This is a genomic window from Dolosigranulum pigrum ATCC 51524 (assembly GCF_000245815.1).
Classification (GTDB): domain Bacteria; phylum Bacillota; class Bacilli; order Lactobacillales; family Carnobacteriaceae_A; genus Dolosigranulum; species Dolosigranulum pigrum.
This window is the reverse complement of record NZ_JH601103.1, coordinates 1,359,137-1,416,807: the sequence shown is the minus strand read 5'-3', so window position 1 is coordinate 1,416,807 and position 57,671 is coordinate 1,359,137. Positions and strand designations below refer to the sequence as shown.

At 40.1% G+C, this 57,671-nt stretch carries 53 protein-coding genes and 1 other RNA gene (2 of these 54 running past the window's edge); 43 read left to right on the top strand and 11 right to left on the bottom strand.

Annotated elements, in window-relative coordinates; genetic code table 11:
- Nucleotides 1-211, top strand: the final stretch of a protein-coding gene (gene pepF, locus HMPREF9703_RS06470) for an oligoendopeptidase F (RefSeq protein WP_040376838.1). Its footprint begins 1,595 nt before the window's first position; the window shows 211 of its 1,806 coding nt (coding positions 1,596-1,806); the start codon falls outside the window, past its left edge; it ends in the stop codon at nucleotides 209-211.
- 138 nt (nucleotides 212-349) lie between these two features.
- Here the strand turns inward: pepF and HMPREF9703_RS06465 are convergent, their stop codons facing one another.
- Nucleotides 350-823 (bottom strand): glutathione peroxidase, encoded by a 474-nt coding sequence (locus tag HMPREF9703_RS06465; protein WP_004636526.1) that lies wholly within the window; start codon nucleotides 821-823, stop codon nucleotides 350-352.
- A gap of 182 nt (nucleotides 824-1,005) precedes the next feature.
- Here HMPREF9703_RS06465 and HMPREF9703_RS06460 point away from each other — a divergent pair, with 182 nt between their 5' ends.
- The 32 genes from HMPREF9703_RS06460 (at nucleotide 1,006) to thrB (ending at nucleotide 35,956) form a co-directional block, all read left to right on the top strand.
- Nucleotides 1,006-1,968 (top strand): LysM peptidoglycan-binding domain-containing protein, encoded by a 963-nt coding sequence (locus HMPREF9703_RS06460; RefSeq protein ID WP_004636525.1) that lies wholly within the window; start codon nucleotides 1,006-1,008, stop codon nucleotides 1,966-1,968.
- Between the two features lie 182 nt (nucleotides 1,969-2,150).
- Entirely contained in the window at nucleotides 2,151-4,979 is a 2,829-nt protein-coding gene (uvrA, locus tag HMPREF9703_RS06455; protein WP_004636524.1) for an excinuclease ABC subunit UvrA, read from the top strand.
- A 153-nt stretch (nucleotides 4,980-5,132) separates the two neighbouring features.
- Nucleotides 5,133-6,797: a daptomycin-sensing surface protein LiaX gene (liaX, locus tag HMPREF9703_RS06450; protein WP_004636523.1), complete on the top strand. Its 1,665-nt coding sequence runs from the start codon at nucleotides 5,133-5,135 to the stop codon at nucleotides 6,795-6,797.
- The gene (locus HMPREF9703_RS06445) at nucleotides 6,787-7,080 is read left to right on the top strand and encodes a PspC domain-containing protein (protein ID WP_004636522.1); all 294 of its coding nucleotides are present in this window, start codon (nucleotides 6,787-6,789) and stop codon (nucleotides 7,078-7,080) included. The genes liaX and HMPREF9703_RS06445 overlap by 11 nt, the downstream gene beginning before the upstream one ends.
- Nucleotides 7,081-7,191: 111 nt before the next feature.
- The gene (locus tag HMPREF9703_RS06440; RefSeq protein WP_004636521.1) at nucleotides 7,192-7,374 is read left to right on the top strand and encodes a PspC domain-containing protein; all 183 of its coding nucleotides are present in this window, start codon (nucleotides 7,192-7,194) and stop codon (nucleotides 7,372-7,374) included.
- A gap of 20 nt (nucleotides 7,375-7,394) precedes the next feature.
- On the top strand, nucleotides 7,395-7,697 hold the full coding sequence (locus tag HMPREF9703_RS06435; protein ID WP_004636520.1) for a PspC domain-containing protein: 303 nt from the start codon (nucleotides 7,395-7,397) through the stop codon (nucleotides 7,695-7,697).
- Between the two features lie 104 nt (nucleotides 7,698-7,801).
- Nucleotides 7,802-8,155 carry a phage holin family protein gene (locus HMPREF9703_RS06430; RefSeq protein ID WP_004636519.1) on the top strand — a complete coding sequence of 118 codons (354 nt, stop codon included), beginning with the start codon at nucleotides 7,802-7,804 and terminating at the stop codon, nucleotides 8,153-8,155.
- Nucleotides 8,156-8,278: 123 nt separating this feature from the next.
- On the top strand, nucleotides 8,279-9,223 hold the full coding sequence (hprK, locus tag HMPREF9703_RS06425; RefSeq protein WP_004636518.1) for an HPr(Ser) kinase/phosphatase: 945 nt from the start codon (nucleotides 8,279-8,281) through the stop codon (nucleotides 9,221-9,223).
- Between the two features lie 3 nt (nucleotides 9,224-9,226).
- Nucleotides 9,227-10,105, top strand: a complete 879-nt coding sequence (gene lgt, locus HMPREF9703_RS06420; protein WP_004636517.1) for a prolipoprotein diacylglyceryl transferase — start codon at nucleotides 9,227-9,229, stop codon at nucleotides 10,103-10,105.
- A gap of 1 nt (nucleotide 10,106) precedes the next feature.
- Entirely contained in the window at nucleotides 10,107-11,105 is a 999-nt protein-coding gene (locus HMPREF9703_RS06415; RefSeq protein WP_004636516.1) for an NAD(P)H-dependent glycerol-3-phosphate dehydrogenase, read from the top strand.
- Nucleotides 11,106-11,157: 52 nt separating this feature from the next.
- Nucleotides 11,158-11,586 carry a hypothetical protein gene (locus HMPREF9703_RS06410; protein ID WP_004636515.1) on the top strand — a complete coding sequence of 143 codons (429 nt, stop codon included), beginning with the start codon at nucleotides 11,158-11,160 and terminating at the stop codon, nucleotides 11,584-11,586.
- Nucleotides 11,587-11,598: 12 nt separating this feature from the next.
- Nucleotides 11,599-12,537 carry a thioredoxin-disulfide reductase gene (gene trxB, locus HMPREF9703_RS06405; protein ID WP_004636514.1) on the top strand — a complete coding sequence of 313 codons (939 nt, stop codon included), beginning with the start codon at nucleotides 11,599-11,601 and terminating at the stop codon, nucleotides 12,535-12,537.
- Between the two features lie 88 nt (nucleotides 12,538-12,625).
- Nucleotides 12,626-14,350, top strand: a complete 1,725-nt coding sequence (locus HMPREF9703_RS06400; protein ID WP_004636513.1) for a phospho-sugar mutase — start codon at nucleotides 12,626-12,628, stop codon at nucleotides 14,348-14,350.
- A gap of 34 nt (nucleotides 14,351-14,384) precedes the next feature.
- The gene (rapZ, locus tag HMPREF9703_RS06395; RefSeq protein ID WP_004636511.1) at nucleotides 14,385-15,275 is read left to right on the top strand and encodes an RNase adapter RapZ; all 891 of its coding nucleotides are present in this window, start codon (nucleotides 14,385-14,387) and stop codon (nucleotides 15,273-15,275) included.
- Nucleotides 15,272-16,300, top strand: a complete 1,029-nt coding sequence (locus HMPREF9703_RS06390) for a gluconeogenesis factor YvcK family protein (protein ID WP_004636509.1) — start codon at nucleotides 15,272-15,274, stop codon at nucleotides 16,298-16,300. Before rapZ ends, HMPREF9703_RS06390 begins: the two co-directional genes overlap by 4 nt.
- Before the next feature lie 37 nt (nucleotides 16,301-16,337).
- Nucleotides 16,338-17,261 carry a DNA-binding protein WhiA gene (whiA, locus tag HMPREF9703_RS06385; RefSeq protein WP_004636508.1) on the top strand — a complete coding sequence of 308 codons (924 nt, stop codon included), beginning with the start codon at nucleotides 16,338-16,340 and terminating at the stop codon, nucleotides 17,259-17,261.
- 92 nt (nucleotides 17,262-17,353) lie between these two features.
- A complete protein-coding gene (gene clpP / locus HMPREF9703_RS06380; RefSeq protein WP_004636505.1) occupies nucleotides 17,354-17,947 on the top strand; it encodes an ATP-dependent Clp endopeptidase proteolytic subunit ClpP in 594 nt (197 codons plus the stop codon).
- A gap of 589 nt (nucleotides 17,948-18,536) precedes the next feature.
- Nucleotides 18,537-20,462 (top strand): threonine--tRNA ligase, encoded by a 1,926-nt coding sequence (thrS, locus tag HMPREF9703_RS06375; RefSeq protein WP_004636502.1) that lies wholly within the window; start codon nucleotides 18,537-18,539, stop codon nucleotides 20,460-20,462.
- A 123-nt stretch (nucleotides 20,463-20,585) separates the two neighbouring features.
- Nucleotides 20,586-21,848: a tetratricopeptide repeat protein gene (locus tag HMPREF9703_RS06370; RefSeq protein WP_004636500.1), complete on the top strand. Its 1,263-nt coding sequence runs from the start codon at nucleotides 20,586-20,588 to the stop codon at nucleotides 21,846-21,848.
- Nucleotides 21,849-21,863: 15 nt separating this feature from the next.
- Nucleotides 21,864-22,424 carry a ReoY family proteolytic degradation factor gene (locus HMPREF9703_RS06365; protein WP_004636498.1) on the top strand — a complete coding sequence of 187 codons (561 nt, stop codon included), beginning with the start codon at nucleotides 21,864-21,866 and terminating at the stop codon, nucleotides 22,422-22,424.
- Nucleotides 22,425-22,433: 9 nt separating this feature from the next.
- Nucleotides 22,434-22,790 carry a nucleotide pyrophosphohydrolase gene (locus HMPREF9703_RS06360; protein ID WP_004636496.1) on the top strand — a complete coding sequence of 119 codons (357 nt, stop codon included), beginning with the start codon at nucleotides 22,434-22,436 and terminating at the stop codon, nucleotides 22,788-22,790.
- The gene (locus HMPREF9703_RS06355) at nucleotides 22,777-24,003 is read left to right on the top strand and encodes a CCA tRNA nucleotidyltransferase (RefSeq protein ID WP_004636495.1); all 1,227 of its coding nucleotides are present in this window, start codon (nucleotides 22,777-22,779) and stop codon (nucleotides 24,001-24,003) included. The genes HMPREF9703_RS06360 and HMPREF9703_RS06355 overlap by 14 nt, the downstream gene beginning before the upstream one ends.
- 43 nt (nucleotides 24,004-24,046) lie before the next feature.
- Nucleotides 24,047-26,818, top strand: coding sequence for a helicase C-terminal domain-containing protein (locus tag HMPREF9703_RS06350; RefSeq protein WP_004636492.1), 2,772 nt, complete (start codon nucleotides 24,047-24,049; stop codon nucleotides 26,816-26,818).
- A 71-nt stretch (nucleotides 26,819-26,889) separates the two neighbouring features.
- A complete protein-coding gene (locus HMPREF9703_RS06345) occupies nucleotides 26,890-27,369 on the top strand; it encodes a cell wall elongation regulator TseB-like domain-containing protein (protein ID WP_004636491.1) in 480 nt (159 codons plus the stop codon).
- Between the two features lie 22 nt (nucleotides 27,370-27,391).
- Nucleotides 27,392-28,687, top strand: a complete 1,296-nt coding sequence (gene asnS / locus HMPREF9703_RS06340) for an asparagine--tRNA ligase (RefSeq protein ID WP_004636489.1) — start codon at nucleotides 27,392-27,394, stop codon at nucleotides 28,685-28,687.
- A 78-nt stretch (nucleotides 28,688-28,765) separates the two neighbouring features.
- Nucleotides 28,766-29,497 (top strand): DnaD domain-containing protein, encoded by a 732-nt coding sequence (locus HMPREF9703_RS06335; RefSeq protein ID WP_004636487.1) that lies wholly within the window; start codon nucleotides 28,766-28,768, stop codon nucleotides 29,495-29,497.
- Between the two features lies 1 nt (nucleotide 29,498).
- Complete coding sequence (gene nth, locus HMPREF9703_RS06330; protein ID WP_004636485.1) at nucleotides 29,499-30,143, top strand: endonuclease III; 645 nt, start codon at nucleotides 29,499-29,501, stop codon at nucleotides 30,141-30,143.
- Between the two features lie 228 nt (nucleotides 30,144-30,371).
- Nucleotides 30,372-31,352 carry a homoserine dehydrogenase gene (locus HMPREF9703_RS06325; protein ID WP_004636483.1) on the top strand — a complete coding sequence of 327 codons (981 nt, stop codon included), beginning with the start codon at nucleotides 30,372-30,374 and terminating at the stop codon, nucleotides 31,350-31,352.
- Nucleotides 31,353-31,355: 3 nt separating this feature from the next.
- A complete protein-coding gene (locus HMPREF9703_RS06320) occupies nucleotides 31,356-32,348 on the top strand; it encodes an aspartate-semialdehyde dehydrogenase (protein WP_004636481.1) in 993 nt (330 codons plus the stop codon).
- A gap of 6 nt (nucleotides 32,349-32,354) precedes the next feature.
- Nucleotides 32,355-33,677: an aspartate kinase gene (locus HMPREF9703_RS06315; RefSeq protein WP_004636480.1), complete on the top strand. Its 1,323-nt coding sequence runs from the start codon at nucleotides 32,355-32,357 to the stop codon at nucleotides 33,675-33,677.
- 3 nt (nucleotides 33,678-33,680) lie between these two features.
- Nucleotides 33,681-35,123: a threonine synthase gene (thrC, locus tag HMPREF9703_RS06310; RefSeq protein WP_004636477.1), complete on the top strand. Its 1,443-nt coding sequence runs from the start codon at nucleotides 33,681-33,683 to the stop codon at nucleotides 35,121-35,123.
- A complete protein-coding gene (gene thrB / locus HMPREF9703_RS06305) occupies nucleotides 35,120-35,956 on the top strand; it encodes a homoserine kinase (RefSeq protein WP_004636475.1) in 837 nt (278 codons plus the stop codon). Before thrC ends, thrB begins: the two co-directional genes overlap by 4 nt.
- 114 nt (nucleotides 35,957-36,070) lie before the next feature.
- Here thrB and HMPREF9703_RS06300 read toward each other — a convergent pair whose 3' ends face one another.
- A complete protein-coding gene (locus tag HMPREF9703_RS06300) occupies nucleotides 36,071-37,504 on the bottom strand; it encodes a phospholipase D-like domain-containing protein (RefSeq protein ID WP_004636474.1) in 1,434 nt (477 codons plus the stop codon).
- Nucleotides 37,505-37,645: 141 nt separating this feature from the next.
- On the opposite strand from HMPREF9703_RS06300, the gene HMPREF9703_RS06295 reads away from it, so the two are divergent.
- From HMPREF9703_RS06295 to HMPREF9703_RS06285, 3 genes are all read left to right on the top strand, one after another.
- Nucleotides 37,646-38,623 (top strand): YeiH family protein, encoded by a 978-nt coding sequence (locus HMPREF9703_RS06295; RefSeq protein ID WP_004636472.1) that lies wholly within the window; start codon nucleotides 37,646-37,648, stop codon nucleotides 38,621-38,623.
- Between the two features lie 39 nt (nucleotides 38,624-38,662).
- Nucleotides 38,663-39,451, top strand: coding sequence for a CPBP family glutamic-type intramembrane protease (locus tag HMPREF9703_RS06290; protein WP_004636471.1), 789 nt, complete (start codon nucleotides 38,663-38,665; stop codon nucleotides 39,449-39,451).
- Between the two features lie 109 nt (nucleotides 39,452-39,560).
- The gene (locus HMPREF9703_RS06285; protein ID WP_004636469.1) at nucleotides 39,561-40,847 is read left to right on the top strand and encodes an HlyC/CorC family transporter; all 1,287 of its coding nucleotides are present in this window, start codon (nucleotides 39,561-39,563) and stop codon (nucleotides 40,845-40,847) included.
- Nucleotides 40,848-41,094: 247 nt separating this feature from the next.
- Here the strand turns inward: HMPREF9703_RS06285 and HMPREF9703_RS06280 are convergent, their stop codons facing one another.
- Nucleotides 41,095-41,982 carry a mechanosensitive ion channel family protein gene (locus HMPREF9703_RS06280; RefSeq protein WP_004636466.1) on the bottom strand — a complete coding sequence of 296 codons (888 nt, stop codon included), beginning with the start codon at nucleotides 41,980-41,982 and terminating at the stop codon, nucleotides 41,095-41,097.
- Nucleotides 41,983-42,220: 238 nt separating this feature from the next.
- Between HMPREF9703_RS06280 and HMPREF9703_RS06275 the strand changes: the two genes are divergently transcribed.
- Nucleotides 42,221-42,574: a DUF948 domain-containing protein gene (locus tag HMPREF9703_RS06275; RefSeq protein WP_004636464.1), complete on the top strand. Its 354-nt coding sequence runs from the start codon at nucleotides 42,221-42,223 to the stop codon at nucleotides 42,572-42,574.
- A gap of 31 nt (nucleotides 42,575-42,605) precedes the next feature.
- A complete protein-coding gene (locus tag HMPREF9703_RS06270) occupies nucleotides 42,606-42,953 on the top strand; it encodes a YtxH domain-containing protein (RefSeq protein WP_004636462.1) in 348 nt (115 codons plus the stop codon).
- A 97-nt stretch (nucleotides 42,954-43,050) separates the two neighbouring features.
- On the opposite strand, the gene HMPREF9703_RS06265 is transcribed toward HMPREF9703_RS06270, so the two are convergent.
- Nucleotides 43,051-44,148 (bottom strand): M24 family metallopeptidase, encoded by a 1,098-nt coding sequence (locus HMPREF9703_RS06265; protein ID WP_004636460.1) that lies wholly within the window; start codon nucleotides 44,146-44,148, stop codon nucleotides 43,051-43,053.
- Nucleotides 44,149-44,320: 172 nt separating this feature from the next.
- Between HMPREF9703_RS06265 and ccpA the strand changes: the two genes are divergently transcribed.
- Nucleotides 44,321-45,325 (top strand): catabolite control protein A, encoded by a 1,005-nt coding sequence (gene ccpA / locus HMPREF9703_RS06260; protein WP_004636458.1) that lies wholly within the window; start codon nucleotides 44,321-44,323, stop codon nucleotides 45,323-45,325.
- Nucleotides 45,326-46,040: 715 nt separating this feature from the next.
- Here ccpA and HMPREF9703_RS06255 read toward each other — a convergent pair.
- Nucleotides 46,041-48,593 carry a transglycosylase domain-containing protein gene (locus HMPREF9703_RS06255; RefSeq protein WP_004636456.1) on the bottom strand — a complete coding sequence of 851 codons (2,553 nt, stop codon included), beginning with the start codon at nucleotides 48,591-48,593 and terminating at the stop codon, nucleotides 46,041-46,043.
- A 334-nt stretch (nucleotides 48,594-48,927) separates the two neighbouring features.
- On the opposite strand from HMPREF9703_RS06255, the gene relB reads away from it, so the two are divergent.
- Entirely contained in the window at nucleotides 48,928-49,155 is a 228-nt protein-coding gene (gene relB / locus HMPREF9703_RS06250) for a type II toxin-antitoxin system RelB family antitoxin (RefSeq protein WP_004636455.1), read from the top strand.
- A complete protein-coding gene (locus HMPREF9703_RS06245; RefSeq protein ID WP_004636454.1) occupies nucleotides 49,152-49,418 on the top strand; it encodes a type II toxin-antitoxin system RelE family toxin in 267 nt (88 codons plus the stop codon). The genes relB and HMPREF9703_RS06245 overlap by 4 nt, the downstream gene beginning before the upstream one ends.
- 111 nt (nucleotides 49,419-49,529) lie before the next feature.
- On the opposite strand, the gene trhO is transcribed toward HMPREF9703_RS06245, so the two are convergent.
- The 6 genes from trhO to HMPREF9703_RS06220 form a co-directional block, all read right to left on the bottom strand.
- Nucleotides 49,530-50,495, bottom strand: coding sequence for an oxygen-dependent tRNA uridine(34) hydroxylase TrhO (gene trhO / locus HMPREF9703_RS06240; RefSeq protein WP_004636453.1), 966 nt, complete (start codon nucleotides 50,493-50,495; stop codon nucleotides 49,530-49,532).
- Between the two features lie 134 nt (nucleotides 50,496-50,629).
- Entirely contained in the window at nucleotides 50,630-52,435 is a 1,806-nt protein-coding gene (locus tag HMPREF9703_RS06235) for a M3 family oligoendopeptidase (protein ID WP_004636452.1), read from the bottom strand.
- A 154-nt stretch (nucleotides 52,436-52,589) separates the two neighbouring features.
- Nucleotides 52,590-53,057 carry a universal stress protein gene (locus tag HMPREF9703_RS06230; RefSeq protein WP_004636451.1) on the bottom strand — a complete coding sequence of 156 codons (468 nt, stop codon included), beginning with the start codon at nucleotides 53,055-53,057 and terminating at the stop codon, nucleotides 52,590-52,592.
- A gap of 117 nt (nucleotides 53,058-53,174) precedes the next feature.
- Nucleotides 53,175-53,357: non-coding RNA, 6S RNA (ssrS, locus tag HMPREF9703_RS08775), on the bottom strand.
- 100 nt (nucleotides 53,358-53,457) lie between these two features.
- The gene (locus tag HMPREF9703_RS06225; protein WP_004636450.1) at nucleotides 53,458-54,723 is read right to left on the bottom strand and encodes a replication-associated recombination protein A; all 1,266 of its coding nucleotides are present in this window, start codon (nucleotides 54,721-54,723) and stop codon (nucleotides 53,458-53,460) included.
- Between the two features lie 44 nt (nucleotides 54,724-54,767).
- A complete protein-coding gene (locus HMPREF9703_RS06220; RefSeq protein ID WP_004636449.1) occupies nucleotides 54,768-55,751 on the bottom strand; it encodes a biotin--[acetyl-CoA-carboxylase] ligase in 984 nt (327 codons plus the stop codon).
- Between the two features lie 121 nt (nucleotides 55,752-55,872).
- Here HMPREF9703_RS06220 and HMPREF9703_RS06215 point away from each other — a divergent pair, with 121 nt between their 5' ends.
- Complete coding sequence (locus tag HMPREF9703_RS06215; RefSeq protein ID WP_004636448.1) at nucleotides 55,873-57,555, top strand: ribonuclease J; 1,683 nt, start codon at nucleotides 55,873-55,875, stop codon at nucleotides 57,553-57,555.
- Between the two features lie 93 nt (nucleotides 57,556-57,648).
- Nucleotides 57,649-57,671, top strand: the start of a protein-coding gene (gene cls / locus HMPREF9703_RS06210) for a cardiolipin synthase (RefSeq protein WP_004636447.1). It continues 1,432 nt past the right edge of the window; the window shows 23 of its 1,455 coding nt (coding positions 1-23); it begins with the start codon at nucleotides 57,649-57,651; its stop codon lies beyond the right edge, outside the window.

Below are 57,671 nucleotides of genomic sequence, written 5' to 3'. Positions count from 1 at the left end.
GATTGCTACGCAAGCTTTCTTGAAGTTAAAAGCGGGTGAGCTTGAAGCAGAGAATTGGTTAGACTTCTTGAAGTTAGGTGGACGTCAGTTGCCAAAAGATGCTGCTAAAGTTGCAGGTGTTGACGTTGGAAGCGACCAAGCCTTGAAAGACACGATTGCTTATCTCGATGAATCAGTCGATCGAATGATTGAATTGACCACTCAAATATAAATGAATATTGCAAGATAAGGCGTTGTATAAATAGCTTAAAAGCACTTAGAATCTGGTTGACTGTAGTATCAACGGGGTATCTAAGTGCTTTATTATAGTGGTGAAATAGTCGTATTTTTCATTAAGAGTTATATCATGTTAATCAGCGGAGAGTAACGCTTCGATTTCTTCGCGTAAGTCGAGCGGCGACGTAATAGGGCTGAATTGTTTCACCGTGTCAGCATTCGGGCTGATGAGAAACTTGTTGTAATTCCACTTAATGAGCTTTAGCCCTGTTCGTTCTTTCAGAGTTGCGAAGAGTGGGTGGGTGTGCTTGCCATTGACCTTCACTTTTTCGAATAAGGGAAAGGTTACATTAAAATTTGTGGCACAGAAGTTTTGGATCTCCATGCCGTCGAGCGGTTCTTGGCCCAAAAATTGGTTGCAAGGGAAACCAAGTACAGTGAAACCGCAGTTCTTATAGTCTTGATAGAGTGTCTCAAGCTCCTCTAGTTGGTTTTTTAGCCCACAGTTAGAGGCTGTGTTCACAATGAGGATAGTTTGGTTTTTATAACTATTTAATGTTATGGTTGGTTGATCAATTGGTTTTACTTTAATATCATACAAATTCATATAATCACCTCTAAATTATTATAGCATATAGAATCGTTAACTGAACTATTACTATGAAGGAATTTTTTGAAATGTCAGATAAAAACATCTTATCTAGGTAAAATTGTATTGTTTTTGTGTAATTATAATGATATTATATGTGTGCTATAAAAAATGATATCATATATTGAAGGGATCTAATTATGAAAAAACAAATAAATGTGAAGAGTTTATCAACTATTGCACTGGTTGCATTAACGAGCTCAATTATCGGTGTGTCTACTGTTTCAGCCAGCAGTGGTGAGACGGGAAATATTAATCAACCCGCCCTTTATACGGTGCAAGAAGGAGATAATTTATATCGAATTAGTCAGCGATATAATATGAGTATTGAGGAGTTAAAACAACTTAACGCATTGGGGGAAGCGTATATGCTACATCCTGGTGATCAATTAAAAGTTGAAAGAAATCAGAGCAATTCAGATAAGAAAGTATATGAAGTCAAAGCAGGGGATTCACCGTATAAAATAGCTCAAAAATTTGGTGTAACAGTAGCTGATATTTACCAATGGAATCACATCGATGCTGGGACTATGCTCTATCCAGGAAATACAGTAGTGGTATCAGGAGGAACTAAAAAAACGACCGATACTGCAGAAAAGGGAATAGACCGCATTCATGAAGTGACTAATAATAAATATAACTCAGCTAGTTATGAAGTTAGAGTCGAAAGAAAACAAGCGGATCATACAGTCATTTATAGTTTGGCCGATAAAACACCAGAAAAGCTAACGGTCTTCAAGTGGTTTAAATATGATACAGTGACAGATCGCGTATTTGAATCAACCGATGCAGCACCTAAGTCTTGGATGAGATTACATGATGGGGAACCGGTTGCTTCTATTGAGCAAACAGGACAAGAAAAAGCATTATCAGAAGAAGGTATCCGAAAAGTACATGACTTAACAGATTATGCTTATAATACAGAGAATTATTTTATCACTAGTGAAGTGATTGATGAACACACGGTAAAATTTGATGTATCCGATGATAGTGCTGAAAAAATAACACCAATCAAAGCATTTAAATATGATGCCAAGACAGGAAAAGTTTACGTGCAAGAAATTGAAGATCGAGCAGCCGATAAATGGCATTTGATTAATTAAGTAAAATATAATTATAAGAGTCATATTTTCTTTTGGTTAAGCGGGCATTGATTAACCCCAAAAGAGAATATGACTTTTGTGCTAAGAAACAAGCGGTAAGGCTAGAATCTTTATTTAACAGGTGTGTGTGTTATAATGAAATTCGATGCTAGATGTGTGATACATAATGAGGGGGATGCACTGTGGGAAAAGATGAGATTATTATTCGCGGAGCGCGATCACATAATTTGAAAGATATTGATGTAGTGATTCCGCGCGATAAATTTGTTGTTGTGACGGGGTTATCTGGTTCAGGGAAGAGTTCACTGGCGTTCGACACGTTGTATGCAGAAGGCCAGCGCCGTTATGTGGAGTCGTTGTCGGCCTATGCACGACAATTTCTTGGACAGATGGATAAGCCGGATGTTGATAGTATTGATGGTTTGTCACCGGCGATTTCGATTAATCAGAAGACAACGAATAATAATCCACGGTCAACGGTCGGAACGGTGACAGAGATTAATGATTACTTACGATTATTGTATGCACGGATTGGTGTGCCAATCTGTCCGAATGATGGGCATGAGATTACGAGCCAGTCAGTCGAACAAATGGTTGATACGATCATGGAGTTGCCTGAACGAACTAAATTACAAATTCTGTCGCCTGTTGTGAAAGCTAAGCGCGGTCAACATAAGCGTCTACTGGATAAGATTAAGGCAGATGGATATGTTCGTGTACGTGTGAATGGGGAGATCGTTGATATTACGGAAGTTCCTGAGTTAGATAAGAATAAGCAACATGATATTGATGTGGTCGTGGATCGGATTGTGGTGAAAGACGGTATTCGGTCCCGCTTATTTGATTCATTGGAGACGGCCCTTAATCGTTCAGACGGTTATGCCACGATTGATGTGATTGATGGGGAGACGTTACAATTTAGTGAACATCATGCTTGTCCATATTGTGATTTTACAGTCCCTGAATTGGAGCCACGATTATTCTCATTCAATGCCCCGTTTGGATCGTGTCCTGAATGTGAGGGAATCGGGACAAAACTCGAAGTTGATTATAGTTTAGTTGTTCCAGATGAGTCCTTGACCTTAGAAGAGGGCGCAATGGCACCATGGCAACCAATTAGTTCTGATTATTATCCTGAGATGTTAAAGCAAGCTTGTGATCAGTTTGATATTGATATGACGGTACCGTTCAAAGACTTGCCGAAAGAAGATCAGGAACTGGTCTTGCATGGCTCGGGTGAGCGCGAGTTTAAGTTTTCGTATACGAATAATTATGGTAATGTGCGGGATTCGGTGATGCCGTTCGAGGGGGTCATGGAGAATGTGTCGCGTCGTTATTATGAAACAAGTTCCGATTTTACGCGCCGGACGATGAAGGAATATATGACTGAATTGACATGTCCAAATTGTCACGGGAAGCGTCTGAATGAACAAGCACTTTCTGTCAAAGTGTTAGGAAAAGACATTGGAGACGTGAATGAACTGTCAATTGATAAAGCGAAAGATTTCTTCGGAGAGATGGATTTATCGGATAAAGATATGGCGATTGCCAAGCCGATTCGGAAAGAAATTAGTGACCGGTTGACCTTCTTGAAGAATGTGGGCTTAGAATATTTAACCTTGTCGCGAAAAGCCGGGACACTCTCTGGTGGGGAAGCACAGCGGATTCGTTTAGCAACACAGATCGGCTCTAACTTGAGTGGGATTCTTTATATTTTAGATGAACCGTCCATTGGTTTGCATCAACGGGATAATGATCGTTTGATTGATTCACTGCGCCAGATGCGAAATTTAGGCAATACGTTGATTGTTGTGGAACATGATGAAGATACAATGCGGGCAGCAGATTATTTAATCGATATGGGTCCTGGTGCTGGAAGTGAAGGGGGATGCGTAGTCGCTGCGGGAACCCCTGAGGAAGTCAGTCAGAGCAAGAATTCAATTACTGGAGACTACTTATCAGGCCAACGTCGTATTCATGTGCCAGAAGAACGTCGCGTAGAAGATCAAGGAGCCATTGCGATTCGAGGTGCTGCCGAAAATAATTTAAAAGAGGTCGATGTGGATATTCCACTGGGTCGCTTGAATGTGGTGACGGGTGTATCAGGATCGGGCAAATCGTCTTTAGTGAACTTAGTCATGAAAAAAGTGCTCGCTCGTGAAGTCGGACGTAGCAAAGATAAGCCTGGAAAACATCAATCAGTCACTGGTTATGAAGGATTAGACAAGATTATTGATATCGATCAGAGTCCAATTGGTCGTACACCGCGAAGTAATCCAGCAACGTATACGAAGGTGTTCGATGATGTGCGGGAACTCTTCGCTCAGACGAATGAAGCGAAGAAACGTGGTTATAAAAAAGGTCGATTTAGTTTTAATGTGAAAGGTGGACGTTGTGAAGCCTGTAAAGGGGACGGGACGCTTCAGATTGAAATGCACTTCTTACCGGATGTGTATGTGCCCTGTGAAGTCTGTAAAGGGAAGCGATATAACTCTGAGACATTAGAGGTAGAATACAAGGGTAAAAATATTGCTGAGGTGCTGGATATGAATGCCCGTGATGCAGCAGACTTCTTCGAAAATATTCCTAAATTAAAACGAAAACTAGATACAATTATTGATGTCGGTTTAGGTTACATTACACTCGGTCAGTCTGCTACAACCCTATCTGGGGGTGAAGCACAACGAATGAAGTTGGCCAGTGAGTTGCAAAAACGACAAAACGGGCACAACTTCTATATCTTGGATGAACCAACAACGGGGCTGCATACGCATGATATTGCCAAATTACTGGAAGTTCTGCAGCGCTTAGTCGATGTCGGCAATACAGTCGTAGTGATTGAACATAATCTTGACGTCATAAAAGTGGCGGATTATGTAGTTGACTTAGGGCCAGAAGGTGGTGTTGGCGGTGGAACGATTATTGGTGCAGGTACGCCAGAAGAGATTGCTGAGATTCCCGAAAGTTATACCGGACAATATCTCAAACCACTCTTAACCCCGTCATCTTAGTCTAAACTACTCAAAAAGTTACTTGCTTCATAGGAACCCTCTCTTAAAAATCCGAATATCAGTCGCAAGTCCGATGTTCTGTCTTGTTATTTCTGACATAATAAGGGTAACACGTGATGATTGATATGTTTTGAAAATTTAGGAGGAACTATGATGAATGAAAGAGAACGAATCTTAGACTTAGTTAGACAAGGCGTCTTATCGACAGATGAGGGATTAGAACTGCTAGAAAACTTAGCGAAACAAGAAAATAAACGAATGGAAGCTAAAGAGTTCGATAAAGAAATAACGACTGAAACTGAATGGGATAGCCATGATGAGACTGTAGATTATCAGCAAGAACTGGAAGAATTAGCAAATGAGATGACGCAGTATTCAGCAGAACTCGATCGCTTAAATGCTTCGATTACCCAACAAAAACAGAAGCGTCAAGCGGTAAAAGCAGAGTTGGATCAGTTAAAAGCACGTGCTGAATCAGAATACACACAAGCTATAGAAAAACAACAAGACCGATTAGCGGATTTGCGTGAAGAACTAACACTGGTCCAGGCAATCGATGAAGTTGATAACCACGATGAAGTAGCGAACTTGAAAGAAGAAATTCAAGCACGTGAAGAGCAGTTAGTTGATCTTAAGGAAGACGCTTATGAAGCTACTGAACAAATGATTGACCTTGAAGAGGACTTACAAGATATCGATCAGGAGTTGGCAGAATTAGATGAAGAAAAAAGAGAACTTTCTGACGAACTTAATAGTCTAAAAATGCGCAAATGGTCCACAAAAGCAAAAGAAGTCACCTCACAATTCGATTTCTCTCCTGATGAGTGGAAAGAAGATACAGAAAAAGCACTCAAAAAAGCGGGTCAAACGGTAGGAAGTGCTAGTAAAGACCTAGGTGAGCTAATTAAGACCACTATTGAATCGGCACGTGGCTTGTTCGATAACTTCGAATGGTCAGAGCAAGTGATTAAAGTTCCAACATTAGCCTCTGATTCATTCGATAAAGAATGGATTATTACTGAGAACCCAACTATTTTAGACTTTAAGAACGCCAATGGGAATATTTCGTTCGAATCTACGACAGACGAACAGATGCGTATTTCAGCTAATATTACCATCTACGGCAAGTATGATGAGGCAACTGTAGAAGAAGCCTTCGCTGTGCGCCATCAGTATGTTGTGGATGAGGATAAATTAACCTTCCACATTCCCAACAAACGAATAAAAGCAGACATTATTGTTGCCTTACCGAAGCAGACGTACGATTATCTAACGGTTAATGTATTGAACGGTAATATTTCCTTGAGCCATATTGATCTGAAAGATCTGTATATGAAATCAACCAATGGAGACTTCAAGTTAAATAAAATTAAAGCGACCATGATTGAAATAAAAGGGACCCAAGGAGATATTTATCAAAAAGATGTGGATATTCAAGATTTAATTATTAATACGGTCAACGGAGATATTCAAATTAGAGGAGATGTCATTAGCTCTGCTCTAACAACGACAAATGGTGATATTCGCATGACGCTCTTCAATCCGGAAGCTACGCAATTAGAAGCAACCACAGTCAACGGGGATGTTAAAGTCGCTCTGCCAAGCACAAGTGATATTGATGTGGAAGGGAAAGCAGCATTCGGGAAGGTGAAAAGTCGCCTGAATAATGTCGAAGAAGATCTAAATGGGAAGAAAAATTTCCGTTCCTTTAAACGCTTAAAATATGGCAATCCAATGACTGTTCAAGCGAAGACGACGAGTGGGAGCATTTACTTCAAAGATACAGACGAGAAAGTAGGGAATTCTGATGAAGCGTAAATTAACAAAATCACACAACAAAAAATTAGCCGGTGTTGCCGGTGGATTAGCTGAATATTTTGGAATTGATCCGAGTGCCGTGCGTTTAGCTTGGGTTATAGCAACGGTCTTCAGTGCTGGCTCAGCCATCCCTGTCTACATTATCTTAGCTATTCTGATGCCAAAATCAGACAATCACCACGCTAGACGATACCGATCACGTCAAAAATCAAAACAGTTCGGTAATAAGCGCTCAGCACCTCGTCAAGCGCGTGTTGATGATGATGAATTTGCAGATTTTTAAGTGATATAACGAGCCTATAAATAACAAGCAAGCGCGCTGACACTACATTCAACTAGCAGCAAGTGAGCGCGCTTTTGTATCTTAATGGATCAAATATGAAGGAGACAACCAATGAAAAAATTAACAAAATCTAGAGATAAATGGTTATGTGGTATTATTGGAGGACTTGCTGAGTACTTCGGATGGGATCGTGATATGTCGCGTTTACTTTTTATTTTGGTCGTAGCATTCGGAGCTGGATCACCTCTATTATTATATGTATTGCTCTACTTTATCATGCCTGAAGCAGATTGATTTAAGAGGGAGTGGGGGAAATGTCTAGCCAAAAGTTATATAAGTCGAAAAATAATTCGATTTTGTTCGGTGTCTTGGGTGGATTAAGTGAATATTTCAAGGTTGATCCGGTCTTGTGCCGAGTACTCTTCGTTATTGCGGTAGTCATGCTGGATACACTTAGCGGTCTGTTCATTCTAGTTTATATTGTATTAGCTTTTGTTATGCCAGAAAAACCGGCAGACTACTCTGATCAACCCTTAGATCATTCTCACTATAATCAAACACCAGAACAACCAATCGATGTTGATGAGATGGATGAAGATGAATGGAGCAATTTTTAAGGACTTTTGAACAATAGTTGTGTTTGTCGGAATAAATCGATATAATTAGATAAATTAGTAGCTGAATGAACTTATAAATTTTAGTTGAATGGAGTGATGTTTGGATGAAATGGTTGCAGACGACTTTATTAAATACGGTGATGTTTTTAGCATTAGCTGGATTTTTCTCAGGGTTAGTAATTGATACGTGGCAGACAGCCTTGATGGCAGCGTTAGTCTTTGGGATCTTGAATGCGATTATTAAGCCGATTTTAGTGATATTATCATTGCCGTTGACGATTTTAACTTTGGGACTCTTTTATTTCATTGTGAATGGAGCTGTCCTATACATGACGAGTTACTTTGTTAGTGGATTTTATATTAGTTCACTGGGCTGGGCGACTTTCCTTGCCATTATTATTTCACTGGTGAATTCGCTATTTGTAGCACAAACGGATATTCAATACCGACGATTCTAGGGAAAAGGCGTCTCGTACGTCTTTTTTTGTTGGTGAATATTAGTAGATAAAACTCGCATTAATTCCAATCAATCATCGCTTATGATACAATGAAATAGAGTAATATGAGAAGGAGAATGTATCATGACAGTAACAATTAGAGAACTAGTCGATGGTGTGTCGGGCTTGAAGGTTGTTGCAGGCGATGATTTTATGGATCGTCGTATTTCTGTAGCTGATGTGTCCCGGCCATCAATCGAGATGACGGGTTATTTTAATTTTTATCCGGCTGATCGTGTCCAGATTTTTGGACGAACTGAGATATCGTTTGCTGAGCGGATGACGTCAGATGAGCGTAAGATTATTATGAAAAAAATGTGTACGGAAGAAACACCGTGCTTCATTATTACGAGAAACTTGACACCTCCAGAAGAGTTAATTGAAGCAGCCACCCATAGAGGGATCCCCGTGCTAGTGGCGAACAAAGCAACAACGCGGCTGGTCTCTAATTTGACCAACTTCTTAGAGAGTAACTTAGCTGATCGTTGCTCGCAACACGGTGTCTTGATTGATATCTATGGTATGGGTGTCTTAATTATTGGTGATTCTGGTATTGGAAAATCAGAGACGGCCTTAGAACTAGTGAAGCGTGGCCACCGTCTAGTTGCAGACGATCGTGTAGATTTGTTCGTACTGGATGATAGCCGAATTATTGGGGAGCCACCGGAAATTTTGCGTAATCTGATTGAGATTCGTGGATTGGGTGTTATTGATGTGGTGAACTTATTCGGTGTAGGTGCTGTAAGAGCGTCTAAGACAGTGAATTTGGTTATCAACTTAGAACATTGGGATAAGAATCGCGAATATGATCGCTTAGGGAACAATACGGAATCATTCAAAATCTTCAATGTCGATTTGCCGAAGATTTCGATTCCTGTACGTGTTGGACGCAACTTGGCTATTATTATTGAGTTAGCTGCGATGAACCGTCGCGCAAAAGATATGGGACACGATTCGACCCAAACATTCGAAGACAACTTAGCCCGCTTAATTCAACAAAATACACTGACTGATTCGAAGGAGAAATAATAGATGAATTTATTGACCTTAACGCCGATAGATCCGGTTGCATTTGAACTAGGCCCCATTACAGTTGCTTGGTACGGCATTATCATTGCCAGTGCGATGTTAATTGCAGTCTTGTTAAGTAGCCGTGAAGCAAGTCAGCTCGGTTTAGATGATGATTTTATTGTTGATTTGTCGTTTTGGATGTTGCCACTGTCTATTCTAGGAGCACGTATTTATTATGTGTTATTTGAATTTAGTGCGTATGCGCAAGATCCGATACGTATCTTCTATATTTGGGAAGGTGGTATTGCGATATACGGTGGATTGATTGCGGGTGGCTTGGTATTGCTATGGTATAGTAAGAAAAACGAGACCGATCCGTGGTTAGTCCTTGATATTATTGCCCCCTATGTCTTGTTAGCACAAGCGATTGGACGTTGGGGTAACTTCGTGAATCAAGAAGCGCATGGTGGCGAAGTGTCGCGTGCCTTCTTGGAAGGGTTGCACTTGCCGGAGTTTATTATTGAAGGAATGAATATTGGTGGAACATACTATCATCCTACTTTTTTATATGAATCGTTAGTAACATTTTCAGGATTTATTGTGTTATATTTCTTGCGTCGACGTCCAGCGTTTCTTCGTCGTGGGGAAACAGCCAGTCTATACTTAATTTGGTATGGGATTGGACGATTCTTTATTGAAGGGATGCGTACGGATAGTCTCTATATTGGCCCATTACGCGTGAGTCAAGTTTTGTCATTAGTCCTAGTGATTGCGGGTGTTCTATTAATCTGGTACCGTCGTAAGTATCTCTATCCGCCCGTTCCATACTATAGTGAAGGGGTGCAGCCAGATATCGAACTGGCTCAAGCAAAAGCTGAACAACAAAAGAAAGGGCGATAACATGAGAGAGCAGATTACCGTTATTGGTGCTGGATCTTGGGGGACGGCCTTAGCTTCTGTCTTAGTTGAGAATGGGCATGATGTGTTAATCTGGTGTCGTTCTGATCAGCAAGCCGACGAAATTAACAATCATCTAACAAATGAAAAATATTTACCGGGTATTACGTTGCCAGCTCAACTAAAAGCAACCAGTCACTTGGAACAAGCAGTTCATTTTTCAGAGACATTATTATTTGTCTTGCCAACGAATGCAATTCGACCGGTAGCTGAGCAAATAAAATCATTCATAACCACGCCAAAATTTGTTATTCATGCAGCAAAGGGTATCGAACGAGATAGTGATTTACGGATCTCAGAAGTATTGACCGAGGTATTAGCTGATCAGTTATCAGCTGTCGTTGCCTTGTCAGGGCCAAGTCATGCGGAAGAAGTGATGCGACGTGACATTACGTCGATTACAGCAGCAGCTCATGATATAGAAGTGGCTCAAAAGGTTCAATCCTTATTTATGAATGAATATTTCCGAGTCTATACAAACACGGATATGATCGGGGTTGAGATTGGTGCAGCTTTAAAAAATATTATTGCTATCGGATCGGGTGTAATTACGGGATTAGGTTATGGTGATAACGCACGTGCCGCCTTAATTACCCGTGGACTGGCCGAAATTACCCGCTTAGGGGTAAAGATGGGCGCTGATCCATTGACCTTTTCTGGATTAAGTGGTGTTGGTGATTTAGTGGTGACCTGTATGAGTACTCACTCACGAAATTTCAAAGCTGGGCAATTAATTGGCCAAGGCTATACAGTTGAGGCAATGCTGGCAGAAGTAGGTATGGTGGTTGAGGGATTCTATACGACAATTGGAGCGAATCAACTAGCCGACAACTATGACGTTGATTTACCGATTGCACGTGCACTGTATCGGGTGCTCTATGAAGAAGCTGATCCTCAAGTAGCTATCGAGCGTCTAATGAACCGAGAAGGGAAATCAGAATAGTTGGTTAATTAGAGCATCGTTGCGTCAGCTGAATGTAAATGAGGGATAATTAATGAGTAAACAATTGAATAATATTATAGAAATGAATCCGAGTGCCCAACTGTATTATCAGCGTGCACTCAAAGCCTTTGATCGTCAACAAATGGATAAAGGGATTACGTATCTTAAGCGAGGAATAAGCTTAGCGTGGAATAATCAAGACTATTATTATGGCCAAATCCAACTCGCCTTGATGTACCAACATGCCGGGCGCTTCGAGGAGTCAATTGAATTGATTGAGGAGTTGATCCGAGAGCAGAAATCTACTTATCCAGATTTGTATTACTTCCAAGCAGTTAACTTGTCGTATCTGAACCGATTCGAAGAAGCACTAACGTACTTGGAGGAGTTCCAGTATATTCTAGATCAGAATAGCTTCTTAGATAGTCAATATCAAGAAGAAGCGGAACGAATGGTAGAGATGATTAATCAACAATTATAAAAGGAGAAAATAATGACCCAACCAGATAAGATTTATGATGTACTTGTCATTGGTGCTGGCCCAGGTGGAATGACCGCAGCACTGTATGCTTCACGCGCCAACCTATCAACGATTATGCTTGAACGGGGCGTACCAGGAGGCCAGATGATTAATACAGCTGAGATTGAGAATTATTCGGGCTTTGATTCGATTATGGGACCGGACTTAGCGACTAACATGTTTGAAGGATCTCAACAATTTGGTGCTGAGTACACGTATGGTGATATTAAAGAAATTATCGATGGCCCAGAGTACAAAGAAGTAAAAACGGCCGATAAATCTTACTTCGCGCGTGCTATTATCATAGCCACTGGAGCTGAGCATAAGAAATTAGGTATCCCTGGTGAACAACAATTAAACGGAAGTGGTGTATCGTATTGTGCCGTATGTGATGGGGCCTTCTTCCGTGATAAACATATTGCTGTCATTGGTGGTGGCGATTCTGCGGTTGAAGAAGGAACCTATTTAACCCAATTTGCAAAAAAAGTAACGATTATTCATCGCCGTGATCAATTACGGGCCCAGAAGATTTTGCAAAATCGAGCCTTTAAGAATGAAAAAATTGACTTCATCTGGGATACTGTGGTGGACGAAATTCGTGGAGAGCATAAGGTTGAATCACTTCTCACACGCAATGTGAACACAAATGAAACAGAAGAATTACCGTTCGATGGCATCTTTATTTATATTGGTTTAATTCCAAACTCAGAAGTTTGTGGAGATTTGCCGATTACAGATGAAGACGGCTGGATTGTGACAGATGAGAAGATGCAAACAGCAATTCCAGGAATCTTCGCGATCGGTGATGTGCGTGCAACTGTGCTGCGACAAGTAGCAACCGCGGTCGGTGATGGTGCGATTGCCGGGAATGAAGTATTCCATTATGTGGAAGCATTGAAAGAAAACAGTTAATTATAGCTGAGTAAGTGATAGCGCTTTTAAGGAAGATGCAATACGTGTATAATATAATAAACCAGATAAATTCTTAGGAGGAAATCAGATGAGTTGGAAAGAAACTTACCGTCAGTGGAAGCAACATGAGAATTTAGATCCGTTCGTGCACGATGAATTGCAAATATTAGAAAAAAATGAAGAGCAGTTGCAAGATGCTTTCTACAAGTCATTGGAGTTCGGAACAGCCGGGATGCGAGGTGTAATTGGAGCAGGAACCAATCGCATGAATATTTATACGATTCGCCAAGCCACAAAAGGGCTAGCAACCTACATTGATGCTAAAGGACAGACCGCAAAAGATCGTGGAGTAGTTATTTCCTATGACTCGCGACATTTTTCGCGAGAATTTGCTTTTGAAGCAGCGAAGACATTGGGTCAGCAGGGAATAAAATCATATGTCTTCGAATCTCTGCGCCCGACGCCGGAACTTTCCTTTGCCGTTAGACACTTAGAAGCTGCCGCAGGGATTATGGTAACAGCTAGTCACAATCCACCTGAATATAATGGTTACAAGGTCTATGGTGAAGATGGTGGTCAATTGTTACCAGCGGAATCTGATCGTCTCATTCAGTATGTGCAACAAGTTGATGAGCCACTTAATATCGAAGTCGCTGATCAAGAAGACTTACAATCAAAGGGCTTACTGACCATTATTGGCGAAAAAGTAGACCGGGCCTACTTAGATATGATGCGAGCAGTGACGATTGATGCAGATATGGTTGAAGAAGGAGCGCGTGACTTGCGCATTGTCTACACGCCACTCCACGGAACTGGCCAATATATTGGAACGAAGGCACTCTATAATGCTGGTTTCCGCCAAATTATATCCGTTGATTCACAAAAAGAGCCGGATCCTGACTTCTCAACTGTTGCGTCACCGAATCCGGAGACAGAAGAAGCCTTCAATGAAGCGATCAAAGTAGGGCGAGAGCATGAAGCGGATATTTTAATCGCAACGGATCCGGATGCTGATCGTCTGGGTGTAGCAGTGAAAACCTCAGATACACACTATGAAGTACTGACAGGAAATCAGATTGCAGCTTTATTAGTTGACTATATTTTAAAACAAAACTTGAAACAAGAAAAATTACCACAAAATGCGGCAATTGTGAAATCAATCGTATCATCCGAATTCCCAGCCGTCATTGCTGAGCGTTATAGTGTAACGACAGAGAATGTTCTAACTGGATTTAAATTCATTGCCGAGAAAATTGAGCAATACAAGACATCGGGTGAGCATACGTTTATGTTTGGTTTTGAAGAGAGTTATGGCTATCTCGCTCAAAGTTTTGTCCGTGACAAGGATGCGATTCAAGCACTCGTACTTATTGCCGAAGTCGCTGCATATCATAAGCTTCAAAATAAATCTTTAGTAGATGCATTATTTGATTTATACAATGATCATGGTCATTATGCAGAGAAGACCATTTCCATAACGATGGAAGGCGCGAGTGGTGAGAAGAAGATAAAAGAATTACTGACTAATCTACGAGAACAATCACCAAGTAGCTTTGGCGGCGTACAAGTCGTTAAAACAGAAGACTATTTAACCGGTCAATGGACCACAGCAAAAGGTGAAACGGGTGAGATTGACTTACCTCATTCGAATGTCTTAAAATATATTTTAAGTGATCGTAGCTGGATTGCAGCTCGTCCGTCCGGTACTGAACCAAAGATTAAATTCTATATTGGTGCGGTTGACGGTGCTAAAAAAGGTGTCCAAGAAAAAATAGAAGCTATCGAACAAGATATCGAGCAACTCGTTAAATAAGATGAACACGATTTTTTAAAAGAAGGTGAATGCGGTGAATGAACAAGTTGAAGTTGTTATTATTACAGGGATGAGTGGAGCCGGCAAGACAGTAGCTATTCAAAGTTTTGAAGATATGGGGTATTATTGTATTGATAATATGCCTCCTGAATTGCTACCCACTTTTTGGGAACTGACACAGCAGTCTGGTCGCTTCTCGAAAGTCGCGTTAGTGATGGATCTGAGAATGAAGGACTTCTTTAAACAAGTCGAAGGGGCGGTGAGTCAAGTTGAAGAGACGCCTTACATTGTAAAAAAAGTCTTATTCTTAGATGCTAAGAAAGAAGAATTGGTTTCGCGTTATAAAGAATCTCGCCGTTCTCATCCATTGGCACAAGATGGTCGTGTGATTGAGGGCATCCAACAAGAAAAAGAATTGTTAGCCAATATTAAACGAAAAGCTCAACTTGTTATCGACACAACAGATCTAACACCGCGACAATTACGGGAGAAGTTGTTGAAAGCCTTTAGTGATAGTGAGACAGGAGAGTTATTCCGTATTGAATTAGTCTCTTTTGGCTTCAAGCATGGCTTGCCGATTGATGCGGATATTGCCATGGATGTTCGCTTCTTGCCTAATCCATATTATATTCCTGAATTGCGTGAGAAGACCGGGGTAGATCAAGAGGTATATGATTATGTCATGCAGCAAGCTGAGACGGAAGAATTCTTCAATCGTTTCATGGCTTTGTTAGCTGTGAATTTGCCTGGCTATAAGCGTGAAGGAAAATCAAATGTTAATATCGCGATTGGTTGTACAGGCGGACATCACCGTTCTGTAGCGTTAGTCGAGCGAGTCGCCCAACAGTTGCGCTCGGACGGCTATAATGTGAATATATCTCACCGCGATAAGGACAAGACGAAGGAGTCAGTTGTACGATCATGAGACAAGGGAATAAACCAACAAGTAGACGCCCCAATATTGTCGTCATTGGTGGTGGTACAGGCTTGCCTGTTATCTTAAAAAGTTTAAAAGAATTAAATGCCCAACTTACGGGTATTGTGACAGTTGCTGATGATGGGGGAAGCAGTGGGAAATTACGTGAAGCTTTTAATTCTGTACCGCCAGGCGACTTGCGGAATGTGTTAACTGCTCTGAGTGATATACCTGAGTTGCAACGGGCGATTTTTCAATATCGCTTCAAATCTAAGGATAAAAGTTTTGATGGTCACGCGATCGGAAACTTTATTATTCAAGCAACCACGGAATTGAAAGGCAATATTTACGAAGCAATTCAATTATTAGCAAAAATGATGCATGTGGATGGATCGGTCTATCCTTCAGCAGAAGTGCCATTAGTTCTCCATGCCCGTTATAAGGACGGTACGACAGGGTCCGGAGAGTCTAAGATTGCTCAAGCTGGAAAAATGATTGATTATGTTGCCGTCTCACGAGCTGATAATCATGGGCCAGTCGAACCGGGACGAAAAGTTATTTCAGCTATTATGAATGCCGATATGGTAGTATTAGGCCCCGGTTCGTTATTTACTAGTATTTTGCCGAATTTAATGATTCCTGATTTGGGGAAAGCGTTGCTCGAAACATCAGCTAAAGTGGTCTATATTTGTAATATTATGACACAATTAGGGGAGACCGAAGACTTCACGGATGCTGAGCATGTGGATGTGTTGCACCGCCATCTCGGGCAACCTTTTATCGATATAGCGCTGGTTAATAATGGGCTTGTCCCATTCGAGCATGTCAGCAAAGAAAATAGTGAATATCTCTATCAAGTGAAACATGATTTCAAAGGCTTGAGTGATCAAGTGCCGACTGTGATTTCTGATAATTTCTTATCGTTATCGGAAAAGGGAGTTTTTCATGATGGACCTAAAGTGGCGCGTGAGTTATTCAAGACAGCGAATGATGTTCAAGGGAGACGACGGGTGATGGACGGATACTTGAAATGATACAGCAAACAATAGATTGTAGGAAAGGGGTGATAAGATGTCTTATGCAGGTGATGTGAAGAAGGAATTGACGATGCTAGAAGTCCATCCTGAGCATGCAAAAGCAGAGCTGGCAGCGCTTATTCGGATGAATGGGACAATGAATATTATTGACAAGCAATTACAACTGAATGTTCAGACCGAAAATGCTGCGATTGCTCGACGAATATATTCCTTAATTAAGGAAACATTCGATGTGCATGCAGAGTTGTCTGTGCGCCGGAAGATGAAGTTGAAGAAAAATAATATTTATATTTGTCGGGTTCGTTCGAATACCAAGTATATTTTGAATGAGTTAGGTATTCTGGATGGCATGCTTCATCTAGGTTCAATTTCGTCAGAGTATACGGAAAATAAACAGAAGATGAAGTCCTATTTGCGGGGTGCTTTTTTGGCAGGGGGATCTGTGAATAGTCCTGGCACAAGTCGTTATCACTTAGAGATTCACTCGATCTATGAAGCGCATAATGATGATATTTGTAAGATGATGCAGACGTTTGATTTGAATGCAAAAACGCACGAACGCAAGAGCGGTGGCTATATTACCTATGTAAAAGAAGCCGAAAAAATTGCTGATTTCCTATCCATTATCGGGGCCACGAATAGTATGTTTAAGTTCGAAGATGTACGAATTGTGCGTGATATGCGGAATTCAGTTAATCGTCTGGTGAATTGTGAAACCGCCAATTTAAACAAAACAATCTCAGCAGCCAGTAAACAAATTGACAGCATTGAGCGAATTGAGCAATTACAAGGGCTTGACAGTTTGCCAGATAAATTGCGTGCTGTTGCTGAAGTAAGACTAGCCCATCCCGAAGCTTCCTTACAAGAACTAAGTGACTTAATCCCCGGTGGTGGCATCTCTAAAAGTGGTGTGAACCATCGTTTGCGAAAAATTAACAAAATTGCAGAAGAATTGTAGAATTCAACTAGGATAGAATCGAAAAGTTTGACTTTTATTGACCTTTTAGATAAACTAGTGTTTGATACAATTTATACAGGAGGAATTAATTTATGAATTTAGTACCAACAGTTATTGAACAATCACCTCGTGGCGAGCGAGCGTATGATATTTATTCCCGTCTTTTAAAAGATCGTATTATTATGATTGGGGATGCAATTGATAATAATACAGCAAACTCAGTTGTGTCACAATTATTATTCTTAGATGCCCAAGATTCGACAAAAGATATTTATCTGTATATTAACTCGCCAGGTGGTAGTGTGACGGCAGGATTAGCGATTTACGATACGATGAACTTCATTAAAGCGGATGTTCAGACCATTGTGCTAGGTTTGTCTGCATCAATGGGAGCAATCTTGTCTAGTTCTGGTGCAAAAGGGAAACGATTCGCCTTACCAAATGCTGAGTTAATGATTCACCAACCTCTTGGCGGCGCGCAAGGTCAAGCAACTGAGATTGAAATTGCAGCGAAAAATATCTTACGTACAAGAGAGCGTCTGAACAAGATCTTGGCTGACAAAACGGGACAACCACTCGAGCGTGTTCAAAAAGATACGGATCGTGATAACTTCATGACAGCCGAAGAAGCCTTGGAATACGGTCTAATCGATGAAATTATGGATAGTTCTGAAAAACTAGACTAGTCAATCATAAATCAACTTATAAAGTAATTATATTGACAATAGTGGACAATTTGCTAAGATAGAATTAGATATTGTGTTGTAGTTGACTGTATTTATCGATTACTTGTGATAACCGTCTAATCAACCGTCGATAAGTATAATCCACTATGACGTAATTTAAAAGCTTTGGCCAGAAATGGTCAAAGCTTTTTTAAGAGGGAATTATCCAATAATTGAATGAATCAAATTGCTATCCGGTTTAATGTTTGGTATAATGGGGATAGTTTTGAGAAGATACGATGTGTTGAGTTGTTTTGACAGAGAGGGAAAGAACGCTGGGAATTTCCTAAAATACCAACAGATTACCACTTCTCATGAAATCATTGTGATTGACGTCTTATCCGCGTTAAGGAGATCGAGTTGTATGAGAGAATGATACTCATATAAAGTTGGGTGGAACCGCGATTAGTTAATCGTCCCATAAATATCTCAGATGAGATGTTTATGGGCGTTTTTTATTTGGTGAAGACCGCAACTTTTATGCAGGAAATTCGAGAGAGTGTAAATGGACTTAACATCAAATAGGAAGTTAAAAATAGGAGGAGTTAACATGTCAGAGATTAAGATTACATTGCCCGATGGATCGGTGAAGGAATTCCCAGCTGGTTCATCAACCAAGGATGTGGCAGCTAGCATTGCCAAGTCACTGGAAAAAGCAGGACTTGCTGGGAAGTTTAACGGTGAATTAGTTGATTATACGCAACCGTTGCACGAAGATGGGACACTTGAGATTGTAACCGAAAAACATGAGGATGCGTTAGGCATTTTGCGTCACTCGACTGCTCACTTAATGGCCCAAGCAATTAAACGTTTGTTCCCAGAGGTGAAATTCGGAGTAGGTCCAGCAATTGAGACGGGATTTTACTATGATACGGATACTGAAGAGACTATTTCAGAAGATGATCTAGAAGCAATCGAAAAAGAGATGAAAAAAATTACGAGCGAAAGTTTACCGATTGTCCGTGATGAACTTTCACGTGAAGAGGCGCTGGAATTATTCAAGAATGATCCATATAAAGTTGAATTAATTCAAGACTTGCCAGATGAAGAAGTGATTTCGATTTACAAGCAAGGCGATTTTGTTGATCTTTGTCGAGGAATTCACTTGCCATTAACAAGTGATATTAAGGTCTTTAAGCTGTTATCATTGGCTGGAGCATATTGGCGTGGGAATTCGGATAATAAGATGATGCAACGCGTGTACGGGACAGCTTTCTTCAACCAAGCGGATTTGGATGAGTTTTTACGTCTGCGTGAGGAAGCCAAAGAACGTGACCACCGTAAGTTAGGAAAAGAACTGGACTTATTCATGGTGGATCCAGAAATCGGAAGCGGCTTGCCGTTTTGGTTACCCAAAGGAGCGACGATTCGCCGTGTAATTGAGCGTTATATTGTAGATAAAGAAGTTAGCTTAGGTTATGAACATGTCTATACACCGATTATGGCGGATGCGAAGTTATACCAACAATCCGGTCACTGGGATCATTACCAAGATGATATGTTCCCGCCAATGGACATGGGTGATGGGGAATTGCTTGTCTTGCGTCCAATGAACTGCCCACACCATATGAAAATATTTGGGAAAGAAACGCGTAGTTACCGTGATTTGCCGCTCCGTATTGCAGAGTTAGGGCAGATGCACCGTTACGAAAAATCTGGTGCCTTAAGTGGATTGCAACGTGTGCGTGAGATGACATTGAATGATGCGCACGTCTTCGTTCGTCCAGATCAAATTAAAGAAGAATTCCGTCGCGTCATTAACTTGATCTTGGAAGTTTACAAAGATTTTAACATTACAGATTATCGTTTCCGCCTCAGCTTGCGTGATCCGGAAAATAAAGAGAAATACTTCGATGATGATGAGATGTGGAAAAAAGCTGAAGGTATGTTGCGTGAGACCCTTGATGAGATGGAAATCGACTATTATGAAGCAATCGGAGAAGCAGCCTTCTATGGTCCGAAGCTAGATGTTCAAGTCAAAACAGCAATTGGTCTGGAAGAAACCCTCTCAACTGTTCAGCTGGACTTCTTATTACCAGAAAAATTTGATCTAACTTATGTAGGTGAAGATGGACAAGATATTCACCGACCTGTTGTTATTCACCGTGGTGTCGTTTCAACGATGGAACGCTTCATTGCTTACTTGATTGAAGAGTATAAAGGGGCTTTCCCAACCTGGCTAGCACCGGTTCAAGCGCGCATTATTCCTGTTAGCTTAGAAGCTCATATGGAATATGCTGAACAAGTGAAGAACCAATTACAACAAGCTGGTATGCGAGTTGAAATCGACACCCGTAATGAAAAAATGGGGTACAAAATTCGTGATGCCCAAACGATGAAAATTCCTTACCAAATTATTGTGGGAGATAATGAGATTGATAGCGAGACAATTAATGTTCGTGCATATGGAGCAGATGATTCAAGTGCACAATCGGTTGAATCATTCTTAGATGACGTTGAAATTTCAAAAGTTTAGTGTAAGATTCAAGGCAGTTCAACTGCCTTGGTACATAGTTTTTAGCGAAGACGGCCATGGTTGATTGCGGTCGGAGATTTACAGTATAATAGGAATGACGTCTGTATTCAGGGAGGAATTTACGTGTCGTATTCACAAAAATTGATTAATCAGATTCAATCGGGTGAACTTGAAAATATTAATGAACTACTCAAGCAAGCAGTGGAGAATGATGTTGATGAAGATGTTTATCTATTGGCAGATAGTTTGTTCCAATTAGGGTTTCTTCAAGAGACGAAGACGGTGTTGCATCAATTGCAGCTGCGCCATCCAGAAGATGATGAAATTAAAGTAAATTTAGCAGAAATTGCGATCGAAAAAGGACAAGATTTGCAAGCTATTGAGTTGCTGGATCAAATTGGCCCGAGATCTTCTGCCTATATTCAGTCGCTATTGGTGGCCGCTGATTATTACCAAACACAAGGATTGCCTGAAGTCAGTGAGTCCAAGTTATTGGAAGCGAAGAAAATAATGCCAGAAGAACCGATTATTCATCTAGCATTAGGTGAGTTGTACTATTCGATGGGTAAGTACACTCAGGCAACTCGCTGGTATTCACGCTTGTTAGAGCAAGGATATCATGATATGGGTGGTGTCTCAATTAAGGCACGTCTAGGTTCAGCCTACAGTGCTAGTGGAGCGTTCGAAGAAGCCACTCCTTACTTGAATGAAGCTACTCAAGATGACGAAGATATTGATACTCTCTTCAACCTGGGCTTGACCTACTTTCAGCAAGAAGAGTTTACTCGAGCAATTGAGAGTTTTCGACGGGTCCTTTCGTTAGACCACGGTTATACGTCGGTGTATCCGTACTTGGTAGAAGCTCTATTGGCAGAGCATCGCTTGGATGAAGCAGCGCAAGTCATTGAGCGCGGATTGACGTTTGATCAGACGAATCATTATCTCTATCTTGTTGGCGCAAAAGTAGCGATTAAACAAGAACAGTTCACTCAAGCAAGAGATTACTTCCAACAAGCCTATCAGATTAATCCCAATAGTGAAACTACGATTTTAGAGTATGCGAACTTCTTAATGTATCGCCAGGATTATGTTGGCGCGGTAACTATTTTAGAAGAGGCGCTGAGCAACTTCGATACGGATCCGCAAATTTATTGGCTACTGGGGAATGCCTACAATGAGTTAGAACAGTTTGAGCAGGCACGAGAAGCGTTCAGTCAAGCGTATGATTTCTTTGCAGAGACAGATGAATTTTTACTTGATTATGCGACCTTTTTACAAGAGGATGGTCAGCGTGAACGATTGCGAGAAGTGGTTGTTCGCTATCTCGATATTCATCCACATAATCCTGAGATGACACAGTTACTTCACCGATTAGATGATATATAAAGAGGGCGATAGCAAATGAGCCGATCGACTAATTTAGAAGACAAGCAGCAGTTTTTGAAGTGGTTTTTGAAGACGTATCAATTGAAGCGTCGGGAATCAGTTTGGATTCTTGAGTATTTAATGGATCATGAGTTAGTGTTAGATAAGACATCCTTTGTTCAGTGGGTTGATAAGACGCCGCGAGGAATGATGATTACGGCAGCAGGGATGAGTGATCCTGCTTTTCGATTGTATAAGGAAGGGTTCGCTGTTCAAGATCCTGAGAAAGTTTTTCATGAGATGCGGATGCATTGGACGGAGAAGTTGTATATTGAATTGAATTTTCCTGATGCGTTCTTGAATCCTTTATATGTAAAGGTGTTAGAGGATAATCCATATGCACGGTGGAATGATCGGATTGCGGTAGAGACGGTTGCTAGTGCTAAGCATGCAGTGTTGATGCTTCAATTAGCTCATCGTCGTCAAGAATTGTTAGAGCAGATTGATGCGAGTCTGGAGAGGAAGAATAAAGGGGACTTCCACTTGTTGACGGAAGAACTCGCAGCAATTGAGCGTAAGCAAGAAATATTGAAGTAAGGTGAGAAGATGACAGAGATGAAAGATATGCAAGCGCGTGTTGATGAATATATTCGTCAATTTAAAGTGGGCTATTTTAGTCCGCTCGCGATGATGGCACGTTTGAGCGAAGAGACCGGTGAATTAGCCCGCGAAATAAATCATCATTATGGTGAAAAACAGAAAAAATCATCAGAAACGGAAAAAGCAATTGCTGAAGAATTGGGTGATGTCTTATTTGTGCTAATTACGATGGCTAATTCGTTGGAGATTGACTTAGAAGAAGCATTTGAACAAGTGATGATGAAATTTGAAGTGCGTGATTATAATCGATTCGAACGCGTAGATGAACAAGAAGGGACAGGGAGATCTAATGGTGCCGAATAAATTGACGTTTACGCCTCTATTTAGACAAGCTCTGCCTGTATTGAGACAGTTGACAGATCATGGGTATGAGGCTTATTTTGTCGGAGGTAGTGTGCGAGATGCCTTATTAGGACTAGAAGTCAATGATATTGATATTGCGACGAGTGCTCTGCCAGAAGAGATAAAAGAAATATTTCCACGAACGGTAGATGTGGGAATTGATCACGGTACGGTGATGGTTATGGTGGATGGAGAAGCTTATGAAATTACCACTTTCCGAACAGAATCCACCTATCAAGATTTTCGTCGACCGGACTCGGTTGAATTCGTTCGTTCTTTGCGAGAAGATTTGCAGCGACGTGATTTTACCATCAATGCAATGGCAGTAGACGAAACGGGTGCGATTTATGATTATTATGATGGCCGAGCTGATTTAGAAGAAGGGATTATTCGAGCGGTTGGAGAAGCAGATGAGCGTTTTAATGAAGATGCCTTGCGGATGATGCGTGCTGTTCGGTTCTCAGCGCAGTTAGGGTTTGACATTGAAGCGTCAACTGAGCTGGCGATCAAAGAGAATGCCTCATTATTGGAACATATTGCAGTGGAGCGGATTCATATTGAATTTGTTAAGTTGATGTGTTCTCAAGCACGTGCTAAAGGGTTGAAGAGCATGCTGAAGACAAAATTATTCGAATATTGTCCGGAGCTAGCGCGTAACAAGTTAGCACTGATGTATCTAAGCAACCATGAAGGGGATCTTCAGAGTGAGCAACAAGCGTGGAGTTTATTAGTGCATTATATGAATTTCTTAATGCCGACAAATTATCGTGTGGATATTAGACAATTCTTACGTCAGTGGAAATCATCGAATCAAGTCATTGCAGCTGTTGAAGCAATCGTATCTGGAATTCAAAAGCGACAAGCAACAGAAATGATGGATCCTTTTGATATTTATCAATTAGGAGCTGAATTGGCAAGGGATGTCGAATATTTACTTACGTTAATTGATGGGAGTGGGCGTCCAGATAAGGCGACTGCTATGCATCAATCTTTACAAATTAAATCCCAACAAGAACTGGCGATTTCTGGAGCAGATATTATGAAGCTAACCGATCAGAAGCCCGGTCCGTGGCTAGGTGATGTGTTAGCTCAGTTAGTAGAAGAAGTTGTCTATGGCCGTCTCGATAATAATGAAACGATTTTACTGGCTTATGTTAGCGAACATTTAATTTAATTGTATTTAGGAAAAACGATTTGATAGGAGGGAATGGGAGCGAATGAATGAGTCACCAATATATGCTATTGTAGATATCGAAGCGACATCGGGAAGTTTGCATTCAGATGAAGGCATGATTCAATTTGCTTGTATTCTCTTCCAGGACGGTCGTGTATTAGAAGAGTTCAATACCTTGGTAAATCCACTCAAGCAAGTGCCTGTTCGGATTCAGGAGTTGACGGGGATTACGCAACAAGATGTGGATTATGCGCCGCTATTTGAAGAAATTGCACCTATTATTCATGAACTGCTGCAAGAGACTATTTTTGTGGCACATAATGTGGCATTTGATTTTGAGTTTTTGAATGAGCAATTCCAAAGAGTTGGCTTGCCATCACTTGAGATTCCAGCAATGGATACAGTGGTGTTGTCTCAGATTTTATTCCCAAATGCGAACTATTATAATTTACAAGAATTGACGGAATGGTTAGGGTATGATCTCGACACACCGCATGATGCATTATATGATGCGCGAGCGACCGTGTTTTTGTTGCGCCAGTTATTACAAAAAGTCGGGCAGTTGCCGGTAGTGACGTTACAGCAGTTAGCTCAGTTAGGAAGCGGCTTACCGTATCAATCGGTGCAATTATTTCAGTGTGAAGAGAAATTTGTTGGAGGATCAGGCCCACTAGCTGAAGGCTTGATGCTTTACAATGGTGTGGCCATTAGAGAACCACAATCTCAACTTCAAAGTCGCTCGTTGTTGAGGGAGCAGACTTACCCAGAGACCACGGCAGCTAAACAAGCTTACTTCAAGCAGTCCTTTACACTGCGGCCACATCAGGGGCAGTTAATGGATCTTGTCTATGAACAGTTAAGTCAGTTGGAAGGCCAGAGTCAGTTAGCGATTGAAGCTCCATCAGGCTTAGGGAAGTCAATCGGCTATTTATTCCCAAGTGTGATTGAGGCTGAACAGGGACAACCCGTTATTATTAGTACGTATACGACCGTTCTGCAACATCAATTACTGACAGAAGCAATTCCGTTATTATCTGAACAGATGGATCGGCCACTTCAAGCCGTATTGATTAAAGGCAAGCGACATTATTTATCATTAGATCGCTTTATCTATCAATTAGATCAATCAGTCCAACCAGGTGAGGTGGAAGCTTTTATTTGTATGCAAGTGTTAGTTTGGTTGATAGAGACAGAGACTGGCGACTTGGATGAATTGGGCATCAGCCAGCACCAGCAGCATACTTTCTGGGAAACTATCCGTGTCAGTCAGACAGCTGATCATACGGTTGATTTTTATCAGCGTATGTTGGACCGAGCGCAGTATGCCGATTTAATAATTGTCAACCATGCTTATTTGCTCACACATTTAGATGATTTTCCACTTTTTCAATCAGCAGAACGTATTATCTTTGATGAGGCGCATCATTTGTTGCAAGCAGTGCGACAGGTTTCGACTGCGCAAGTTTCAAAGAAAGATTTTAATGGATTGATGAAGGAATTGGGACATGTGACATCAGAGGGGAGTGTGCTTCAGGGCTTAGCCCAGTTAGTGGACGATGGATTGATTCCCCCTTATTTGCTTGAGACTATTCAGTCGTATAAAGCATTATTGACAGAGGAATGGCATCATTTAATGAGCGAATTTCATGTTTACTTACCTACAAGTGATGGATCTGATCTTGGCTGGCAAGAGGTTGCAATTGATCGAGCGGATTTATCTAGTCAACTATTCTCTCAATCTCGTCGGGTCTTGAAGCTGATTCAGGCACTTCATTATTATCTAGATCATATCGATCAAATAGCGCATAACCAATCGTCATTACAAATGACAGACCACTATATCCTAGCTGACTTACGGGTAGCTAAGCGGGCATTAAGCCATTTGGGTGACACTTTTGAGTTGATTTTTCAACAAATAAAAGAGCACCAAATGAGTTGGGTTTCTTTTTATAGTGATGCGCCTGAACCAACTCTACAGCTCAAAACGTTCAGTCGTAAACGTCAACAAGAAATATTGCAACGACTTCAAGCAGTTAATCATGTGTTATATATAAGTAGTACGTTGTCAGTTAATCATTCTGTTCAATTTTTTAAGCAACAATTAGGCCTTGATGAATTGCCATACGTTGAGCTGTCCAGTCCGTACCAGTTCCAGACACAAGCTCAGATAATTGTACCGTCTGATATTAAGCCGATTAAGAAATTATCGCATAAATACTTAGCACGGTATATCAGTGATTGTATTTGTACAGTAACTAAGCAGTTAAACCGAAAAACCTTAATATTATTTCATTCACTAGACTTGTTGCAGTCGGTCTATGAACAATTGATGAGCAGAGATATAGCCGATCACTATCGACTATTAGCTCAAAATATTTCGGGATCGCAAGCTAAAGTACTCAAGCGATTCAAGCAATCTGATCAAGCGATATTATTAGGAGCAGATAGTTTTTTTGAAGGGATTGATTTGCCGGGAGATCAGTTAGAAGTAATCATCTTAACACGCTTGCCCTTCGATTCACCGGATATGCCACTCGTACAACAAGAGCACGAGCGTCTCAAGCAAGCAGGTCAAAATATTTTTATGGAAGATATTTTGCCACGAGCTATTGTGAAGACCAAGCAAGCTTTCGGTCGGTTGATTCGGTCCGAGGCTGATAAAGGAGTCTTTATCATTTTAGATGACCGCTTTAAAGAAGCGAATTATAGCAAATTATTCCAAGAGTCATTACCGAATGGGAAGCATTATCAATCTATTCCCATGACGGATATTAGTAGCTGGGTGAATGAGTTTTTGTCAGCGAATGATTGTTAACCATTTATTTTAGGCTTGTTTTTTGGTATAATCAAGTCGCGATTGTAATGTATTGGTAGGGAGGTTGTGCAGTGAAAAAACTATTAATTGGGATAAATTTTGTGCTAACAGCGATCATTATTTTTATGATTTTGATGTTTAATAATGCAGCCGGCCCGTACTACCATGCCAAGGTAGAAGCGACTAATTTTGCCCGTAAACACGCTAATTTAGTTGAACAAGAGGACTTCTACTGGTACTCCGACTCAGAAGGATCTTATCTGACGGTGACCGGTCAGAATGGCGATCAAGCGTCTATTATTGTGCTCATTAGACAGAGTGATGGGGCTATTATGGTATTAGATCAAGCAGAGACCGTCTCTCAAGAAGCAATCACCGCACAGATGATAGAAGATATTGCACCAGCCCAAATTTTGAATTATCGAATGGGGATTATTGAAAAAAATATTCCTATCTGGGAAGTCACTTACAAAAAAAGTAATGGCTCATTAGGCTATTATATCGCCTCACTGGAAACCGGTGCTTGGCTAAGAACAATTGATGGATTATAATGAACAGTAAAGGAGCTTACGAGTGAAAAATATTCGAATTATTAATGCAGCAGATTATGTAGGTGAAAAAGTTAAAATAGGTGCTTGGGTTGCCAATAAGCGCTCAAGTGGGAAAATTGCGTTCTTAAGTTTGCGCGATGGCTCAGCCTTTTTCCAAGCGGTTATTGTAAAAAGTAAGGTTTCAGAGGAGTTATTCGATCTTGCGACGAGCTTGAATCAAGAGACAGCGATTTGGGTAACGGGTGAAATTTCGGAAGATGCTCGTTCTAAGTTTGGCTATGAAATTCAAGTCGAAGCTATCGAAGTTGTTGGCGAATCCGATGATTACCCGATTACACCAAAAGATCATGGGACAGATTTCTTAATGGATCACCGCCACTTATGGTTACGTTCGTCTAAACAACATGCGATTATGTTAATCCGTAATGAAATCATCCGAGCAACACATGAATTTTATCAACGTGAAGGATTCATACAGATGGATTCACCGATTCTAGTGGGGAATGCAGGGGAGAATACGACTGATTTATTCCATACCGAATACTTCGATGAGGATGCGTACTTAGCGCAGACCGGTCAGTTGTACGGTGAAGCAGGTGCGATGGCATTAGGAAAAATCTATACATTTGGGCCAACCTTCCGTGCTGAAAAATCAAAAACTCGCCGTCACTTGATTGAATTCTGGATGATTGAACCAGAGATGGCGTTTGTTGAACATGATGAGTCGTTAGATATTCAAGAACGCTACGTGGCACACTTAGTTCAATCGGTGCTGGATAACTGCGACTATGCTCTTGATGTCTTGGACCGAGATAAAGAACAGTTGAAAAAATATACCCAATTACCTTATCCACGTATTAGCTACGATGAAGCTATTGAAATCTTACAAGATAACGATTTCGATGTTGAGTGGGGCGTTGACTTCGGTTCGCCGGAAGAGACCTTCTTAGCTGAACAGTACGAAACACCGATCTTCATTACCAATTATCCAAAAGCTATTAAAGCCTTCTATATGAAGCAACACCCTGAACGTGAAGATGTGGTTATATGTGCAGATATGATTGCGCCAGAAGGATATGGAGAAATCATTGGTGGATCGCAACGTGAAGATGATTATGAAAAATTATTGAAAGGCATTGAGAACTTCGGCTTAGGAACTGAAGAATACGAATGGTACTTGGATTTACGTCGATACGGATCTGTTCCGCACTCTGGATTTGGCTTAGGCTTAGAGCGTACGGTTACTTGGCTTGCTGGAACTGAACATATTCGTGAAGCCATTCCGTTCCCTCGTTTACTGAACCGAATCTACCCATAAAGTGAAGATGATACATGAACAATATCAAAAACTGCTGTTCTTTCAGCAGTTTTTATATTGAAAGGAGATTGATCGCATATGACTTGGGCTATGATGCAAGATTGGTTGCACCAAGGACAGTTAACCATTCCCAATGTTTTATTAAAATATTACCGTCAGATTGGCTTGAATGAACGAGAGTTGGTTGTCTTATTGCAACTACAAGCTGCCAATCAACAGGAAGGTTTTCCTAGTTTTCAGACGATTGCCCAGCAGATGAACTGTAGTCGTGATGAATTATTTGAAGCGATACAGTCCTTAATTAATAAGCAAGTGCTGACAATTCATACAATCCAGAATAGTGCAGGGAAATCTGAGGATCGTTTGAACTTTGATGTCTTATATGAAAAACTATGGCATTGCTTGCAACAGCAACAGAAGCAAGCAGCGGAAAAAGAAGAAACTTTTAAATTGCAGGATCTTTATACATTGTTCGAACAGGAATTCGGGCGGTCGCTATCACCAATTGAGCTAGACACCCTTAATATGTGGCTAGATGATGATCATTATGCACCAGAATTGATTCAGATGGCTTTAAAAGAAGCCGTATTGAATCAAGTGTACAGTTTAAAATATATTGACCGAATTTTGCTCAGCTGGGAGAAGAAAAATATTACGACGAAAGCACAAGTACTGGAAGAATCGAAGAAGTTTCGTCAGACAAAGAGTGATCAGTTGGAGCGAAGTCAGGCGCAACGAAAGAAACCGATGAAAGATGTACCGTTGCATGATTGGTTACGCGATGTGAGACCAGGTGAGAGGGGAGAATAAGATGACAGACAATTTACTGACCAGCGAAGAAGCAACGAAAGTCATTCAAGCGATGGGACAGTTATTCCCAGAAGCGAAGGCTGAACTAAATCATGATAGTCCATTTCAATTGTTAATTGCGGTTATCTTAAGTGCACAAACAACCGATGTCGGGGTGAATAAAGTCACACCGGGTTTATTCGAAGCATACCCTACACCGGAAGCTTTAATGCAGGCTGACCGAGAAGATATTATGGAAAAAATTAAAACAATTGGTCTTTACCGGAATAAAGCAAAATTTATTAAAAGTTGTGCGACCGATATTGTTGAGCGCTTCGGAGGCGAAGTTCCACAGACCCGTAAGGAATTGCAATCGTTAGCCGGTGTCGGACGTAAGACAGCTAATGTAGTAATGAGTGTGGCTTTCGATGAACCAGCGATCGCAGTCGATACGCATGTCAATCGAATTAGTAAAAAGTTCAATATTGCACCGGAAGATGCTAGTATTCGTCAAGTTGAAAATTGCTTAATGGAAAAACTGCCAGAAGACTTATGGAGTCAAGCACATCATTGGCTGATCTTCTTCGGACGCTACCAATGTCCGGCTCGAGATCATGATCACGAGGAATGTGTTCGCAAAGTATATGATATTGTCGACTCTATGTAAAAATAATCGCATAATTAAAAGCTTGTCTTTCTTAGCGTACAGAGCTGAGAGACAAGCTTTTTTGAGTTTAAACTATCCAATTTCCCATTAAAATAATACACAATTTGTAGTGAGGATGAAGATAGACTCTATATATTATTATGATAAGAAAAAAATTGTGAGAAAAATAGGCATTATTATTTATATTTTGGTATAATATGAGAAAGATTATACAAGGGAGTGAATAGAGTGAAAAAGATACGATTAGTTTTATTTGGGTTTGGCACGGTTGGGCAAGCTGTATACGAGCTTTTAACAACTGAAAGATCACGTATTTTGGGAGTTGTTAACCAATCAGCTGACCAATTACAAGATAAAGTGGATTATGATATTGTATCTATTGTTGTTCGTGATGTAGAAAAATATCAAGCGGAATTCTCACATATAAGTCATCTCTTTACAACAGAGTGGCCATCTGAAGCGGATTATGATCTAGCTATAGAACTAGTGAGCTCGGCAGCAGGAGGCGATATTATAGCACAAGCACTCGAATCTGGTAAAGATGTGGTGAGTGCTAATAAGTTAGCACTGTACCAATCTGCTGGACAATTAGAGACACTAGCTAATGAGCACGGCAGAATACTTCGTTATGAAGGAGCAGTAGCAGGAGCTATTCCAATCTTGCAAATTATCTCACCACTTGGATCAGGTGAGATTCAACTAATTCGAGGTATATTGAACGGGTCAACCAATTATATTTTAACCCGTCTATTTGAAGATTCGGAGTTATCAGTGGAAGATGCAATTGCTGAAGCATCGAAAAAGGGCTACTTGGAAGCTGATCCAACTCTTGATGTAGGGGGATTTGATGCGTTATATAAATTAGGGATTTTAATTTATATGGCGACTGGACAATATCCAGCAGAATCGGATATTGAGCGTATAGGAATTGACACACTAACGGATGAAGCGATCGCTGAAGCAAAAAGTGCCAATAAAACGTACAAACTTGTGGCAGAAGCAGATTTTAAGACCGGACGATATCGTGTAACGCCACAACTGCTAGCATCTACAGATCCACTTTATGGAGTGGATGGTAGTCTGAATGCTGTGACATTGACACATCAATATGCAGGTGAATTAACACTGCAAGGTCCTGGTGCAGGTGGATTAGAGACAGCTAGTGCGGTAATTAGTGATTTGATTTATATAATGAGAGAGGGTGCATAACGAGTGAAAATTATTATTGCAGGTGCGACTGGCTTGGTGGGACGTACAATGATTCAAGTTTTAGAGGAAAAGAATATCCCGTGCCAAATTATTCCTTTAGCGTCCAAACGATCGGCCGGTCAAACAATTCAATTTAAGGGAAAAGATGTTGTCATTCAAGAGTTGTGTAAAGAAACCATTAAAAAAGCAAACGCTGATTATGCTCTATTCGCCTTGTCAGCTAGTTTGTCTGCTAAGTATGCACCGTATACTAGTCAATATTGTACCGTTATTGATAACTCTTCTAATTTCCGTCAAGACCCGGATATTCCCTTAGTTGTGCCAGAAGTGAATGCAATTCAAGCTTATGCGGATGCGCCAATTATTGCGAATCCGAACTGTTCAACAATACAGAGTGTAGTTGCCTTAGCTGAAATTTACCGTGAATTTGGCTTGGAGAGAGTACGCTATAGCACGTATCAGTCTGTCTCTGGTTCAGGAAAACAGGGAGTAGATGATTTAAATCGTGGACGTCTGGGTGAAGCGAATCAATTCTACCCTGAACCCATTTACAATAATGTCTTACCTCATATTGATGATTTTACAGCTGATGGTTATACAAAAGAAGAGCATAAAATGATTCAAGAAACGCGAAAAATTTTAGGTGATACTAGACTTAAGATTTCAGCTACTTGTGTGCGTGTTCCGATTGAAAGTTCACACGGGGTAGATATTACATTCAAAACAAAAAAGAAAGCTTCGGTTGATGATATTGCTCGTGTGCTTGAACTGGCTCCTTCTGTAATATTTTATTCAGAGACAGCGGAGTATCCTACACCACTTGACAGTGCAGGGCAGGATAAAGTATTAGTTGGCCGCTTGCGTTCAGATCTAGCGGAGGATGATCGTGGATTTCGGATGTGGGTTGTTGCTGATAATATTAGAAAAGGAGCGGCAACTAATACAGTCGAGATTTTAGAAAAACTATTGGAGTATAAGTCAACGAAAGGACTTTAAACATAAATGAGTAAACGAATTGTGGCAAAATTTGGGGGATCCAGTTTATCTGATGCTCAACAATTTAAAAAAGTTAAAGCAATTATTGAATCCAATGAACAACGGCAAATTATTGTACCGTCTGCGCCCGGTAAAAGTCGCAAAGAACAACATAAAGTAACTGATTTACTATTAATGTGTCATCAATTAGCAAGTCATCATTTAACCATCAAAGAAATATTTGAGGTAGTAGAAAGAAGATTTTTGGCGATTCAAGAAGCGCTAGCGATTGATTTTGATTTAGCAACAGAATTGAAAGTTATAGAAGACAATATTATGGACGGGACCTCAGTTGATTATGTAGTGAGTCGCGGTGAGTATTTAAATGCTAAGTTATTAGCCGCGTATCTTGATTTTGAGTTTTTGGATGCTGTCGATGTGATTTTTTTAGCTAAGGGAAAGCCGGATATGACAGCTAGTATGAAAGCCTTGAAAGAACAAGTGAAAGAGGGACAATCGGTAGTTATTCCAGGTTTTTATGGATGCAATGAATTGGGTGAATTACAAACTTTTGCTCGTGGCGGCTCAGATATTACGGGATCTATAGTAGCAGCTGGGTTAGAGGCCTCTTTATACGAAAATTGGACAGATGTTTCGGGATTTTTGATGATTGATCCCAATATTTATCCCTCAAAATCCATGAAAGCTATTACTTACAGTGAACTGCGCGAATTATCTTATATGGGGGCTAGCGTATTACACGAAGAGAGTGTTATTCCTGTTCGTAACCAACATATACGTATTCATATTAAAAATACAAATGATCCCCATGCGCCGGGAACGCTGATTATTCCTGATACAGAAGCTATCAGTAATGCCACCATTACAGGAGTTGCCGGCAAACAAAACTTTACTTCTGTCCGTATCGAAAAAACATATATGTCTGAGGATCTCAGTTTTTATCGTAAACTTATTAGTGTATTTGAGACAAATGATCTAAAAATTGAACATATGCCGACGAGTATAGATACCATTACAATTATCGTGCCGACTGATTTATTTGAGACAAAGAAAAACAAAATTATTGAAGAAATTAAAATCTATTGTAACCCAGATAATATTGTTATTTCTTCCGGTCTGGCCATTATTGCTGTAGTGGGACGGGGAATGATTGCCAACAAAGGAACGAGCGCTAAAATATTTACCGCTCTAGCTCAACGTCATATCAATATTCGGATGATTTCACAAGGAAGTGGTGAATTGACTATCATTGTGGGTGTTGCTAATGAAGACTTTAATGATACAATTCAGGCCATTTATCAGGCATTTGAAAGAGAAGGGATGAATTAAGGGATGTACTATCAATCAACTAGAGGGCACCAAGATAAAATAACAGGATCACAAGCAGTTATTAAGGGAATGAGTGAAGATGGTGGGTTGTTTGTCCCACAAAAATTTCCGCAACTCTCTTGGGAAAATGTCCGAGGCAAAGCATATCCTGAACTTGTAAAAATCATATTATCTCTTTATTTTCCTGAATTTACAGAAGACCAACTCAATCGTATTGTTCGTCATTATAATAAAAAGTTCACAAATGAATTTGCACCAGTTCGATCATTTGGGAAGCGATCATTTTTGGAATTATATCACGGGCCGACAGCTTCATTTAAAGATATGGCATTAACCGTGTTAGCAGAAATTGTATCCGTTAGCCATGAAGTAAATAATTTAGCTAGTGATATACTGGTTTTAGTGGCAACTTCAGGTGATACGGGAAGTGCAGCACTGCATGGATTCGCTGGACAAGAACATGCACACATAAACGTATTTTATCCAACAAACGGAGTATCAGAGATACAAATGCGTCAAATGGAAGCAGTGAACCAACCGGGTGCCGTAACATATGCTATTGAAGGGAACTTTGATGATGCTCAAAAAACCGTAAAAGAACTATTCAGTGATTCAGCTATAAAGACACTGGCATCTGATAAAAAGATTAACATTATGACAGCCAATTCAATTAATATTGCTCGACTTATATCGCAAATTGCTTATTATTTCTACAGTTACGATCAACTCGTAAATACCAACGTCATTAAAGCAGGGGAAAGCATAGATATAGCCGTGCCAACAGGTAATTTTGGCGATATTTTAGCTGGAATTTATGCAAAACAAATGGGGTTACCGATTGAAGGAACAATTTGTGCCTCTAATAGCAATAATGTGCTGACAGACTTTTTTCATACAGGAGTTTACAATACGAATCGCGATTTTGTAAAAACCTATTCTCCATCTATGGATATCTTAATATCGAGCAATTTGGAGCGGTTTTTGCACTTGATTTCTAGCGGGAATTCACAGATGATTAAAGAAGCATATAACACCTTAAATCAGACTGGACAATTTACTTGGTCTGAAGGATTCCCAGAGTATTTACAAGCAGATTTTTCTAATGATGAGCAAACACTTCAAGGTATTCAAGAAGTCTTCGTCACGGATAAGTATTTAATTGATCCGCATACAGCTGTAGCTTATCAAGCATCAAAATTATCAACACGTCATTGTTTGGTTGTTTCAACGGCTAGTCCGTATAAATTTGTTGATCCCGTTCTTCAAGCTATCCAATTAGAGACAAGTGGCACTTTACAAGAGAAAATTTATCGCTTAGCAGAAGTGACTGGAACGACTATTCCAGAATCCATTGTAGCCATTGCCAATGCAGACATTCAACCGAAGCATATAATTGACAAAACGGAGATAAAAGATCGGGTGAAGGAGTTGTTAGAGAAACGATGAAAGTATATGTACCAGCTACAACTGCAAATATCGGCCCGGGATTTGATAGTTTAGGTATTGCGCTCAATCTATATAACGCGTATGAATTATGTGATAAGAAAAGTTGTAAGGCATCACATACATTAGCCGATGATGCCTTTCAGAAATATTTTACTGCGCTGGATAAAAAGGCACCTCCATTATGCGTCTGTATTGTTGAAACATCTATCCCCATTTCACGGGGATTAGGCTCCAGTGCCAGTTTAATTGTTGGTGGGTTATTGTTAGCAAATCAGTATAATAATCACGCTCTCACGGATGAAGAATTATTGAATTTAGCAACAGAGATGGAGGGGCATCCTGATAACGTTGCGCCAGCTCTACTAGGCGGACTTGTTATTTCGACAGTTAGAGAGGGCAAGGTTTACTGTCAAAAAGTTGCCTTATCAGAAACATTGGACTTTGTTACCTTTATTCCACCGTATGAATCATCTACTAGCGAAGCACGACAACTGCTTCCAGATCTTTATCCTAAAGCAGATGTTGTTCATAATATTTCGCGTGTAGCCTTGTTAGTGAGTTGTTTGATGACTGAAAATTATCATAATGTAAGCGAATCCCTTGAAGATAAATTACACGAACCTTATCGGAAAGATACTATTCCTGATTATGCACCGATTAAAGCCTTGAAGCAACTACCCGATATTTATGGAAGCTTTATTAGTGGTGCTGGGCCTACTATGATTGCCTTAGCTCATGTTACTACTGAGACAAAACATATGCTCTCAAGACAATTTTCCCATCTTAATATACGTTATTTAACGGTTAACAATCAAGGCTATTATTGGGAATAGGTGAGTCTTAAATTTTAAAGATCACCATGAATGAAGATAAAAATAAGCTAAGAAAAACAGCTAGGCTACCAGTATTCTTTGGTGCTTAGCTGTTCTTTCATCTTTCACAATTTATTAAAATGTTGAGGTACCAAATCTTTCTTGGATAAAGTAGACCATATTCTTCCACCAGCTATTTTCAGCATGAACGGTATAATCAACTGTATAATGTCCACCATCATTGTGCCAAATGCGATCATAATAAGCAGTCACTTCTTGCATTAGATCTGAGTCATGTGGGCCGACCACTTTTAAATCGGTTTCTAAGTTATAATCATCCAAATTACGTCGTGTGAAGTTGGCGGATCCCCCGATAATGGTCATGTCTTCTTGCCCTTCATGAACAAGAAACTTCGCATGATATTGTTCACCGTGTGTTTCGTACCAACGAATATCAATATTTTCCTCATCAATTAATTTCGCAGCAACAGGTTTATTGGGAATACCGATCTTTTTAGCTCCGAATGCATCGCGGTTAATATCTAGGATAAGTTGAATATTGACTCCACGTTGGCTTGCTCGTTTCAACTCATCAATAATGTCGCGGTCAGATAAATAGAATAAACCGGCTTTTAAGTGATCACCAGATTGGGCAGATTGAATAGTGCTCAGTAAGTGTTCTTTAATCTTTTGTTCGGTAATAAGTTGGACTTGGTAAGTGCCATTCGAAGTTGTTTCAGACTCAATTGCGGATGCATCGGGAATATATTGATCTTCAACGTCAGACCAACGTGCAACAGAACTGTCACTGTAATGTAAATCATTCAGCACATCCCCTTGAACGGTGAAGGCAATGTTAGAATGATAACCACTTCCATCATGCGGATTCCATGAAGCAATTAAAGCCGTTTTTTCACTCATAACGGTCTTCCGGTGGTTGGCCTTGAAGTTCAGCATTTCAATGTAAGAGCCGATATTGACATCAGGACCTTGTGGACGCAAGACATTTTTCATATAACTAGCTGTGGAAGGAGTGAACCATTGCAGGTAAGAACGGTATAGACTAGAGTAGAGGGGATTCGAGTCACGCAAAGGTTTCAAATCCGTCTGAACGACTTTGATTCCGACCTCTTCCATTGCTTTGAAATGATCAGGTGTATAGGTTCGATAGAAGCTATTAATCGGATCAGTCACCAACAGAATGTCCATTTCGGGATTGTTTTGCTTTTTTTGAATTAAGCGGTCTGCTAAGTCATGTGACACGGAAGGAAACTTCTGAGACGTACGATCATAGTCGTCATTGAAGAGAAAGAGATCCATCAATAAGAAAGATTCTGCTTCATCGATAATATCATACATATGATCTAAGATTGTTTGGTCATTTTGAATCGTGCCATCTTCTGTCTCATATGTTAAATCGTAAATAAACTTTGCTGAATCCGTCTGATAGACATCACTTTCATATGAGACGGACTCTGGTGATGATTTGAAGACGTGATAGCTTCCGACCACCACTGGAATCAGAATAAGTACTGCACCTAATGTTTTAAAAAATGATTTTTTTTGCATGCAACCAAAACCTTTCAAATTATGCTTGTCTTTATCATACCATAGATTAATTGATTTCTAAATTGACTCTTGAAAAAAAGTATTATATGATTAATTTATTATGTTAAAATAGTAATGATAAAAAAGATTAAGGATGGTTTGATGACAGTAGTAAGTGGATTAATTGTAACAATGGTCATTGCAGGGTTATCGATGGGAATCGTCGCTTTATTGCCTGTTGATTTTGTTGGGGCTACAGTAGTTGCTCTTTTTATTGGTATGCTTGTGGGGAATCTATGGACATTACCGGAGCAAGTGAAACCGGGTGTACAGTTCGCTGCCAAGCGTTTATTAAAAGTATTTATTATTTTGCTCGGAGCTTCGATGAATATGGCCTTGATTGCGGAAGTAGGGGTACAAGCGCTCATTTTGCTGGCTTTTACGATTGGGACGGCTTTTATCGCTGGGAAATTATTAGGGAAGTGGTTCGGTACGGGGCGTGAACTGACCGCACTATTGTCAGCAGGTGTGGCGATTTGTGGGGGTTCAGCAATTAGTGCCTTATCGCCCGTTATCGAAGCGGAAGAAGAAGAGACAACTTACGCAATTTCGACTGTTTTTTTATTCGATATGGTCTTAATCATCCTCTTTCCACTAGTGGGACAACTGCTAGGCTTTTCTGACCAAATTATGGGATTCTGGTCAGGCACCGCGATTAATGATACATCAAGTGTAGTTGCAGCGAGTTTTGCTTTCTCAGCTGGTGCGGGAGCGATAGCTACGACGGTTAAATTGACTCGTACGTTAGGTATTATCCCTGTTGTGTTGACTTATGGTGCTTTACAGTCTCGAGAAGGCGATAGTTGGCAGCAGACGCTGGGACGAGTTTTCCCTTGGTTTATCGTTTTATTCGTAGGGTTAGCCTTAGCTAATACAGTAGGATGGATTCCAGAAGAGTTAGGCGCGCCTCTGAATGACTTGCGAAAATTTTTAATGGTTACCGCGTTAGCAGGTGTGGGATTGAAAACAGACCTGAATACGATTCGAACAGTGGGAGCTAAGCCATTCTTGCATGCTCTTATCTTATCAGCAGCAGTGATTGTCATTGCAATTGTGGTTATTTTAGGACTTATTGTTTAAACGGGACTAAAATTTGAATCAAAAGGAGTTGTTAGATCAATGAAGCAAGATGGATTACAATACGGTACGCCGTTAACTAAACGACAAAGATGGCAAGGATTTGGCTACTATGCTTTAATGATTATTGGCAGTTTACTGGCGTACTTCCCAGCATTAGTGATAATTATTGAAGAACAAATTAACCAAATCGGGTATTCGCGTTTTTCAGCAGTACAGTATGCGTTATTATCACTTATTCAGCCATTAGTACTAGCACTCATTGCATTATTAGCGGGGCAATTCTTCTTTCAAAAAGTAGGCTTGCATGCTGTTATCTATGAGCGGTCAGCCTATGCATGGGCGCTATTCAAGGATAGCCTTAGCAGTGTTTTGTTGCTTGGGCTCGAACTAGGGATAGGAATTGGGTTAGCTGATTTATTTTTTAGTGCATTTATCCCGGAATTAACAGAAATGATGCCTTCTGTTCAGTCCTTATTAGCAGGTGTGTTCTATGGAGGCGTGATTGAGGAAATCATGTTGCGCTTTGGTTTAATGACGACTATTATATATTTCCTGTCTCGCTCAAGTAGTCGCCTTAAGTCATGGCATTATTGGTTAGCTATTAGTATCGTAGCGATTGTTTTTGCTTTAGGACACTTACCAATGACGCTCCAATTATTCGAGATGACTCCTTTTGTATGGTTACGTCTCCTTTTATTAAATGGAGTGGCTGGGATGATGACAGGATATTTTTATTGGCGTTTCACACTAGAATCAGCGATCTTATGTCATATGATGGCACATGTTGGGATGTATGCCGTTCAATTATTGCTGGCTGTTGTATTATAATAAGTGAATAGTTTCTAATTTAAGAAAAACATTGATTTAAATTAGGATTAGAAGAGGCAATCTGGTATAATGAATGGTAGATTATGAACAGAGGGAGAGTTGTCCAAGAATGGACTCTAGTCAAATAAGTAGCTTGATTTTGTTTGTTATCTTTGTACTCATGTCGGCTTTTTTTGCAGCTAGCGAGACAGCTTTTACTTCCGTTAGTGAAGTGAAATTGAAGACAGAAGCGAAGAATGGCAATAAAAAAGCTGAAAAAACGTTACAGCTAAAACAAGACTACAATGCATTACTTACCGCTATTCTGATTGGCAATAATATTGCTAACATTGCTTGTTCAGCAATTGCGACGTTATTTTTTGTTCGCTTGATGCCTGATTATGGGGCCATGGTTTCAACGATTGTGACGACAATCTTATTATTATTCTTAGCTGAAGTCACACCAAAGTTGGTTGCCAAATTGTTGTCTAAGCAGATTGCGATGTTTGGGGCTTCGATTTTAAGTGTCGTTATTATTTTGTTTAAACCCCTCATTTGGTTGGCGACGTTATGGCAAGATATGATTAATCGTCTCGTCCCAATTGAGAAGGTGAATTCAATTAGTGAGGCAGAGTTACTGTCATTTGTCGATGAAGCACGTTCTGAGGGGAGTATTGAAGCGGAAGAGCACTCATTAGTGAAGGCAGCGATTGAATTCGATGATGTCGAAGTGGGGACTATTTTAACACCACGCGTTGATGTGAACGGGGTCGATATTGATGCGACCGATGAAGAGATGGAAGAGGCATTCGAAAAATCAGCCCATTCACGGTTAATCGTCTATGAAGAATCAATTGATCACACAGTGGGAATACTACACCAGAAGGACTTCCACCGTTACCAGCGAGCAAAAGCTAAAGGAAAGCTTCGCGTACCGTCTATCGTTCATTTGATATCAGAAGTTGACTTTGTGCCACCTGTGATGAAAGTGTTTGATTTACTCCAAATGATGCAACGCAAAAAACGACATATGGCTGTGGTAGTTGATGAACACGGAGGTATGTTAGGAATTGTGACTATGGAAGATACCTTGGAAGAATTGGTCGGTGAAATATGGGATGAGACTGATATTATTGAAGATGAAATAACGATTGTGGAAGAAAATCAGCTTTATGAAGTGAAAGGAACGTATTCACTGCATAAGTTGTGTGAATTATTAGGGATCGTACCTGCTGATGATTGGATTTCAAGTACTGTGAGTGGGTTCATGATTGAACAACTCGAGCGGGTACCGGAAGAAGGTGACACATTTATTTACGATCATTTTACCTTTAAAGCAACCGGTGTAAAACAGCGACGGGTGAATAAAGTTCAAGTAAAACGTGTGCACTTAACTGAAGAGGAGCACAAATTATAGCACGGAGAAGATAGTCTCATTTCTTGAGGCTATCTTTTTTTGATGAACTATTAGCAGAAGATCGACCTTACATCTGTTTGGGCTTCAAAGTTAGTGTCTATCTCTATTATTATCTGGAGATTTTTAGATAGTTTCGTCATATTTCTTCTCAGCTAACGGTTTATCAAAAACTGAAAAAGTGAGTTTAAACTAAAAAACTTTCATTCTATCTAGCGATTTGTGACTAGAATAGAATGAAAGTTAAAATTTATTTTGCGCGAGGCGTTATATCCAAAGTGTTTGCCGGAAGTTTAATGCCTTCTTGAGAAAGGCGTGAGATGTAATATTCAAAGAAATCCCACTGAATATTCCATTCATGACCAGGCTTGGTGAAGATGTCAACCCGCAAGGAAGCTTGCCCATTTTCCATTGGGTGAACAATAATATTAGGTTCTCCCACAATGGTTGGATAATCTGGGAATTTTTCTTTATTAACTTGTCGAATAATTGAACGTACTTTTTCCGTATCTGTATCCGGGAAGAGTCTAATATGCACATCAGCCCGCATATTTCCTTTTGAACGGTTACAAATCATTTCAATCTTTCGGTTAGGGATGTAGTAAATAGAGCCGTCGAATCCTTTTACTTGTGTGGTTTTTAAGTTCGTATCAGCAACGGTTCCCCATGTACCATCAATGACAACTTGATCACCAATATCAATCTGACCTTCCATCATAATCATAAAGCCATTAACAATATCAGACACAAAATCTTGTGCCCCTAGTGAGAAGGCTAAACCAATTACTCCGGCCCCGGCAATCAGTGAGCCAACAGGAACACCAATAATTTCTAACACACTAAACATGGCTAAGAATACCAGTACAGCATTATAAATATTGACAATAATGCGTTCAACTGTATTGACCCGTACAGGATTTTCTGCCCGATTTTTTTGCCGATTAAAGCTCCCTTTAATGAGACGATTACCTATCTTCTTAGCAAGTAAATATAAGATCAATACAATAATAATCTGGATAATACCGATGACGGTTGAGAAGAAAATATGCTGCCAATCAATATTATTCCAGTATTCAATTAAAATATTTGTCTGTTCTTGAATATTACCTTCTAATGTTTCAGATGAATTTCCGTTCATCTATATCACTCCTTCTATTTTAATTGTTTATTTATCGTCTTACTGCTAGTCACAACGACAAATGCTATCATATTATATCATAGTTGATATAGAATGTCAGATGAGTACTAGGAATTTTTTAGTTAATGATTTAAAGCAATAAATTTAAAATTTATAGTAAAAATAGCTTAAAATATTTGTGTTTGGGCTGATATAATGGTATTCTTAGGTTAGATAATTTAGAGAGAGAGGGATATATATGACAGGAGGAGAAATTGCTGCTTTAATTGCAGCAGTAGCATTTGCACTAATTGCTTTTGTATTATGCTATTTACTGTTGAAAGTGACGGGTGTTGTAACAGAATTGAACACAACGATCGAAGAGGTAAATACAAGCTTGAATACAATTACAAAAGATGCTGACCATTTATTGATCGAAGTGGAAGGATTGTTAAACAAAACAAACACAACACTTGATGATGTCAATAATAAGCTGGGCTCAACTGATCCATTGTTTAAAGCGGTTGGCGACTTAGGAGAGTCAGTATCTGGCTTGAATGAGAAGACAGTCCGTCTAACAAAAAGTATAGCAGGAAAGAATACAAGAAGATAAATACTAACATAATTAGGAAAGGATGTTTCAAATGAGCGAAAAAGATTTTGCATCAGGATTTTTAGCAGGAACATTAGTGGGTGGCGTTGTTGCAGGAGTGACAGCTCTCTTATTTGCACCTAAATCAGGTGAAGAATTGCGTGGCGACATCGCTAACCAAGCAGATGACTTGGCACAAGAAGCGAAAAAACAAGGTGAAAAATTAAAAGACCAAGCAGAAGAAGCGGGTCAAAAAGCTGCAGACAAAGCACAAGATTCATTCGATAAAGCAAAAGATAGTGTTGAAAAAGGTGCGAAAAAAGCAGAAAAAAACTTCAATGAGGTTAAAGACTCTGTTAAAGACACAGCAGAAAACTTGAAAGATTCTGTTAAAAAATAAATCAAGTTAAATGTTATAAAAGCTCTCAGTTAAGTGCCTATTGCACCGGCTGAGAGCTTTTATATTGAAAGATTTATAAATTAATTTTGGGTATTAGTTAATTTTTGATAGGGATGATCTGAAGTTCTTTAGGATGATGGGTGAAAGACTCAGCGCCATGGTCAGTTAAGTGTACACAGTCTTCTATCCGAATCCCGACGTAATCAGGAATATAGATCCCTGGTTCAATGGAGAAGCACATATCCTCATCCAATGGTAAATCATTGCCCGGACGAATGTTGGGATATTCATGGACACTTTGACCGATACCATGACCTAGGCGGTGCATGAAGTATTCACCGTAACCGGCTTCTTCGATAATATCTCGTGCAATTTGATCCAATTCATGCGCTGTCATGCCGGGTGAGGCTGACTTCTGAGCGGTTTCTTGCGCTTCTAAAACAATTTGATAGATAGACTTGATTTCGTCCGATACATCGCCGAAACAAACCGTTCGTGTCATATCACTGGCATATCCATTGTAGATCACACCTAGATCAAATAAGACTAGCTCATTAGGTTGGAGTTGACGCTTGCCGGGAGTACCGTGTGGGCTAGCGGCATGATCACCGAATAAAACCATAGTCGGAAAGCTCATTTTTGATACGCCACGTTTTTTCATTTCGAATTCAATGATAGCAACGACTTCTTCTTCGCTAATACCCACTCGTAGGCTCTCAACACCGACCTTAATTGCTTCATCAGCCAGCTGACCAGATTCATGTAATTTTTGAACTTCTTCTGACGTTTTTAAGCGTTTAATCTGATCTAAGGTGTTGCTTATGTCCGTTAAGTTTGCCTCATTGAGGAAAGGAGTTAAGGCATGAAACCATGCAACGGTCAGTGAATCTTCTTGGATAGCAACTGTTTTAAGTGGGTTTAATGAAGACAAAATTGTTTTATCAATTACTTGCCATGGATCATCCGCATCTTCATATCCATATACGCTCAATCCACTTGCAGCTTGAGCTTCAGCTTTATCCAGCATAGGAGTGAACAGATAGCTATCTTCTGGTGTGACAAATAATAAGAAAATCCGCTCATGTGGTTCACTTATAAAGCCTGTAAAATAGGCAATTGAAGCAGGATTATTAATAATAGCTAGATCAATTTTTTCGTTCAATAAATGGTCTTGTAATGTTTTTAGTGGGGTCATTTTATCAACTCACTTTCGTATTGAATCTATTGTATCATGAAAGAGGCAGAGAAGTGAAGAAAACTGAAACGGTTTCTGAAAAATTTTTCATTTTTAAACAAAAAGTGTTGAAATCTCTTTCATTATCTGTTAAATTAGGAGCATAATAAATTATAGAATTGAGGAATATGTTATGGAAAAACAAACTGTAACGATTTATGATGTTGCACGTGAAGCTGGCGTATCGATGGCTACTGTTTCACGAGTCGTAAATGGCAATCCAAATGTAAAACCATCCACTCGTAAGAAAGTTTTTGCTGTGATTGATGAATTGAATTACCGTCCAAATGCAGTAGCGAGAGGATTAGCAAGTAAGAAAACAACAACAGTAGGGGTACTTATTCCTGACGTCACTAACTTGTATTATTCAGCTCTCGCACGGGGAATTGATGATATTGCAACGATGTACAAATATAACATCATCCTAGCAAACTCCGATGAGAACGAACAAAAAGAAGTAAAAGTCCTGAACACCTTATTGGCTAAGCAAGTCGATGGTGTTATTTATATGGGAACAAAAATTACCGATGAGCTTAGAGATGAATTCGAACGCTCGCGCACACCAGTTGTCTTGGCTGGAACTGTTGATCCACAAAAAGAACTAGCTAGTGTCAATATTGATTACGGAAAAGCTTTAAAACAAAGTGTGGACTTACTGGTTAAAAATGGGAACAAAAATATTGCCTTTGTCTACAAATCAGATGAGGAAAATGTCAATGATGCCTTACGTCTAGCAGCTTACCGGGAAGCCTTAGAAGAAAATGGCTTAACCTACAACGAAGATTATGTGATCCAGGAAGCAAACTCATACAAAAATGGACAAGCTGTCTATGATCGACTAGCTAATCTTGACGCGACGGCAGCTGTTTTCTCTGATGATGAATTAGCAGTTGGCTTCTTGAATGTTGCGATTAATAACGGACTTAAAGTACCAGAAGATTTTGAAATTGTTACATCAAACAACTCAAAATTAGCTAAACTTTCTCGTCCAGAATTATCAACGGTTGTTCAGCCGTTATATGATATCGGTGCCGTAGCGATGCGTCTCTTGACTAAATTGATGAACAAAGAAGATGATATTAGTGATAAGCATGTCGTCTTGCCGTACCACATTGATAATAAAGGAACGACAAAATAAAATTTAACCCAAATAAATAAAACGCTTGCAAAATTATAATATAACTGATAACATTGGAGAAAAGAAGGAGGTGGCAATAAGAACTTTTCCAATGTTATTAATTATACTGTTAATAAGCAGTCGATTATATGAATTTATTTCACCATTAATTGTAAGCGGTTAAATATAAAATAATAGTATGTTCTCTTATATTTTTATATTAATGCTCAAAATTTAACATTGGAAATAATCAAACAGAGAAAGTGGTGATTTGCAACTGAGAGCACAGTAGCTGTTGGGGAAAAGGACAGGCTTAAGGAGGAAATATAATGTTCTGGGCATGCTCCGAACTCCGCGTTTAATTACCCACGTTATGCAACAGAAGAACATACGGCACTTCTCGATAAGATTCAATCAGATGAAGCCTTTGATGATGCTTTCCGAACAGAGGCCTTCAAAGAATGGCAAGCTTTCCGTATCAAGGAAGTACCGGAAATTCCAGCACTATGGACTACAAGTCTCTCAATCGTTAATAATCGGGTGTCAGCCTTTGTTCATGGCTCTAAACCTGGTACAGCCAAGGAACATGAAACATTCGGTTTACACCAAATTCAATTATTAGCAGAAGAACCCATGTCAGAAGATTCTCCTGCGCCATAAATGATGGCTATAGATATAAAAACCCCAGCCGATCAACATTTATATGTTGATTAGCTGGGGTTCTACATAGATAAGTTTATTGGTTATTGTTTTCTTCTTGGTTAAAGAGGCCGTTCAAGAAGTCTTGGATAGGTCCGCCACCACCTTCTTCAGTTTGACCCCCTTCATTTGGCGTTGTCGTATTATCTTGTGTGTTATCTGATGATCCTGATTGCTGCTGATTATTGTTTCTACTATTTCCTCTAGCAGCTGGTTGACTTCCCCGACTCCAGAAATTAGCTAATTCTTGGCTAGTAGCACCAATTGCAAAGTCATAGGTTGTTACACCAGGAACATTCTGAACACTGAAGTATCTAGAGACAATATTACCGCTAGCACGAGTTGTTCCCCCATTAGGAAGTCCAACAGTTCCCGGTTGCATTCCTGTTTCAGCGACAATATTAGCTGAGGTAATTTGATCAGATGGGAAGTAGAACTGTTCACCTGGTGCAACTAAATCAGGTCTAATTTCATAAACAGCATTCATATAACGAGCCCACATAATTTGACTACGATGGTGTGGCTGTTGTCCGTAGTCAAAGCCGACTTTTAAGTTTTGGTTTTCATAACCGAACCAGTTACCGAATGAGATTTTCGGTGTGGATCCGACAAACCAGAGATCGGCATATTGATCGGATGTTCCGGTTTTAGACATAAGATTGCTGGTACTGAAGTTCAGTAGACCCGTCAAGTAATTACCTGTTCCGTATGAACTATTGACAACTTCTTTTAACATTTGAACAAGTAAGAAGTTCGTTGCTTCATCCCAAATTTGTTCATTTTCAGGTTGGAATTCATAGATGACTTCACCGCGACCATTTTCAATTTTTTCGATAACATGTGGTTTATTGAAGTAACCACCATTAGCGATAGCAGCATAAGCTCCCGTAATTTCAGTGACAGTCATCCCGTTGCGTAATCCTCCAAGAGCCGTTGCAGCGTTACCGAAGTCTTCAGATGGAATGGCTGATTCGCCAATTCCCATACGTCGCATATAAGGTTCTGCTGAAAGCCCACGATTAAGCATAGACATGTAGATTTTCGATGTCGGAATGTTTTGCGAACGAGCGAGCCAATTTCGAGCAGAAAGCCATTCATTAGTTGCTACTCCGCCAGCATTTGTTACTTCGTGTGTTGACTGGCCACTTGGAACATAGTGTGGTGTATCAGGGATAATCGTTTCTGGCGTAATAATATGTTCTGCTAAAGCAGGCCCAAAAACAGCTAGTGGTTTAATTGTTGATCCACTTGAACGACGGGACTGGAAAGCGATGTTGAAATTATCATATTCATAATCACGGCCACCGACGAAAGCTAATATTCGACCGGTTTCATTCTCAACTAGGGTCGATCCTGTTTGAATTGGCATAATTTCTGATTGATAATTACCATCCTCATCCGTCCAGCCTAATTCACGTTCATAACCGAGGGAGTCGACATAATCACTAGTGACTTGACGTAAGCGGTCATTGATTTGCTTATCGAGAGTTGTTGTAATTTTAAGACCATCGGAACGTAGCAAGTAGTCAGCTCGTTCGTAGAATTCATTGTAGAGATCTTGATTATTACTTACTTCAGAAGCTTCGTGCTCACTTTGAGCAACCAGTTGATTAATAATGATGTCTCGTGCTTCTTTTTCAGCAATATCATAGACATATGAGCGTCGTTCTTCTGTTTCTTCGATTTCTTCACGTGGTAAGAAGTCTGCAGCTAAGTCATAAGCGACAGCTTCGTTATATTCTTCTTCTGAGATAACCCCTTCACGATACATACTGAATAAGACATTATCTTTTCGGGCTAATCCATCAGAAATATCTTCTTTCATGCCACCAATTTGAGTGAACGGTGTGTAACGGCTTGGACTTTGGGGCAAACCTGCAATAAAAGCAGCTTGTGGTAGATTTAAATCTACGGGTTCTACTCCAAAAATTCCGTGGGCTGCCTCATACAATCCCGCAATATTTTCACCGCGGTTATTGCGGCCAAATGGAGAGACATTTAAGTAAGACTCCAGAATTTCTTCTTTAGAGAAGTGTTTTTCTAAGCGAAGGGCCAACAACATTTCGTTGACTTTTCGTTCGTGGGTCACTTCATTGGTTAATAATTGTTGTTTGATAACTTGTTGGGTTAAGGTTGATCCACCGGTACTCTGAGAAGCTCCTACAATATCTTGAAGCAATGCTCGGAAGATAGCTTTCGGCACGATTCCTTGGTGTTCATAAAAATATTCATCTTCAACTGAAATAATTGCTTGGATGACTCGTTCTGACATATCCTCATATTCAATAGGTGTTCGTGAAAGGTCAGATCGCAGTTCACTAATTAAGGTACCATCAGCATAGTAGGCTGAGGATGTTGATGAGTATTCATTGATTTCTTCGCTAAGTTTTTCGACTGTTGGAATTTCTTTATCTACTAATGAGACGAAATACCCTAGACCGGCTCCACCGACGAAGGCTCCACCGATAGCGATGATGACGATTAAGATTAGTAGTAATGACTTTACAACGCGATAAACAATATCGAAGTAGTAGTAAAACTCTTCTAAGATTTGTTTGAATGTCCATTTTTTATATCGATTGCCACTCATAATATGATCCCTCACTCAAAAATTATTATATCCATTTAATTATATCAATAAAAACCGTCAAGTCAAAACTTAAAAGCAATTGATCTTGTTCTTTTTTAGTTTGATGTATTCACTTTTTAATAGATTTAATGTCATTGTATGAATGAATGACTTTGTTTTAGGAGAATAATAGTAATATTTATTAGCGTAGGTTAGTGTACGTTGAATAAAGCGTATTTAATTTTTAAAATTGAAAAAGCTAAAGCGTATGTATCATAATGATATAATACATAGAGAATAGGTTGCTTTTATTGAATGCATGTAGTACAATGTAATACATAAGGAGGGGTAAATAATGGCAATTGTATCTGTACGACTGAATAAAGAAGAAGAGCAAGTAATTAATGGATATGCCTTATTGACAGGTCAACCGATATCACAATTATTTAAGCAAGCGTTGATTAGAGAGATTGAAGATCAACTAGACTACAAGGTGGGGATTAAAGCGTTAGCTGAGCACGAGGATGACCCTCAGACATTTACCTTAGAGGATATGGCAGATGAGTTAGGAATTAATTTATGAGCTACCAGTTAATGTTAAGCAACAAAGCTAGAAAGCAACTTAAAAAGTTAGACCCTCCCGTAGCTGAGATGATTATACGGTGGTTGAAAGCTAATGTGGATGGTGTAGATAATCCTAGAAAGCATGGTAAGGCACTGACAGGGGAATATAAAGACTTATGGCGTTACCGTGTAGGGAATTATCGTATTATTTGTGATGTGAGAGATAGAGAACTAATTATATTAGCATTAGCAGTTGGACATCGAAAAGATATTTACAAGTAGCATCTATTAAGGGTGCTACTTTTTTAATGGGGCATCATCAAGTCCAACTTTAAGAAAAAAAAGCCCTACTAAATGATGAAATTATTCATCGTTTAGTAGGGCAGAGGTCACTTAAGCAAAGGTTGGTAAGCTTTCACCGATTGCTTCTAAGCGTTCTTGGACTTCTTCAGTACTTAAGTTGTGTTCTTTGACGTAGCGGTTTTCTGGATGAACACGGCATTCATGCGTACAACCGCGCAGATATTTATGTTCATTTTCTTCAGACATCAAGATTTGTTTGTTACAGTATGGGTTGGCACAGTTGACGTAACGCTCGCATGGTTCGCCATCGAACCAGTCGCGACCAATAATGGTTTTTTCTTTGCGGTTAATGTCGACACTAATTCGTTCATCGAAGACATACATCTTACCGTCCCAAAGTTCGCCTTGAGTTTCTTCATCGGTTCCGTAGTTGTGAATACCACCTTTTAGTTGTGCTACATCTTCGAAGCCTTCTTTTAGCAGCCAACCAGATAACTTCTCACAACGGATACCACCCGTACAGTAGACGACCATTTTTTTCTCCATGAATTGTTCTTTATTCTCACGAATCCAGTCAGGCAGTTCACGGAAGTTACGAATATCCGGGCGAATTGCCCCGCGGAAGTGTCCTAAGTCATATTCATAATCATTGCGTGCATCCAAAACAATCGTGTCTTCATCTAATAAAGCATCACGGAATTCAGTTGGCTCAAGGTGTTGGCCGGTAGTTTGGTTCGGATCCACATCTTCTTCGCCTAAGTTTAAGCTGACAATTTCTGGACGTGTACGAACGTGCATTTTTTTGAAAGCATGTTCGTCAGCTTCATCAATCTTGAATGGCATCTCAGCAAACCGTTCATCAGCATGCATAGCATCCATATATTTTTGGGTATTTTCGACTGTTCCGGATAACGTTCCGTTCAAGCCTTCATCGGATACTAAGATACGACCTTTTAATTCTAACTGATCACATAAGGCTTTATGCTCTTTACGAAAACGTTCTGGATCTTCGATATCCACATATTGGTAGTACAATAACACTCTATAATCTGACATATTACTTGTTCCTCCTACATTCTATAGCTCAAATATACAATGTGTATCTATTATATTATACCGATTATTCGGACTAAAAGCAACTTTCTGAGCTAGTAAAAATCCCCTGCACTTATGGGCAGGGGAGAGAAAGCTTAAGCAAATTTAACTGCAAGTTGATCGAATTCATCTAAGTCTTTCAACACAAGATCAATGGCAGATTGCCAGAACTTAGGTTGCGTTAAGTCAACATCTAAGTGTTTGGCAGCAAGATCTTCTGTTGACATGCTAGCAGTATCTTTCAGTAGGTTAATGTAGCGTTCTTCGAAACTATCTGGATTGGATTCAGCTTGAGCATAAATGCCAAGACTAAATAAGAAACCAAATGTGTACGGGAAGTTGTAGAACGGAACATCCGTACTGTAGAAGTGTCCTTTGCTCGCCCAGAATGTTGGGTGATATGAGCTTAAGGCATCTTGGAAGGCTTCTTGTTGAGCCGATTGCATTAAGTCATTGAGCTGATCAGTTGGGACAATCCCTTTTTGACGTTGATCATAAAAATTACGTTCAAAAATATAGCGGGCATGAATATTCATAAACATGACGGCTGCGCGCGAGTTTTTCTGGTCTAAGAGCGTGAGCTTCTCAGCATCACTATTTGCTGCTTGGATGGTTGCGTCAGTGACGACTAACTCGGCAAAGGTTGATGCCGTTTCTGCTACATTCATCGCATATTCTTGATTTAATCGAGGTTCATTACGGAGGACATGGCTGTGGAAGGCATGGCCTAGTTCATGTGCGAGTGTTGAGACGTTATCAGCTGAACCGGAGAATGTCATGTAAATACGTGATTGACCGCTTTCTGGTAAGTCGGCACAATAGCCACCTGGTCGTTTGTTCGGACGATCTTCTGCTTCAATCCAAGCTTCATCGAATGCCCGTTGAGCTAGATCCGCCATTTGTGGACTGACTTGACGGAAGTTTTTTACAATGAAATCAGCTGCTTCATCGTAGGTATATTCACTTAAATCAGCTCCTTCAACCGGAAGTGATGCCTCAACGTCTGCCCAGCCAAGTTGATCTAAGCCCATTAATTCAGCTTTTTTATTCAAGAAATCGACAATACGATCTTTATTTTTATCAATGGTTTCCCACATAACGTCGAGTGTTTCTTCTTTCATACGATTAATCTTGAGTGGTTTTTCCATGTAACTGTCTTTTCCGTGAAGTTCATAGTTATTTAAGCGGAAGCCGGATAAGTGGTTTAAGACGGTTTGGAAAAGAGGGGCTTTTTCTTGCCAAGCGGTTTCCCAAGCTTCAAGAACTTTGGCGCGTTCTTCAGGAGTCTCAGCGGATGTTAGTAAGTTATCAGCTTGTGCTGCAGAGTACTCTTTTAGCTCACCATCGCGTTCAATTTTAACGGTAACAGAAGCGACTAAATCATCATACATATCGCTCCACCCATTAAATCCGTCAACGGATAATTGATTGATCGCTGATTCTAAATCTAAGCTGAGTAGTTCTTTGGCCTGGTCGCGTTCTTCATTTAAACGGAAAGCAATGGACTGGAAGGGTTCATCTGCCAGTAGAGCTTGCCAATCATCATTATTGATAGTTTCTATTTTTTTCGTCAATTCAGTTGAGTAATTGCTGAATTGAGTGGCAAGTAAGCTTAATTTGTTAATGTGAATAGGAGCATGCTGGTCATCTTGCTTAGCTGATAAATGCGCCATCGAGAATGTAAAGCCTTGTGATAGGCCGTTAGAGATGTCATCAGATAAGTTGAAAATAGTTGCTAATTTATCAGCGTGAACCGCGCCTTCTTCTGGGGTCCATTTCTTTACCAATTCACCGAAACGGTCAATATCAGTTTGTAATGCTTCAATTTTTTCTTGTAATTCAGGAGAATTACTACCGCCTGAAAAGACGGATTCTAAATCCCAAACTTGTTCATAAGTCATAATTATCATCCTTTCGTATGTTCATTATTGTACACTAAGCCTATGTTAATATCCACTTTAAGGGTTGTTAACTGCATGGTTTTATAAAAAAGCAGCCAGCCATCACAAAAAGTGAGACAGCTAGATGCTTAAATGATGAATCTATTTATGTCGATTAGTGTCCAATTTCATAATTGTTTTCTGTATCAGTTCGAACGACAAGAACGTCACAGAGAGCAGAACGGACAACATTTTCAGAGACGGAACCGATGAAGAAGCGTTCGACCGTGTTTAGTCCGGTTGCGCCAAGCATAATCAGGTCAATATCATAATCATTTGGCAAGTCACGGGCGATCAATTTTTTCGGTGAGCCGTGTTCTAAGAGGAGATGTACATCACTCAGTCCATGGTTTTCGGCATATAACTTGCATGCATTTAAGGTAGAGTTAGCTTCGGATTTCGCTGATTTAGATACACTAGCGTCAAAAGCTTCGTACGGTTGAAAAGCGCGAGTGTCAATCACGTGAGTAATAAACAACGTGGCATCATTCCGTTTTGCGACAGCAACCGCTTTTCGCAATGCACGGTTAGCACTCTCAGATCCATCAACTGCGACAAGTATTCGTTGATATTCTTGTAACATTTGTCTCATTCCTTTCACTTAATTGTTATGTACAGTATACCAAAAATCAAACGGTTTCACAAAAGATAATAATAAAAGCCACTGATATAAGATAATCAGTGACCATTTTTTATGTACGAGGTATCCACTGGTGCCGATCCGTTGTCTGAAAGGTTGTACCCGCTATTTGCAGGTGGGCTTCTCCACTCACGCATCTGACGTCCAAGTGAAAAGGCTTGTCATGAACATGAGCTTTCGAATCCCAATGTATAAATGTTCGGTCAACTCGTTAAATAGACAACTCGAACACCTCAGATACCTCACTTATATATTAGCATGTCAGTGAAAAAATGTCAATTGCTCTCACCAATTCTTTCAAATCGGAAGCATTCTCTATGTGACTACGTATTTAAATAGCACATTATTGATCCGTGTTAAATTTTTCAAATTGTCGAGAAAGGGCGGTTTCAAATTTGCTATTTGTTTTTGGCATGTAATATTGTGCTTTAGCAAGGCGATCAGGTAAATAATCTTGCTTAACCCACGCATTATCATAGTTATGAGGATATTTGTATCCTTGGCCGCGTCCGAGTGAATCGGCTCCTGAATAATGAGTATCTTTTAAGTGCTTGGGAACTTCACCGGCTTTTCCTTCTCTAATATCACTAATAGCTTGATCCAGTGCTTTATAAGCTGTATTAGATTTAGGAGAGAGGGCGAGTTCGACGACCGCATTGGCTAGTGGAATCCGAGCTTCAGGTAAGCCTAGGCGGAGAGCTGCTTGAACAGCAGTCACTGCTCGGGCAGCACCAGCTGGATTAGCTAAGCCAATATCTTCATAAGCTGTCACCATTAAGCGGCGACAGGCTACTTCTAGCTCACCAGCGACCATTAGCCGAGCTAAATAATGGAGTGATGCATCCACATCACTGCCACGAATTGATTTTTGGAAGGCGGAGATAACATCATAGTGAGCATCACCATCCTTATCATGGGTAAGTGCTTGGCGACCAATACATTCTTCAGCGATTGGTAAGGTAATATGAATCGTTCCGTTAGTGGGAGCAGTTGATTCAGCCGCCAATTCTAAGGCATTCAAGCTACTTCTTAAGTCACCATTCGTCGCGCGGGCGAAGTGTCTGAGTGCTGCTTCATCCACTGTTAGTTCCAAATGCCCTAATCCATTCGTGTCATCATCTAGAGCACGGTTTAGCGCTGAGATAATATCAGCTTCTTGCAAGGGGTTGAGTTCAAAAATCTGACTTCGACTTCGAATAGCCGGGTGAATGGATAAGTATGGATTTTCCGTTGTTGCTCCAATCATAATAATACGTCCACTCTCCAAGTGTGGCAGAAGAAAATCTTGTTTTGGCTTGTTTAAGCGGTGGATTTCATCAAGAAGCAAAATAACAGTCCCACTCATTTTGGCTTCTTCTACGACCACATTCAAGTCAGATTTGGAGTCAGTGGCTGCATTCAGCATTCGGAAGGCATATTTGGTCGAACCCGCAATGGCGCTGGCGATGCTGGTTTTACCAATACCTGGGGGACCATAGAGAATCATCGAGCTCAGACGTTTGGCTTCCACCATTCGCCAAATTATTTTACCTTCGCCGACAAGATGTTGCTGTCCGACGACTTCATCAATAGATTCGGGTCGCATGCGATAAGCTAAGGGTTGTTTCATCTGAATTATCCTTTCTTAGATATTTATAAATCAAGGTTTAAAAGTTATATATAGCTACCATCGGGATTGCGCAAGGATACTTCAGAACTAATCAATGTCATCTGTTCTTGCGAAGAGAGATCGCGTACGAGAAGTTCTCCGGTTGCTTCAATGCCTAGCACCTCAACATCTCGGCGCTTATCTCCCTGAACAACAGTGACAATTTCGCCAATAACCGCTGATTCTTGCCGACAAATAGATAAAAAGGGTTCTGGATCGAGGGATTGCTGGTAGTCTTGGTAAAATTGCTCAAAATATTGTAAAAACTGTGCAATTAATTTATCTGCAAAAAAAGGGGCCTCTGTTTCTAAGGCAAGTGATGTTGCTTTTGTATGGATTTCAGTGGGGAAGTCTGTCTGAGACTGATTGAGATTGATTCCGATACCGATTGTAATAGCTTGTAAAACTTGGCGTTCAAACATGGCTTCAGTTAAAACGCCCGCTACTTTTCGTCGGTTGATAAGTAAATCATTGGGCCATTTTATTGCTATAGGTAGACCGGTTTCTGACAGGGCTTGCTGCAGAGCAGCAGCCGTCAGTTGCGTTAAGAGAGTCGGTTTCATCTGAGCAGCGAACTCCTTCAACACGATGCTGAGAGAGAGACTTTTACCAATGGGACTGGACCATTTTCGCCCGCGACGTCCACGTCCAGCTGTCTGACTGTATGCTAAGAGGACACTGCCATGATCGATGGTCGATAAGTTATTACTAACATATGTATGCGTAGAATCAATCGTTTCAAAGAGATATAACCCCTGATTGCCGAAAGTTTGTGTGTTGAGATAGGTCTTAATGCCAGGGATAGAATAGAGAGGCGAAGCTAATTGCAAGCCACTATTGTATGAATGAATGACGAGACCTAGCGCTCGTAATTCTTCCACCGCTTCGGTAATCTCAGCAGCAGAACAATTGAATTGTTGACTTAGTGTTTCTGTTGGGACGGGGTTAGGGAATTGTTTATTTAATTGAAAAATAAGATGAGAATGCATAAGAACTCCTTCTAAATTATGAAAATTAGTCAGTCTATGCTATAATTATAAGGACGAAATGAACTGTAGTCAATGAATATGAGAATATAGATAAAAGTAGATCAAATAAAGGAGAATTATTGTGTCAAATGTTAAAATTATCCCCTTAGGTGGGGTTCGCGAAAATAGTAAAAGTTTGTATGTAGTGGAGGTGGATACCCAAATATTCGTATTGGACTGTGGATTGATGTTCCCAGAAGGTGAATTATACGGTATCGATGCCGTGATTCCTGACTTCACTTATTTAAAGCAAAATAAAGAGCGCATTGCCGGTGTATTTTTATCACACGGACATGAAGATGCGATAGGAGCATTACCGTACTTTATCGATGAATTCAATGTGCCTGTATTCGGGTCCGAGTTGACGATTGAGCTGGCTCGCTTACAAGTTGAATCAGTGATTGGGAAAGGGAACTTCTCTGATTATCATGTTGTAGATTCCAGTCTGGCGATTGACTTCGGTGAGGTGAAGGTGCATTTCTTCCAAGTGACGCACACGATTCCTGATGCTATGGGGATTTCTATCGAAACACTGGAAGGACATGTTGTTTATACGGGGAACTTTAAGTTTGATCAGAGTGCAGATGGTCCGTACCGTACGAACTTAAACCATATTTCAGATATTGGGAAAGAACGCGTTCTAGCGTTGCTTAGCTCATCACTAGGAGCGGAAAGTCTTGAAGAGAATGCACCAGATAAACGAGTTCAAAGTGTTGTGACAGAGATCTTCCAAGATGCGCCGACTCGTATTATTGTAGCAGCTGTCCAGAGTAACTTACTGCGCATCCAGCAAATCATTAATGCAGCCCACGCGACGAATCGTAAAGTCTTTATCTCTAGCTCAAAATCCCAAGATATTATTAATGTAGCTATTGACTTAGGAAAACTAACATTGCCGAAAAAAGACATCTTACAATCTATATCGGACTTGGAGAAGTTCCACGATGATGAGACTGTTATCTTGGAAACTGGCTCAAGTGGAGAACCGATTAAAGCTTTACGCGAGATGGCAACTAATCAACATCCTAACATTGGTATTCGCAATGAAGATACTGTCTTTATTGCAACCAACCCATCAGTAGCGATGGAAGTGGAAGTAGCTGAATGTGAGAACTTGATTTATCGTTCAGGAGGCGAAGTGGTCAAGTTATCCAACCAAATTAAAGCAAGTGGACATGCGACACCGAATGATCTGCAATTGATGATGAACTTACTTCACCCGGAATACTTTATTCCCGTCCAAGGAGAGTACCGCGTCTTAGCCGCCCACGCTCGCTTAGCGCATGAGACAGGTATTCCACACGAACACATTTTTACTTTAAGCAATGGGGATGTTGTGGAGTACAAAAAAGGCAAAATGCACAGTACCGGAACGGTTCCAGCTGATAATACCTTAGTTGACGGTATTGGTATTGGAGATGTTGGCAATATTGTCTTACGTGATCGTCGCCTACTGTCTAACGACGGAATCTTCGTGGCTGTCGTAACGATTGACCGTCGCAAACAAAAGATTGTTGCCAACCCCCACATTGTTACACGAGGCTTTGTCTTTGTGAAAGCTAATTATGACCTTATTAATGAATCGACTACAATTGTGGAAAAAGTGATCCAACAAAACTTGAAGCATAATGATTTCGATTGGGGTTCGATTAAGTCAGAGATTCGCAATGAATTGAGCGATTACCTCTTTAAAGAAACAAAACGGCGCCCAATTATCTTACCGGTTATTATGGAAGTGAACCAAAGACGCTGGTATGATAAATAATTGAGGACTGTTTGTATCCTATAAAATATAGTCAAAGGGAGAGCGGAGCTTCTAAGTTAGCTCTGCTCTTATCTACATAAAAAGGAGATTAATATGTCATATATCTCAACTATTTT

Coding starts and splice junctions, on each gene's coding strand:
- HMPREF9703_RS06465 (WP_004636526.1), bottom strand. CDS start 823: ATGAATTTGTATGATATTAAAGTAAAACCAATTGATCAACCAACCATA.
- HMPREF9703_RS06460 (WP_004636525.1), top strand. CDS start 1,006: ATGAAAAAACAAATAAATGTGAAGAGTTTATCAACTATTGCACTGGTT.
- liaX (WP_004636523.1), top strand. CDS start 5,133: ATGAATGAAAGAGAACGAATCTTAGACTTAGTTAGACAAGGCGTCTTA.
- HMPREF9703_RS06445 (WP_004636522.1), top strand. CDS start 6,787: ATGAAGCGTAAATTAACAAAATCACACAACAAAAAATTAGCCGGTGTT.
- HMPREF9703_RS06440 (WP_004636521.1), top strand. CDS start 7,192: ATGAAAAAATTAACAAAATCTAGAGATAAATGGTTATGTGGTATTATT.
- HMPREF9703_RS06435 (WP_004636520.1), top strand. CDS start 7,395: ATGTCTAGCCAAAAGTTATATAAGTCGAAAAATAATTCGATTTTGTTC.
- HMPREF9703_RS06430 (WP_004636519.1), top strand. CDS start 7,802: ATGAAATGGTTGCAGACGACTTTATTAAATACGGTGATGTTTTTAGCA.
- hprK (WP_004636518.1), top strand. CDS start 8,279: ATGACAGTAACAATTAGAGAACTAGTCGATGGTGTGTCGGGCTTGAAG.
- lgt (WP_004636517.1), top strand. CDS start 9,227: ATGAATTTATTGACCTTAACGCCGATAGATCCGGTTGCATTTGAACTA.
- HMPREF9703_RS06415 (WP_004636516.1), top strand. CDS start 10,107: ATGAGAGAGCAGATTACCGTTATTGGTGCTGGATCTTGGGGGACGGCC.
- HMPREF9703_RS06410 (WP_004636515.1), top strand. CDS start 11,158: ATGAGTAAACAATTGAATAATATTATAGAAATGAATCCGAGTGCCCAA.
- trxB (WP_004636514.1), top strand. CDS start 11,599: ATGACCCAACCAGATAAGATTTATGATGTACTTGTCATTGGTGCTGGC.
- HMPREF9703_RS06400 (WP_004636513.1), top strand. CDS start 12,626: ATGAGTTGGAAAGAAACTTACCGTCAGTGGAAGCAACATGAGAATTTA.
- HMPREF9703_RS06390 (WP_004636509.1), top strand. CDS start 15,272: ATGAGACAAGGGAATAAACCAACAAGTAGACGCCCCAATATTGTCGTC.
- whiA (WP_004636508.1), top strand. CDS start 16,338: ATGTCTTATGCAGGTGATGTGAAGAAGGAATTGACGATGCTAGAAGTC.
- clpP (WP_004636505.1), top strand. CDS start 17,354: ATGAATTTAGTACCAACAGTTATTGAACAATCACCTCGTGGCGAGCGA.
- thrS (WP_004636502.1), top strand. CDS start 18,537: ATGTCAGAGATTAAGATTACATTGCCCGATGGATCGGTGAAGGAATTC.
- HMPREF9703_RS06365 (WP_004636498.1), top strand. CDS start 21,864: ATGAGCCGATCGACTAATTTAGAAGACAAGCAGCAGTTTTTGAAGTGG.
- HMPREF9703_RS06360 (WP_004636496.1), top strand. CDS start 22,434: ATGACAGAGATGAAAGATATGCAAGCGCGTGTTGATGAATATATTCGT.
- HMPREF9703_RS06355 (WP_004636495.1), top strand. CDS start 22,777: ATGGTGCCGAATAAATTGACGTTTACGCCTCTATTTAGACAAGCTCTG.
- HMPREF9703_RS06350 (WP_004636492.1), top strand. CDS start 24,047: ATGAATGAGTCACCAATATATGCTATTGTAGATATCGAAGCGACATCG.
- HMPREF9703_RS06335 (WP_004636487.1), top strand. CDS start 28,766: ATGACTTGGGCTATGATGCAAGATTGGTTGCACCAAGGACAGTTAACC.
- nth (WP_004636485.1), top strand. CDS start 29,499: ATGACAGACAATTTACTGACCAGCGAAGAAGCAACGAAAGTCATTCAA.
- HMPREF9703_RS06315 (WP_004636480.1), top strand. CDS start 32,355: ATGAGTAAACGAATTGTGGCAAAATTTGGGGGATCCAGTTTATCTGAT.
- thrC (WP_004636477.1), top strand. CDS start 33,681: ATGTACTATCAATCAACTAGAGGGCACCAAGATAAAATAACAGGATCA.
- thrB (WP_004636475.1), top strand. CDS start 35,120: ATGAAAGTATATGTACCAGCTACAACTGCAAATATCGGCCCGGGATTT.
- HMPREF9703_RS06300 (WP_004636474.1), bottom strand. CDS start 37,504: ATGCAAAAAAAATCATTTTTTAAAACATTAGGTGCAGTACTTATTCTG.
- HMPREF9703_RS06295 (WP_004636472.1), top strand. CDS start 37,646: ATGACAGTAGTAAGTGGATTAATTGTAACAATGGTCATTGCAGGGTTA.
- HMPREF9703_RS06290 (WP_004636471.1), top strand. CDS start 38,663: ATGAAGCAAGATGGATTACAATACGGTACGCCGTTAACTAAACGACAA.
- HMPREF9703_RS06285 (WP_004636469.1), top strand. CDS start 39,561: ATGGACTCTAGTCAAATAAGTAGCTTGATTTTGTTTGTTATCTTTGTA.
- HMPREF9703_RS06280 (WP_004636466.1), bottom strand. CDS start 41,982: ATGAACGGAAATTCATCTGAAACATTAGAAGGTAATATTCAAGAACAG.
- HMPREF9703_RS06275 (WP_004636464.1), top strand. CDS start 42,221: ATGACAGGAGGAGAAATTGCTGCTTTAATTGCAGCAGTAGCATTTGCA.
- HMPREF9703_RS06270 (WP_004636462.1), top strand. CDS start 42,606: ATGAGCGAAAAAGATTTTGCATCAGGATTTTTAGCAGGAACATTAGTG.
- HMPREF9703_RS06265 (WP_004636460.1), bottom strand. CDS start 44,148: ATGACCCCACTAAAAACATTACAAGACCATTTATTGAACGAAAAAATT.
- ccpA (WP_004636458.1), top strand. CDS start 44,321: ATGGAAAAACAAACTGTAACGATTTATGATGTTGCACGTGAAGCTGGC.
- HMPREF9703_RS06255 (WP_004636456.1), bottom strand. CDS start 48,593: ATGAGTGGCAATCGATATAAAAAATGGACATTCAAACAAATCTTAGAA.
- relB (WP_004636455.1), top strand. CDS start 48,928: ATGGCAATTGTATCTGTACGACTGAATAAAGAAGAAGAGCAAGTAATT.
- HMPREF9703_RS06245 (WP_004636454.1), top strand. CDS start 49,152: ATGAGCTACCAGTTAATGTTAAGCAACAAAGCTAGAAAGCAACTTAAA.
- trhO (WP_004636453.1), bottom strand. CDS start 50,495: ATGTCAGATTATAGAGTGTTATTGTACTACCAATATGTGGATATCGAA.
- HMPREF9703_RS06235 (WP_004636452.1), bottom strand. CDS start 52,435: ATGACTTATGAACAAGTTTGGGATTTAGAATCCGTCTTTTCAGGCGGT.
- HMPREF9703_RS06230 (WP_004636451.1), bottom strand. CDS start 53,057: ATGTTACAAGAATATCAACGAATACTTGTCGCAGTTGATGGATCTGAG.
- HMPREF9703_RS06225 (WP_004636450.1), bottom strand. CDS start 54,723: ATGAAACAACCCTTAGCTTATCGCATGCGACCCGAATCTATTGATGAA.
- HMPREF9703_RS06220 (WP_004636449.1), bottom strand. CDS start 55,751: ATGCATTCTCATCTTATTTTTCAATTAAATAAACAATTCCCTAACCCC.